Source organism: Aromatoleum toluolicum, from assembly GCF_012911005.2.
GTDB lineage: Bacteria > Pseudomonadota > Gammaproteobacteria > Burkholderiales > Rhodocyclaceae > Aromatoleum > Aromatoleum toluolicum.
Genome location: NZ_WTVS01000022.1, coordinates 1 through 55464, shown reverse-complemented (window position 1 = coordinate 55464; position 55464 = coordinate 1). Strand labels below are relative to the sequence as shown.

At 67.3% G+C, this 55464-nt stretch carries 58 protein-coding genes (1 of these 58 only partly in view); 37 read left to right on the top strand and 21 right to left on the bottom strand.

The window, feature by feature from the left end; all coding sequences use genetic code 11:
• The 5 genes from glnE to GPA27_RS12095 all read left to right on the top strand — a co-directional run.
• Positions 1-1666 carry the 3' portion of a bifunctional [glutamate--ammonia ligase]-adenylyl-L-tyrosine phosphorylase/[glutamate--ammonia-ligase] adenylyltransferase gene (gene glnE, locus GPA27_RS12115; protein WP_169140758.1) on the top strand. Its footprint begins 1019 nt before the window's first position, so only the last 1666 of its 2685 coding nucleotides appear in the window; its start codon lies beyond the left edge, outside the window; it ends in the stop codon at positions 1664-1666.
• 122 nt (positions 1667-1788) lie between these two features.
• Entirely contained in the window at positions 1789-3315 is a 1527-nt protein-coding gene (locus GPA27_RS12110; RefSeq protein ID WP_169140757.1) for a CYTH and CHAD domain-containing protein, read from the top strand.
• A gap of 62 nt (positions 3316-3377) precedes the next feature.
• Positions 3378-3830 carry a SixA phosphatase family protein gene (locus tag GPA27_RS12105; RefSeq protein ID WP_169140756.1) on the top strand — a complete coding sequence of 151 codons (453 nt, stop codon included), beginning with the start codon at positions 3378-3380 and terminating at the stop codon, positions 3828-3830.
• A gap of 172 nt (positions 3831-4002) precedes the next feature.
• Positions 4003-4935 carry a hypothetical protein gene (locus tag GPA27_RS12100; protein WP_169140755.1) on the top strand — a complete coding sequence of 311 codons (933 nt, stop codon included), beginning with the start codon at positions 4003-4005 and terminating at the stop codon, positions 4933-4935.
• Positions 4936-4994: 59 nt separating this feature from the next.
• The gene (locus GPA27_RS12095; protein ID WP_169140754.1) at positions 4995-5174 is read left to right on the top strand and encodes a hypothetical protein; all 180 of its coding nucleotides are present in this window, start codon (positions 4995-4997) and stop codon (positions 5172-5174) included.
• A gap of 66 nt (positions 5175-5240) precedes the next feature.
• Here GPA27_RS12095 and mnmA read toward each other — a convergent pair whose 3' ends face one another.
• From mnmA to GPA27_RS12080, 3 genes are read right to left on the bottom strand one after another with little or no spacing between them, the layout of a single operon-like run.
• Positions 5241-6338 carry a tRNA 2-thiouridine(34) synthase MnmA gene (gene mnmA / locus GPA27_RS12090; protein ID WP_169140815.1) on the bottom strand — a complete coding sequence of 366 codons (1098 nt, stop codon included), beginning with the start codon at positions 6336-6338 and terminating at the stop codon, positions 5241-5243.
• Positions 6339-6354: 16 nt separating this feature from the next.
• A complete protein-coding gene (locus GPA27_RS12085; protein ID WP_211164960.1) occupies positions 6355-7077 on the bottom strand; it encodes a hypothetical protein in 723 nt (240 codons plus the stop codon).
• A gap of 11 nt (positions 7078-7088) precedes the next feature.
• Positions 7089-7544, bottom strand: coding sequence for an NUDIX hydrolase (locus GPA27_RS12080; protein ID WP_169140752.1), 456 nt, complete (start codon positions 7542-7544; stop codon positions 7089-7091).
• A gap of 195 nt (positions 7545-7739) precedes the next feature.
• On the opposite strand from GPA27_RS12080, the gene GPA27_RS12075 reads away from it, so the two are divergent.
• The 5 genes from GPA27_RS12075 to GPA27_RS12055 all read left to right on the top strand — a co-directional run bounded on the left by GPA27_RS12075 (position 7740) and on the right by GPA27_RS12055 (position 12276).
• Positions 7740-8945 carry a citrate transporter gene (locus tag GPA27_RS12075; RefSeq protein WP_169140750.1) on the top strand — a complete coding sequence of 402 codons (1206 nt, stop codon included), beginning with the start codon at positions 7740-7742 and terminating at the stop codon, positions 8943-8945.
• Positions 8946-9060: 115 nt separating this feature from the next.
• Positions 9061-9981, top strand: a complete 921-nt coding sequence (locus tag GPA27_RS12070; protein WP_169140748.1) for a branched-chain amino acid transaminase — start codon at positions 9061-9063, stop codon at positions 9979-9981.
• A gap of 13 nt (positions 9982-9994) precedes the next feature.
• The gene (locus GPA27_RS12065; protein WP_169140746.1) at positions 9995-10195 is read left to right on the top strand and encodes a zinc-finger domain-containing protein; all 201 of its coding nucleotides are present in this window, start codon (positions 9995-9997) and stop codon (positions 10193-10195) included.
• A 94-nt stretch (positions 10196-10289) separates the two neighbouring features.
• Complete coding sequence (locus GPA27_RS12060) at positions 10290-10721, top strand: YybH family protein (protein ID WP_169140744.1); 432 nt, start codon at positions 10290-10292, stop codon at positions 10719-10721.
• A gap of 163 nt (positions 10722-10884) precedes the next feature.
• Positions 10885-12276, top strand: a complete 1392-nt coding sequence (locus GPA27_RS12055) for a phosphomannomutase/phosphoglucomutase (RefSeq protein WP_169140741.1) — start codon at positions 10885-10887, stop codon at positions 12274-12276.
• Between the two features lie 509 nt (positions 12277-12785).
• Here GPA27_RS12055 and alaS read toward each other — a convergent pair.
• Positions 12786-15407: an alanine--tRNA ligase gene (gene alaS, locus GPA27_RS12050; RefSeq protein WP_169140739.1), complete on the bottom strand. Its 2622-nt coding sequence runs from the start codon at positions 15405-15407 to the stop codon at positions 12786-12788.
• 177 nt (positions 15408-15584) lie between these two features.
• Here alaS and GPA27_RS12045 point away from each other — a divergent pair, with 177 nt between their 5' ends.
• Positions 15585-16136: a cob(I)yrinic acid a,c-diamide adenosyltransferase gene (locus GPA27_RS12045; RefSeq protein ID WP_169140737.1), complete on the top strand. Its 552-nt coding sequence runs from the start codon at positions 15585-15587 to the stop codon at positions 16134-16136.
• Between the two features lie 69 nt (positions 16137-16205).
• On the opposite strand, the gene aroG is transcribed toward GPA27_RS12045, so the two are convergent.
• On the bottom strand, positions 16206-17291 hold the full coding sequence (aroG, locus tag GPA27_RS12040) for a 3-deoxy-7-phosphoheptulonate synthase AroG (RefSeq protein WP_169140735.1): 1086 nt from the start codon (positions 17289-17291) through the stop codon (positions 16206-16208).
• 261 nt (positions 17292-17552) lie between these two features.
• On the opposite strand from aroG, the gene GPA27_RS12035 reads away from it, so the two are divergent.
• The 4 genes from GPA27_RS12035 to msrQ all read left to right on the top strand — a co-directional run bounded on the left by GPA27_RS12035 (position 17553) and on the right by msrQ (position 20563).
• Entirely contained in the window at positions 17553-18056 is a 504-nt protein-coding gene (locus GPA27_RS12035; protein ID WP_169140732.1) for an RNA polymerase sigma factor, read from the top strand.
• A gap of 2 nt (positions 18057-18058) precedes the next feature.
• Positions 18059-18826 (top strand): anti-sigma factor family protein, encoded by a 768-nt coding sequence (locus tag GPA27_RS12030; RefSeq protein WP_169140730.1) that lies wholly within the window; start codon positions 18059-18061, stop codon positions 18824-18826.
• Positions 18827-18926: 100 nt separating this feature from the next.
• The gene (msrP, locus tag GPA27_RS12025) at positions 18927-19871 is read left to right on the top strand and encodes a protein-methionine-sulfoxide reductase catalytic subunit MsrP (protein ID WP_169140728.1); all 945 of its coding nucleotides are present in this window, start codon (positions 18927-18929) and stop codon (positions 19869-19871) included.
• Between the two features lie 8 nt (positions 19872-19879).
• Positions 19880-20563 (top strand): protein-methionine-sulfoxide reductase heme-binding subunit MsrQ, encoded by a 684-nt coding sequence (gene msrQ / locus GPA27_RS12020; RefSeq protein WP_169140726.1) that lies wholly within the window; start codon positions 19880-19882, stop codon positions 20561-20563.
• 173 nt (positions 20564-20736) lie between these two features.
• Here msrQ and mog read toward each other — a convergent pair whose 3' ends face one another.
• On the bottom strand, positions 20737-21327 hold the full coding sequence (mog, locus tag GPA27_RS12015; protein WP_169140724.1) for a molybdopterin adenylyltransferase: 591 nt from the start codon (positions 21325-21327) through the stop codon (positions 20737-20739).
• A 28-nt stretch (positions 21328-21355) separates the two neighbouring features.
• The gene (yjgA, locus tag GPA27_RS12010; protein WP_169140722.1) at positions 21356-21934 is read right to left on the bottom strand and encodes a ribosome biogenesis factor YjgA; all 579 of its coding nucleotides are present in this window, start codon (positions 21932-21934) and stop codon (positions 21356-21358) included.
• Positions 21935-21995: 61 nt separating this feature from the next.
• On the opposite strand from yjgA, the gene pmbA reads away from it, so the two are divergent.
• The 9 genes from pmbA to ribD all read left to right on the top strand — a co-directional run bounded on the left by pmbA (position 21996) and on the right by ribD (position 31961).
• Entirely contained in the window at positions 21996-23336 is a 1341-nt protein-coding gene (gene pmbA, locus GPA27_RS12005) for a metalloprotease PmbA (RefSeq protein ID WP_169140720.1), read from the top strand.
• A 147-nt stretch (positions 23337-23483) separates the two neighbouring features.
• On the top strand, positions 23484-24566 hold the full coding sequence (locus GPA27_RS12000; RefSeq protein WP_169140718.1) for a TRAP transporter substrate-binding protein: 1083 nt from the start codon (positions 23484-23486) through the stop codon (positions 24564-24566).
• Between the two features lie 199 nt (positions 24567-24765).
• Positions 24766-25848, top strand: coding sequence for a TRAP transporter substrate-binding protein (locus GPA27_RS11995; RefSeq protein WP_169140716.1), 1083 nt, complete (start codon positions 24766-24768; stop codon positions 25846-25848).
• A 131-nt stretch (positions 25849-25979) separates the two neighbouring features.
• The gene (locus tag GPA27_RS11990) at positions 25980-26588 is read left to right on the top strand and encodes a TRAP transporter small permease subunit (RefSeq protein ID WP_169140714.1); all 609 of its coding nucleotides are present in this window, start codon (positions 25980-25982) and stop codon (positions 26586-26588) included.
• Positions 26585-28270, top strand: a complete 1686-nt coding sequence (locus GPA27_RS11985; RefSeq protein WP_169140712.1) for a TRAP transporter large permease — start codon at positions 26585-26587, stop codon at positions 28268-28270. Before GPA27_RS11990 ends, GPA27_RS11985 begins: the two co-directional genes overlap by 4 nt.
• Complete coding sequence (locus tag GPA27_RS11980; protein WP_169140710.1) at positions 28261-28908, top strand: histidine phosphatase family protein; 648 nt, start codon at positions 28261-28263, stop codon at positions 28906-28908. The genes GPA27_RS11985 and GPA27_RS11980 overlap by 10 nt, the downstream gene beginning before the upstream one ends.
• Positions 28909-29024: 116 nt before the next feature.
• On the top strand, positions 29025-30275 hold the full coding sequence (gene glyA / locus GPA27_RS11975) for a serine hydroxymethyltransferase (RefSeq protein ID WP_169140708.1): 1251 nt from the start codon (positions 29025-29027) through the stop codon (positions 30273-30275).
• A gap of 95 nt (positions 30276-30370) precedes the next feature.
• On the top strand, positions 30371-30886 hold the full coding sequence (gene nrdR, locus GPA27_RS11970; protein ID WP_169140706.1) for a transcriptional regulator NrdR: 516 nt from the start codon (positions 30371-30373) through the stop codon (positions 30884-30886).
• Positions 30867-31961: a bifunctional diaminohydroxyphosphoribosylaminopyrimidine deaminase/5-amino-6-(5-phosphoribosylamino)uracil reductase RibD gene (gene ribD, locus GPA27_RS11965; protein ID WP_169140704.1), complete on the top strand. Its 1095-nt coding sequence runs from the start codon at positions 30867-30869 to the stop codon at positions 31959-31961. Before nrdR ends, ribD begins: the two co-directional genes overlap by 20 nt.
• 12 nt (positions 31962-31973) lie before the next feature.
• Here the strand turns inward: ribD and GPA27_RS11960 are convergent, their stop codons facing one another.
• The 5 genes from GPA27_RS11960 to gpmA form a co-directional block, all read right to left on the bottom strand.
• Complete coding sequence (locus GPA27_RS11960; protein ID WP_169140702.1) at positions 31974-32732, bottom strand: HesA/MoeB/ThiF family protein; 759 nt, start codon at positions 32730-32732, stop codon at positions 31974-31976.
• Positions 32733-32796: 64 nt separating this feature from the next.
• Complete coding sequence (locus tag GPA27_RS11955) at positions 32797-33249, bottom strand: hypothetical protein (RefSeq protein ID WP_169140700.1); 453 nt, start codon at positions 33247-33249, stop codon at positions 32797-32799.
• 32 nt (positions 33250-33281) lie between these two features.
• A complete protein-coding gene (locus GPA27_RS11950; RefSeq protein ID WP_169140698.1) occupies positions 33282-34679 on the bottom strand; it encodes a S41 family peptidase in 1398 nt (465 codons plus the stop codon).
• A gap of 44 nt (positions 34680-34723) precedes the next feature.
• Entirely contained in the window at positions 34724-36142 is a 1419-nt protein-coding gene (locus GPA27_RS11945; protein WP_169140813.1) for a murein hydrolase activator EnvC family protein, read from the bottom strand.
• Between the two features lie 14 nt (positions 36143-36156).
• A complete protein-coding gene (gene gpmA, locus GPA27_RS11940) occupies positions 36157-36906 on the bottom strand; it encodes a 2,3-diphosphoglycerate-dependent phosphoglycerate mutase (protein ID WP_169140696.1) in 750 nt (249 codons plus the stop codon).
• A gap of 159 nt (positions 36907-37065) precedes the next feature.
• Between gpmA and GPA27_RS11935 the strand changes: the two genes are divergently transcribed.
• The 6 genes from GPA27_RS11935 (at position 37066) to GPA27_RS11910 (ending at position 40099) form a co-directional block, all read left to right on the top strand.
• Positions 37066-37395 (top strand): ArsR/SmtB family transcription factor, encoded by a 330-nt coding sequence (locus tag GPA27_RS11935; protein ID WP_076601436.1) that lies wholly within the window; start codon positions 37066-37068, stop codon positions 37393-37395.
• Positions 37396-37456: 61 nt separating this feature from the next.
• Complete coding sequence (locus GPA27_RS11930) at positions 37457-37873, top strand: rhodanese-like domain-containing protein (RefSeq protein ID WP_169140694.1); 417 nt, start codon at positions 37457-37459, stop codon at positions 37871-37873.
• 2 nt (positions 37874-37875) lie between these two features.
• On the top strand, positions 37876-38139 hold the full coding sequence (gene grxC, locus GPA27_RS11925) for a glutaredoxin 3 (protein WP_169140692.1): 264 nt from the start codon (positions 37876-37878) through the stop codon (positions 38137-38139).
• A gap of 48 nt (positions 38140-38187) precedes the next feature.
• Complete coding sequence (gene secB / locus GPA27_RS11920) at positions 38188-38655, top strand: protein-export chaperone SecB (RefSeq protein WP_169140690.1); 468 nt, start codon at positions 38188-38190, stop codon at positions 38653-38655.
• A gap of 5 nt (positions 38656-38660) precedes the next feature.
• Positions 38661-39107 (top strand): SH3 domain-containing protein, encoded by a 447-nt coding sequence (locus GPA27_RS11915; RefSeq protein ID WP_169140688.1) that lies wholly within the window; start codon positions 38661-38663, stop codon positions 39105-39107.
• Entirely contained in the window at positions 39104-40099 is a 996-nt protein-coding gene (locus GPA27_RS11910; RefSeq protein WP_169140686.1) for an NAD(P)H-dependent glycerol-3-phosphate dehydrogenase, read from the top strand. Before GPA27_RS11915 ends, GPA27_RS11910 begins: the two co-directional genes overlap by 4 nt.
• A 52-nt stretch (positions 40100-40151) precedes the next feature.
• On the opposite strand, the gene GPA27_RS11905 is transcribed toward GPA27_RS11910, so the two are convergent.
• Both GPA27_RS11905 and GPA27_RS11900 read right to left on the bottom strand, forming a co-directional pair.
• Positions 40152-40619 carry a tRNA (cytidine(34)-2'-O)-methyltransferase gene (locus GPA27_RS11905; protein ID WP_169140684.1) on the bottom strand — a complete coding sequence of 156 codons (468 nt, stop codon included), beginning with the start codon at positions 40617-40619 and terminating at the stop codon, positions 40152-40154.
• A 1-nt stretch (position 40620) separates the two neighbouring features.
• The gene (locus GPA27_RS11900; protein WP_246261050.1) at positions 40621-41274 is read right to left on the bottom strand and encodes a ComFC family protein; all 654 of its coding nucleotides are present in this window, start codon (positions 41272-41274) and stop codon (positions 40621-40623) included.
• A gap of 114 nt (positions 41275-41388) precedes the next feature.
• On the opposite strand from GPA27_RS11900, the gene bioB reads away from it, so the two are divergent.
• Genes bioB through GPA27_RS11885 form a run of 3 tightly spaced genes read left to right on the top strand, consistent with a single transcriptional unit; the run spans position 41389 to position 43959 of the window.
• Positions 41389-42384, top strand: coding sequence for a biotin synthase BioB (bioB, locus tag GPA27_RS11895; protein WP_169140680.1), 996 nt, complete (start codon positions 41389-41391; stop codon positions 42382-42384).
• A 14-nt stretch (positions 42385-42398) separates the two neighbouring features.
• Complete coding sequence (locus GPA27_RS11890) at positions 42399-43292, top strand: methyltransferase domain-containing protein (protein ID WP_169140678.1); 894 nt, start codon at positions 42399-42401, stop codon at positions 43290-43292.
• Between the two features lie 7 nt (positions 43293-43299).
• Entirely contained in the window at positions 43300-43959 is a 660-nt protein-coding gene (locus GPA27_RS11885) for a pyrimidine 5'-nucleotidase (protein WP_169140676.1), read from the top strand.
• A 27-nt stretch (positions 43960-43986) separates the two neighbouring features.
• On the opposite strand, the gene hemB is transcribed toward GPA27_RS11885, so the two are convergent.
• Both hemB and yihA read right to left on the bottom strand, forming a co-directional pair.
• Entirely contained in the window at positions 43987-45003 is a 1017-nt protein-coding gene (gene hemB, locus GPA27_RS11880; RefSeq protein ID WP_169140674.1) for a porphobilinogen synthase, read from the bottom strand.
• 195 nt (positions 45004-45198) lie between these two features.
• Entirely contained in the window at positions 45199-45849 is a 651-nt protein-coding gene (yihA, locus tag GPA27_RS11875) for a ribosome biogenesis GTP-binding protein YihA/YsxC (RefSeq protein ID WP_169140672.1), read from the bottom strand.
• 122 nt (positions 45850-45971) lie between these two features.
• On the opposite strand from yihA, the gene GPA27_RS11870 reads away from it, so the two are divergent.
• The 4 genes from GPA27_RS11870 (at position 45972) to phoU (ending at position 49501) form a co-directional block, all read left to right on the top strand.
• A complete protein-coding gene (locus GPA27_RS11870; protein WP_169140670.1) occupies positions 45972-46601 on the top strand; it encodes a c-type cytochrome in 630 nt (209 codons plus the stop codon).
• Positions 46602-46779: 178 nt separating this feature from the next.
• Positions 46780-48033, top strand: a complete 1254-nt coding sequence (gene moeA / locus GPA27_RS11865; RefSeq protein WP_169140668.1) for a molybdopterin molybdotransferase MoeA — start codon at positions 46780-46782, stop codon at positions 48031-48033.
• Between the two features lie 22 nt (positions 48034-48055).
• Positions 48056-48724 (top strand): ribose-5-phosphate isomerase RpiA, encoded by a 669-nt coding sequence (gene rpiA, locus GPA27_RS11860; protein ID WP_169140666.1) that lies wholly within the window; start codon positions 48056-48058, stop codon positions 48722-48724.
• A 75-nt stretch (positions 48725-48799) separates the two neighbouring features.
• Complete coding sequence (gene phoU / locus GPA27_RS11855) at positions 48800-49501, top strand: phosphate signaling complex protein PhoU (RefSeq protein ID WP_169140664.1); 702 nt, start codon at positions 48800-48802, stop codon at positions 49499-49501.
• A 96-nt stretch (positions 49502-49597) separates the two neighbouring features.
• On the opposite strand, the gene GPA27_RS11850 is transcribed toward phoU, so the two are convergent.
• The 5 genes from GPA27_RS11850 to GPA27_RS11830 all read right to left on the bottom strand — a co-directional run bounded on the left by GPA27_RS11850 (position 49598) and on the right by GPA27_RS11830 (position 55397).
• On the bottom strand, positions 49598-49870 hold the full coding sequence (locus GPA27_RS11850; protein ID WP_076601453.1) for an oxidative damage protection protein: 273 nt from the start codon (positions 49868-49870) through the stop codon (positions 49598-49600).
• 3 nt (positions 49871-49873) lie between these two features.
• A complete protein-coding gene (locus tag GPA27_RS11845) occupies positions 49874-51604 on the bottom strand; it encodes a sensor domain-containing diguanylate cyclase (protein WP_256222909.1) in 1731 nt (576 codons plus the stop codon).
• A 58-nt stretch (positions 51605-51662) separates the two neighbouring features.
• Positions 51663-52991, bottom strand: a complete 1329-nt coding sequence (gene argA / locus GPA27_RS11840; protein ID WP_373322753.1) for an amino-acid N-acetyltransferase — start codon at positions 52989-52991, stop codon at positions 51663-51665.
• A 183-nt stretch (positions 52992-53174) separates the two neighbouring features.
• On the bottom strand, positions 53175-54662 hold the full coding sequence (pap, locus tag GPA27_RS11835) for a polyphosphate:AMP phosphotransferase (protein WP_169140662.1): 1488 nt from the start codon (positions 54660-54662) through the stop codon (positions 53175-53177).
• A gap of 12 nt (positions 54663-54674) precedes the next feature.
• Positions 54675-55397 (bottom strand): 16S rRNA (uracil(1498)-N(3))-methyltransferase, encoded by a 723-nt coding sequence (locus GPA27_RS11830; RefSeq protein ID WP_169140660.1) that lies wholly within the window; start codon positions 55395-55397, stop codon positions 54675-54677.
• Between the last annotated feature and the right edge of the window lie 67 nt (positions 55398-55464).

The following is a 55464-nucleotide window of genomic DNA, read 5'->3' as shown; positions in this document are numbered from 1 at the left end:
TGCCGAACTCGGCGAGGCCTACGAATTCCTGCGTCGCCTCGAACACCGCCTGCAGTACCTCGACGACGCGCAGACGCACGACCTGCCCGGCAACGACGAGGACCGCGCACGCATCGCACGCGCGATGGGCTTCCCTGACTTCGCTGCCCTGCTCGACGTGCTCGACCGCTACCGCGCGATGGTGAGCCGGCACTTCGAGCAGGTCTTCGGCGACCCTGCGGAGGAAGGCCATACGCTCGACAGCATGTGGGCCTCGGCCGGCGACTCCGGCCAGGCCGAAGCCACGCTCACCAAGCTGGGCTACCGCGACCCGCCCGCCGCCGCGCGCCGCCTCGCCGCGATCCGCACCGGCAACCGCTACCAGCAACTGCCCAACCACATCCGCAGCCGCCTCGATGCGCTGATCCCGCGTGTCATCGAAGCCGCCGCCAGCACCTCCGGCGCCGACGAGACGCTCGGGCGCTGCCTCGACCTCCTCGAATCGATCAGCCGCCGCGGCGCCTATCTCGCGCTACTGCAGCAATACCCGCAGGCGCTGCGCCGCGTCGCCGACCTCATGAACGCGTCGCGCTGGGCCGCGCAGTTCCTTATCCGTCACCCCATCCTGCTCGACGAACTGCTCGACGCGCGCGTACTCCAGACGGCCCCCGACTGGGCAACGCTGCGCCAGCAGATCGCCGAAGCCGTAGACGCCGCCGAACCCGACATGGAGCGGCAGATGGACATGATGCGCGAACAGCACCACGCGCTCGTGTTCCGGCTGCTGATGCAGGACATCGCCGGCATGCTCACGGTCGAAAAACTCGCCGACCACCTCTCGGCGCTCGCCGACATGATGCTGAACCTGAGCATCCCGACGATCTGGCGCAAGATCAAGATCCGCCATCGCGACGAACCCAAGTTCGCCGTGATCGCCTACGGAAAGCTCGGCGGCAAGGAGCTCGGCTACGCGAGCGACCTCGACCTCGTGTACCTGCACGACGACGACGCGCCCGAAGCACCCGAGGTCTACGCCCGCCTCGGCCAGCGCCTGAACACCTGGCTGTCGAGCCAGACGGCCGCGGGCATCATGTTCGAGACCGACCTGCGCCTGCGCCCCAACGGCGAATCCGGCATGCTCGTATGCTCGCTCGACTCCTTCCGCAAGTACCAGCTCGAGTCCGCCTGGGTGTGGGAGCACCAGGCGCTCACGCGCGCGCGCTTCGCCGCCGGCGACCCGGTGCTCGGCGAAGCCTTCGAACGCATCCGCTGCGAGATCCTGCGCCAGCCGCGCGACCTCGACAAGCTGCACGCCGACGTGCTCGAGATGCGCCACAAGATGCGCGATGCACACGCGGGCAAGAGCGAGCTCTTCGATCTCAAGCACGATCTCGGCGGCCTTATCGACGTCGAGTTCCTCGTCCAGTACCTCGTGCTCGGCCATGCGCATCAATATCCGGAGCTCACCGGCAACCTCGGCAACATCGCCCTGCTGCGCATCGCCGGCGATCTCAACCTGATCCCGGCCGGCCTCGCGGGCCGCTGCGGCGACAGCTACCGCATGTTCCGCCACCTGCAGCACCGCCAGCGCCTCAACGACCTGCCCTCGCGCGTCCAGCCGCTGGAAGTGGCGTTCGCGCGCGAATCGGTGCGCCGACTGTGGCAGCTGGTGTTCAGCGAGGACTGACGCAGGGCATGCCGCCAGGGCGCGCAAACACCGGCTGAAATGTTTCACCCGGCACTTGCGCGCATGACGCGGAGCTGGCGCGCGCATAGAATCAGCCCCCTACCATCGGGTGAACGAGCCTCATGAGCCAGGAAATCGAACTCAAACTCGCGCTGCCCCCCAAGGCCCTGGCCGCGCTGCGGCGCCATCCGCTGGTGGCCGGCGCCGCCCGCCAGGGGAGCGCCAAGACGCTCGACAACACCTATTTCGACACGCCGGACCTGCGGCTCAAGGAGCGCAAGATCGCCCTGCGCACCCGCCGGCACGGGCGCGTCGAACTGCAGACCGTGAAGTGCGCGGCCGAATCCACGACCGGCCTCACCAGCCGACCCGAGTGGGAACAGCCTTTTTCCGGCAGCTTCGACTTCAGCGCGGTCGATGCCCCCAAGGTGCGCAAGCTCCTCACCCGCCACGCGCCCGACCTCGCACCCGTCTTCTCGACCCGCTTCCGGCGCGAAACGCGCCTGTTTGCGCCCGACGACAAGGTGCGCATCCTGATGATGATCGACACCGGGGAAGTCGTCGCCGGCGATCGGCGCGCGCCGATCAGCGAACTCGAGCTCGAACTCGTCGCCGGCACGCCGCTCGACCTGCTGCTGCTCGCCTGCCGCCTCGCCGCCGACAACCCGCTGATGCCCAGCGACATCAGCAAGGCCGAACGCGGCTACGCGCTCCACCTCGGCACACGGCAAGCGCCCGCGCGCGCCGAAGCGTCGGCCATCGGCACCGGCGACTCGCCGCTCGCGGCCTTCCGCGCCCTCGCCTATTCCTGCCTGCGCCAGTGGCAGGCCAACGCCGTCGGCGCGACCGAGGACGGCGCGCCCGAATTCATCCACCAGTTGCGCGTCGCCTTGCGGCGCCTGCGCACCCTGCTGAGCCTCTTCGCGCCGATCCTGCCCGCCGAATTCGTCGAACACTGGCGCGCGCGCCTCGGCGAGAACGCGCGCACCTTCGCCGAAGCGCGCGATCTGGACGTCCTGTACAACGAGATCCTCGCACCGGTGGCCACCGACGAAGCCGGGCACAGCGGCAGCGAGGCCGACTCCGTCATCGCGCTGGCCGAGCGCATCCGCGCCGAACGCGAGCGCGCGCGCAGCGAGTCCGTGCATGCGCTCGACCCTGCCGCCCAGGGCCGCCTCATGATCGGCCTGACCGCGGCACTGCACGCCCTGCCGGACGACGGCGCCCGGGGCGACCGCGCGCTCGCCGACTTCGCGGTGCGCCAGCTCGAGCGCCTGCGCAAGAAGGTCCGACGCCGCCATGCCGCGGCGGCCGACCGCAGCCGCACCCACCTGCACGCACTGCGCATCGCCCTCAAGCGCCTGCGCTATGCGCTCGAGTTCTTCGCCCCGCTGTTGCCAGCCAAGCCTACCCGGCGCTACGTTGCGACCATCGTCCGCGCCCAGAACGCGCTCGGTTTCGTGCACGACATCGATGTCGCGCGCGTCCGCCTCGCGCACTACGCCGGCGACGACCCGCAGCTGCGCGCCGCGGCGGCCTTCGTGTGCGGCTGGCACGGCCCCGGCTACGCCCGCCTCGGCCGCCGCGCGCTGCGCGACGTCGCGCGCCTGCTGGGCGAAGACGCCCCGTGGGCGGCGGCGCGCGGCTGAGCCGTCATCGCGCGGCAACACTCGCCCCATAGGCTGTCGCACCTTTGGACACGGAGGACACGATGGATCTGTTGCTGTGGCGCCATGCCGAAGCGGTCGACGGCAGTCCCGACCACACGCGCGAACTGACCGAACGCGGCCTGCGCCAGGCGCAGCGCATGGCCGCCTGGCTGGAAGAGCGCCGCCCCAAGCGCCTGCGCGTGCTCGTCAGCCCGACCGTGCGTACCCGCCAGACTGCCAGCGCCTTCACCGACCGCTTCGAGATCGTCCCCGCCCTGGGCCCCGAAGGCAGCGTCGCCGACCTGCTCGCCGCCACCGGCTGGCCGGACTCCGCCGGCCCCTGCCTCGTCGTCGGCCATCAGCCGGCGCTCGGGCGCATGGCCGCCCTGCTGCTCGCGGGCGTGGAAGCCGACTGGACGATCAAGAAGGGCGCACTGTGGTGGTTCAGCAACCGCGTGCGCGAGGGCGAAACCCAGAACGTGCTGCGCGCCGTCGTTCCCCCCGACCTCGCCTGACGCCGGCCGCAGCGCGGCCGGGTTGCGGCCGCCGCGGCGCCCCCTTTGCGCGGCGCAAAAAATGTCGCGAATCGACATCGCGGACGCGGCGCTTGCCGTAAGATTCGCCCTGCGACAGGGGCGCCGTTCGCTCGCACGCGCCTTCCGCTCAACTCGTCCGGGCATTCCATAGATGAATACTACCGTCACCGCCAACGGCACCAAGCGCGTCATCGACGGCGTGGAACGCGTGTTCTACGACGGCTACTGGATCAAGGCCTACGAGCCGCCGGCCGATTCGCTGCGCATGAAACGACAGTTGATCGAGGGGCTCACGCGTCGCCTGTTCAACCATGTCGAGCACGGCATCAACATCCCCGGCAAGCGCCTCGCCGAGACGCGCGCGTCCTACGACGCCGAGCAGGACCCGGACCGCAAGCGCGTGAAGGGCGCAATGCTCGCGGGCGCGCTGTTCAACCGCGCCACCGACATCTTCACCAAGCTGATGGAGATGCAGGAACTCGGCATCGAGATCCAGACCGACAACGCGCTGATGCGCGAATGCGGATTCTGCCTGCAGGAGGCACTCAACCTCGGCAAGCTGGTGCGCCATCGAAGCGGTGAGGAAGGCATCGACGAGCTGTGGGGCGAGCCCTTCCGCGCGTTCTCGATCCCCATCGAAGCCTTCTACGACAGCCGCTACATCAAGATCTCCCAAACCCTGCGCGACATTGACCGCATCGGCGGCGTGATGGTCGAGACCTTCGCCGGCTCGCGCTTCTTCGAAGGCATCGAAGACCCCACGCTGCGATTCACCGAAGCGGCCAAGGTGAAATGCGAGACGCTGCGCACCGACCCGGCGATCTTCGACGTGTGGTCCGACTTCGCCGTTGCCGCGGAACGGCTCGCCAGCGTCACGCCGCGCCTGGCCGGCGCGACCACCACCGAAGACCTGCAGCTCGCCGTCGACGGCATGAACCTGATCGTGCAGGGGCGCGACCTCGTGAGCTACATCACCCGCGCCCGGGTGCCCATGCCCAAGAGCACGCGCGAATACGTCGAACGCTGCGAACACTGGCGCAGCGGCCTCTGTCTGCGCCTGCACCCTTCGCCGGTCGCCCCCTGAGCGCATCCGGCACAACCGCGCTCCACAACGCCCCGCACGGCGGCAAGGATCGATACGCAATGAAAAAGACCGACCTCGAGAAACTCAACGGCCTCAAGATCAACAGCCGCATGAAGAACACGGACACCCCCGACCGCTTCGCGAAGGCGTCGGGCGGGGCAAATGCCGCATCCGGCGTCAATCCCCTCGTTGCCAAGCTCCTGAAGAAGGGCGGCCTCGACGACAAGGGCAACGCGTAAACGGCAACGCCCGGACCGCGACCTGCGCCGTCCGGGCGTCCGCAAACTGCCGCCGGGCGAGCCGGCTCAAACGATCACGCCGCCGCCCAGGCACACCTTCGATTCATACACGACCACGCTCTGCCCCGGCGTCAGCGCCCACTGCGGCTGGGCGAACGCGATCTCGGCACGGTCGTCGCCCAGTGCGTCGATCTCGCTCGGCATGTCCGGGGTGCGGTAGCGCGGCTTGGCCGTATACACCCAGTGGGTGTGCGGGTTGCGCCCCGAAATCCAGTTGAGCTCCGTCGCCGTCAGGCTGCTCTTCAGCAGCGCCGGGTGCTCGTGTCCCTGCACGACGTAGAGCACGTTCTCCTTCACGTCCTTCGCGGCGACGTACCACGCATCGTGCTCGCCCGCCTCGTCCTGCTTGCCCTTGATGCCACCGATGTGCAGCCCCTTCCGCTGGCCGATGGTGTGGTACATCAGCCCCTGGTGCTCGCCGAGCACGCGCCCGTCGTCGAGGTTGCGGATCTCGCCCGGCTTCGTCGGCAGATAGCGCATCAGGAACTCGCGGAACGGCCGCTCGCCGATGAAGCAGATGCCCGTCGAATCCTTCTTCTCGGCGACATGCAGGCCGGCATCGGCGGCGATCCGGCGCACCTCGCGCTTGTACAGGCTGCCCAGCGGAAACAGCGTCTTCGCGAGCTGCGCCTGCGTCAGGCGGTAGAGGAAGTAGCTCTGGTCCTTGGTGCCATCCTCGGCCTTCAGCAGCTGGTATTCGGTGCGCCCGTCATTGGCCCACTCGCGCACGCCCGCATAGTGCCCGGTCGCGATCTTGTCCGCGCCGAGCTGCATCGCGTGATCGAGAAAGCAGCGGAACTTGATCTCCGAGTTGCACAGGATGTCCGGATTCGGCGTGCGCCCGGCCTCGTATTCGCGCAGGAAATCGGCGAACACGCGGTCCTTGTACTCGGCCGAGAAATTCACGACCTCGAGGTCGATGCCGATCACGTCGCACACCGACGCGACGTCGACGAGATCCTGACGCGTCGAGCAGTACTCGTCATCGTCATCGTCTTCCCAGTTCTTCATGAACAGGCCGGTCACCTGGTAGCCCTGCTGTTTCAGCAGCAGCGCGGTCACCGAGGAATCGACGCCGCCGGACATGCCGACAACCACCTTCATCCCGTTCGGGTCCTTCTTACTGGACATTCGGTCCTTCTCCATTCAGCCATTCCGCCAGCGGCAGCACCACCGCAGGTTCGCCATGATCCACGAACCAGCTGTCGACCGCAAAGCGTGCGCCGGGATTGTGCCCCGGCACCTCGTCCGACTCCAGCTCCGGACGTGCGACGACGCCCGGCCCGATGTCGGCCAGCACTTCGCCGCAGTCGCATAGCGCCAGCATCGGCGCGATGTAGTCTGGCACCGGCGCGGACACGCCCGGCACGGCCGGCTGCGGTCCCGGCGCGTCCGTTTCCTCGATCACCGCGGAAAAATGCTGCAGCACCAGATAGGGCGTCCGCCGCTCGACCGCCAGCACGCGATGAAAGCGCAGCCAGCCGCGCGCGGCCATCAGCTCGAGAAAATGCGTCGTCGTGGTCGAATGGTCGATGCAGTCCATGCGTCCCTCGACCTCATCGTCGCGGTAATTGCCGCCGCGGTCCGCTGCGATCGGGGCCTGCGCGGCGGAAAGACGTTGCATCATGCCCACCGCCCGGGCAATCGCGGCGCGTTCCGAGTCCGCATCCGTGGCCTGCGCCAGCACCCCGGCCACGCCGGCGAGCCCATCCTCGGCCAGCACCACCTCGACCCGGTTCGCGCAACCGTAGTTGAAGCACACCTCGACCGCGGCCGCCCCCTGCGCCAACGGCAACCAGGCGAACAAACCGGTGGACACGCAGGCGAGCAGCGCGACACGCATCGCGTCGGCAATCAGCCCGGATAGTGCCGGATCAGTTCGAGCGCGTAACGGCGTCCCGCGATCCAGTCATCCACGCACTGCAGCACCAGTGGATTGCGATGCCGCGCGCGGCAATCCAGCAGTTCGTCGCGCGTCAGCCACAACGCCCGCACGATGCCGGCATCGAGCGCGCGCCCCGTCTCCTGCGCACCGACCGTGCCACCGAACGTGAAGCGCAGATAGGTGATGTCACCCTGCGGCACGGGCCACTGATAGATCCCGACCACATACTCGGGCACGAAGCGGTGCGCCGTTTCCTCCAGCGTCTCGCGCGCCGCCGCCTCCACCAGCGACTCACCTGCCTCGAGGTGGCCGGCCGGCTGATTGAAACGCAGTCCGTCGGCCGTTTCTTCCTCGACCACCAGGAAACGTCCGTCGCGCTCGATCACCGATGCCACCGTGACATTCGGCTTCCACACTCTGTCCATTGCAGCCATCGCAGGCAAAAGTGCGATCTTAGCGCGCCACGCCCGCCGCGACGCGCGAAAGTGCGAGCAGAAGCATCCCGCGCGACGCGCACAAGAGGCTGAGAGGCATTATCATTCAAGGCCCTCCGCGTCAAACCAAGAAAAAGATCGTGCGAAGGAGACAGCTCGTCCGAACAAGACCCACTCACAACGATCATGACACCCACACTCGCTGGCATTCCCGTCGATTTCATCCTGTTCGCGTTCACGCTGCTCGGCGTGGCGCTGTTCCACCACTACACCCTGTACGTCGCGCTGACCGGCTTCGCCGTCATCAGCCTGTACAAGATCGTGTTCACCGGTTTCGTGACCGGCGCCGGCATCGCCGGCTGGTTCGCCCACCTCGGCCACGAATGGGTCACCTTCGCCAACCTGTTCTGCCTGCTGATGGGCTTCGCGATCCTCGCGCGGCACTTCGAGAAGAGCCACGTGCCGGTGATCCTGCCCAAGTTCCTGCCGCATGACTGGAAGGGGCCGTTCGCCCTGCTGGTGATGATCTTCTTCATCTCGGCGATCCTCGACAACATTGCCGCGGCGCTGATCGGCGGCGCGATGGCACATCAACTCTTCCGCGCCAGGGTGCACATCGGCTACCTCGCGGCCATCGTCGCGGCGTCCAACGCCGGCGGAGCGGGCTCGGTCGTCGGCGACACGACGACGACGATGATGTGGATCGCCGGCATCTCTCCGCTCGCTGTGCTCGAAGCGGCCCTCGGCGCCGCGGTCGCCCTGTGCATCTTCGGCACCATCGCCGCCAAGCAGCAGCACGCCTGGTCGCCGATCAACAAACACTCGCACGAGCACACCCGCATCGACTGGGGCCGCATCTTCATCGTCGCGCTGATGCTCGGCCTCGCGATCGGTACCAACGTCACGATCAACATCGCCGCCCCCAGCATCGCCAGCAGCTTCCCCTTCATCGGCGTCGCCGTGTGGGTCGCGATCCTGCTCACCGCGAAGCTGCGCCGCCACGACTGGGAGATCATGCCGGAAACCGCCAAAGGCTCGATCTTCCTGCTCGCGCTGGTGGGCTGCGCATCGATGATGCCGGTCAGCGAACTGCCGCCCGCCTCGTTGATGAGCGCGTTCGCGCTGGGCTTCGTCTCCGCGGTGTTCGACAACATCCCGCTCACCGCGCTGGCGATCCGCCAGGGCGGCTACGACTGGGGCTTCCTCGCCTATGCCGTCGGCTTCGGCGGTTCGATGCTGTGGTTCGGCTCCTCGGCCGGCGTCGCCCTCTCGAACATGTATCCGGAAGCCCGTTCCGCCGTCCTGTGGCTGCGCAAGGGCTGGCACGTCCCGGTCGCCTACGTCGCCGGCTTCATCGCGATGACGCTCATCATCGGCTGGCATCCGCAGTAAGCCGCCATCGCCGCGCATCCCGGCATTCCCGCCGGGATTGCGCTAAAATCGCGAATTCGTTCCGCCCTCCTGGGCGGTTCCCCCCCTGAATACAATTCCGCTGGAGAATCCCACCATGTCCATGGCTGACCGCGACGGTTTCATCTGGCAGGACGGAAAACTCGTGCCGTGGCGCGAGGCGACGACGCACGTCCTGACCCACTCCCTGCACTACGGCCTGTCCGTGTTCGAGGGCGTGCGCGCGTACAAGACCGCCAAGGGCACCGCGATTTTCCGCCTCCCCGAGCACACCCAGCGCCTGATCAACTCCGGCAAGATTTACATGATGGACATTCCTTTCTCCAAGGAAGAACTCATGGAAGCCCAGCTGGAAGTCGTGCGCGCGAACAAGCTCGAATCCTGCTACCTGCGCCCGATCGCCTTCTACGGCTCGGAAAAGATGGGCATCTCGACCCGCGGCGCGCGCGTGCACGTCGCCATCGCCGCCTGGCCGTGGGGCGCCTACCTCGGCGAGGAAGGCCTCGAGAAGGGCATCCGCGTGAAGACCTCGTCCTTCGCGCGCCAGCACGTCAACGTCACCATGGCGCGCGCCAAGCTCGCCAGCACCTACGCCAACTCCATCCTCGCGAACCTCGAGGTCACGCAGGACGGCTATGACGAGGCGCTGCTGCTCGACACCCAGGGCTTCGTCGCGGAAGGTGCGGGCGAAAACCTCTTCGTCATCAAGGACGGCGTGGTCTATGAACCGGAGATCGCCTCCGCGCTGACCGGCATCACGCGCGACTCGGTGATCAACATCGTGCGCGAACTGGGCCTGCGCTTCGAATCGCGCCGCATGACGCGCGACGACATCTACATCGCCGACGAAGCCTTCTTCACCGGCACCGCCGCCGAAGTCACCCCGATCCGCGAGCTCGACAACCGCAGCATCGGCGCCGGCAAGCGCGGCCCGATCACCGAGAAGATCCAGGCGCGCTTCTTCGACATCGTCAACGGTCGCGCCCCCGAATACGAGCGTTGGCTCTCTTTCATCTGAGGATTCCTCCGCCATGGCCGAAAACCAGGACAAACCCCAAACGATCGCCGTCACCGCACACGACCTGCCGCTGCACTGCCCGCGCCCCGATGCGCCCTTGTGGGCCCGCCACCCGCGTGTCTTCCTCGACGTGCTGGCCGAAGGCGAAGCCGTCTGCCCGTACTGCAGCGCCAAATACGTGTTCACCGGCGAGCGCCCGAAAGGTCACCACTGACCGAGCGGAAAGCACTAACCGACAATGGGGGCAGCAATGCCCCCATCGCATTTCCGGACCAGTTCCTTCGCTCACGCCAGCACTCATAGCCCACATGACCAGCCCCGTCTTCACCACCGCCCTGGAGGCCGAGGCCGCCTTCTACGACGCGCTCGCGCGCTCCGACCTGGACGCGATGACGCAGGTGTGGTCCGACCACGACGAGGTCGTGTGCATCCACCCGGACGGCGCCCGCCTCGTCGGCCTGCGCGCCGTGCTCGAATCCTGGCGCCAGCTGTTTGCCGGCGGCGCCCGCCTCACGGTCAGCGTTTCCCAGCGGGTCACCGCGGGCAACTCCCTGCTCGCGACGCACAACGTCATCGAACATGTTGCCCTCCCGGGCGACGACCGCGTCCCCCCGCCGATGATCGCGACCAACGTCTACGCGAGCGGACCACGCGGGTGGAAGATGATCATGCACCACGCCTCGCCGGCCCCCGAAATGCACCACGCCGGCATGCACGACGGCCCGCGCATCGTCCACTGACGCTGCGGATGCGGCACTGCAACATGCCCTTATGCTTTTTCCGCCGTCCCGACACATCCGCAGCGCGCATCTGCGCTATCCTGCGCACCTCGGCGGACCCGGCGCGCGCGAGCGTCCGGCCAGCCCCCTGAATCCGACCTCTGCACAAGAGACCACGCCGACCATGACTTCGACCTCCTACGCCGTCCCGGCAGCTGAAATCTTCAAGGCCTACGACATCCGCGGCATCGTCGACCGCACCCTCACCGCGGACGCCGTGCGCGCCATCGGCCACGCCCTCGCCTCGGAAGCCGTGGCGCGCGGCCAGCGCGCGATCGCCGTCGGCCGCGACGGACGCCTGTCCGGCCCCGAGCTCGCCGGCGCACTGTCCGACGGTATCCGCGCCGCCGGCGTCGACGTCGTCGACATCGGCTGCGTGCCCACCCCGCTCACCTACTTCGCCGCCTACCAGCTCGGCACCGACTCCTGCGTCAGCGTCACCGGCAGCCACAACCCGCCCGACTATAACGGCCTGAAGATGGTGCTGGGCGGCCAGACGCTGTACGGCCCCCTGATCCAGGATCTGCGCCGCCGCATCGCCGACAACGACCTCGCGCACGGCGCCGGCCAGCTCCGTCAGGAGAACGTCGTCGATGCCTACCTCGAACGCATCGTCTCCGACGTCAAGCTCGCCCGCCCGATGAAGATCGTCATCGACTGCGGCAACGGCGTCGCCGGCGCCGTCGCTCCCGAACTCTTCCGCCGCCTCGGCTGCGAAACCGTCGAACTCTTCTGCGAGGTCGACGGCACCTTCCCAAACCACCACCCCGACCCGTCCAAGCCCGAGAACCTGCAGGACGTGGTCCGCGCCCTGAAGGAAACCGATGCCGAACTGGGCCTCGCCTTCGACGGCGACGGCGATCGCCTCGGCGTCGTCACCAAGGACGGCGAAATCATCTACCCCGACCGCCAACTGATGCTGTTCGCGGCCGATGTGCTGTCACGGGTGCCGGGCGGCGAGATCATCTACGACGTCAAATGCACCCGCAACCTCGCCGGCTGGGTGCGCCAGCACGGCGGCAAGCCGACGATGTGGCAGACCGGCCACGCCCTCGTGAAAGCCAAGCTCAAGGAAACCGGCGCTCCGCTCGCCGGCGAGATGAGCGGCCACGTGTTCTTCAAGGAACGCTGGTTCGGCTTCGACGACGGCCTCTACGCCGGCGCCCGCCTGCTCGAGATCCTGTCGCGCCACGCCGACCCCAGCGCCGTGCTGAAGGGCCTGCCCGATGCGCTGAGCACGCCGGAGCTCAACATCAAGATGGCCGAGGGCGAACCCTTCGAACTCGTGCGCCGCCTCAAGGAAGCCGCCCGCTTCGACGGCGCCACCGAAATCATCACCCTCGACGGCGTACGTGTCGAATACGCCGACGGCTTCGGACTCGCGCGTCCGTCGAACACGACGCCGGTGGTCGTGCTACGATTCGAAGCGGACAACGAGACCGCGATCGCACGCATCCAGAATGCCTTCCGCAGCGCGATCGACCAAGTCTGGCCCGGCCTCAAGCTGCCGTTCTAAGAACATCCGATAACAACAATAACAACAAACACAAGGCCCCGATCGCCGGAAAATGCCGGGATCGGGGCCTTTTCCTTTCTGCCGGACGACAGCGCCGTCGGGCGGGAGCAGCGCAGCGAATCCCGCCTTCACTGTGTGTTGATTGACGCCGGGTCGGCGGGATGCGCTTTCGGCTTCTCCCGCCCTACATTCACCATCGTCAGGCACCTGCACCACGCCAGGCGTCGTCGCCTTCCCCCGCAGGGCTGTCGCGAGCGCCGCCGGCCGGGCCGTTGCGGGGGAAAACGGCGGCGCATGTCTGAGGGCGCGCAGCGCCCGAGTTTGCGCCGACGCCCCCGCTGGCCGGCGGGAAGCCAAAGGCCGCGAACGTCTGCCCGGAGGGGAAAGGCGACGACGACGCCCACGGAGTCCCGCACGCAAACAAGCCGCGCCCCGAAAAACACAAGAGCCCCGCCGGCCAAAGACCGACGGGGCTCTTCAGATCAAGCCCAAAAGCGTCGAGCCGCGGCTTACAACTTACCCGCCACCCAGTCCGCGACGCCCGCCAGAGCCGCCGGCAGCTTCGACGGCTCGGTGCCGCCCGCCTGCGCCATGTCCGGCCGCCCGCCACCCTTGCCGCCGACCTGCTGTGCGACGAAGTTCACCAGTTCGCCAGCCTTCACCTTGCCCGTCTGGTCCGCCGTCACGCCCGCAATCAGGCTCACCTTGCCGTCGGCCGCCGAGGCCAGCACGATCGCCGCCGACTTCAGCTTGTCCTTCAGCTTGTCCATCGTCTCGCGCAGCGTCGGCACGTCGGCACCGTCCAGCATCGCCGCCAGCACCTTGATGCCCTTCACGTCGGTCGCCTGCGACACCAGGTCGTCGCCCTGGCTCGCCGCCAGCTTCGACTTCAGGCGCGCCAGCTCCTTCTCCAGTGCACGCACATTGTCCAGCACCGCCGCGACACGCTCGGCGACCTCGTCCGGCTGAGTCTTCAACAACGCCGCCACGCCCTGCACGCGCCGCTCCTGCTCCTGCACGTACTGCAGCGCCAGCTCGCCCGTCACCGCCTCGATCCGGCGCACCCCGGCCGCGACACCGCCCTCCGACAGGACCTTGAACAGCCCGATATCACCGGTCCGTGCGACGTGCGTGCCGCCGCACAGCTCCCGCGTCGAACCGATCGTCATCACCCGCACCTCGTCGCCGTACTTCTCGCCGAAGAGCATCATCGCGCCCGTCTTCTGAGCATCCTCGATCGGCATCACGCGCGCATCGGTCGCCGCATTGGCGAGGATCTCGGCATTGACGATCTCCTCCACCTCGCGGATCTCCTCCGCCGTCATCGGCGCGGTGTGCGCGAAGTCGAAACGCGTCTTGTCCGGATCGACCTGCGAACCCTTCTGCTGCACGTGCGCGCCCAGCACCTCGCGCAGCGCCTTGTGCATCAGGTGTGTGACCGAGTGATTGCGCTGCGTGCGCGCACGCGCCGCCGCATCAACCTTCGCCGTCACCCCCTGCCCGACCGACAGCCGGCCCGTCTTCACCACGCCGTGATGGCCGAACACCGTGGCCTGGATCTTCTGCGTGTCCTCGACCGCAAAGATCCCCGCCGCGCCGCGCAGCTCGCCGCGGTCGCCGACCTGGCCGCCCGACTCGGCATAGAACGGCGTGTCGTCCAGCACCACGACGCCGATCTCGCCCTCGACCAGCTCATTGACCGGCGCCCCATCCCTGTACAGCGCCAGCACGTTGCCGCGCTCCTCCAGCCGCTCGTAGCCGTGGAAGGTCGTCGCCGGACCGTCGTAGTCGAGGTTCGCCGCCATCTTGAACTTGCCCGCCGCGCGCGCCTGCTCCTTCTGGCGCGTCATCGCCGCGTCGAAGGCGACCGCATCGACGGTCACGTCGCGCTCGCGGCAGACGTCCGCGGTCAGGTCCAGCGGGAAGCCGTAGGTGTCATGCAGCTTGAACGCCATCTCTCCGTTGAACACCTTGACGTCGGCCGCCGCCATCGCCGCCAGCTCGGCTTCGAGGATGGCCATGCCGTTCTCGATCGTCGCGAAGAAGCGGTCCTCTTCCTGCTTGAGGATCTCGGCGACGCGCCCCTGTGCGGCCTTCAGATCGGGATAGGCTTCGCCCATCTCGGCGACCAGATCCGCCACGAGGCGGTGGAAAAATGCAGCCCGCGCGCCCAGCTTGTAGCCGTGACGGATCGCACGGCGGATGATCCGGCGCAGCACGTAGCCGCGCCCCTCGTTGCCGGGAATCACGCCATCGGCGATCAGGAAGGAACAGGCGCGGATGTGGTCGGCCAGCACCTTCAGGCTCGGGCTGTCGAGGTCCGCGACCTTCGTCTCGCGCGCCGCCGCCTTGATCAGGTTCTGGAACAGGTCGATCTCGTAGTTGCTATGCACGTGCTGCAGCACCGCCGAGATGCGCTCGAGACCCATGCCGGTGTCCACGCTCGGCTTGGGCAGCGGATGCATCACGCCCGCCTCGTCGCGGTTGAACTGCATGAACACGTTGTTCCAGATCTCGATGTAGCGGTCGCCGTCCTCGTCGGGCGATCCCGGGGGACCGCCCCAGATCTCGGGGCCGTGGTCGAAGAAGATCTCGGTGCACGGACCGCAGGGGCCGGTGTCGCCCATCATCCAGAAATTGTCCGACGCGTAGCGCGCGCCCTTGTTGTCGCCGATGCGGATCACGCGCTCGGCCGGCACACCCACTTCCTTGGTCCAGATGTCGTAGGCCTCGTCGTCCTCGGCGTACACCGTGACCCACAGCTTGTCCTTCGGCAGCTTGAATTCCCCGGTCAGCAGCTCCCACGCGTAGGCGATCGCGTCGCGCTTGAAGTAATCGCCGAAGCTGAAGTTGCCCAGCATTTCGAAGAAGGTGTGATGCCGCGCCGTGTAGCCGACGTTCTCGAGGTCGTTGTGCTTGCCACCGGCGCGCACGCATTTCTGCGAGGTCGTCGCGCGCGAGTAAGGACGCTTGTCGAAGCCGAGGAACACGTCCTTGAACTGGTTCATCCCCGCGTTGGTGAACAGCAGGGTGGGATCCTCGTGCGGCACCAGCGAACTGGAGGCAACGATCTGGTGGCTTTTCGACTCGAAGAACTTGAGGAATTTCTCGCGGATTTCGGCGCTTTTCATGGCTGGCATTCGGTTGTGCGGCCCCGCATCGGCGCCGCGTCGTTCGGAAGCGACGATTCTAACCGATGCCTGCCCGGTAAGCCGATGAAACGGACGCAGGCGAAGCCCGGCGCCATGCGCAGCGCGGCCATCGCCTATAATTTCGGTCCTTCCAGCTCAAAATAACGGATCAACCCCATGGGACATCGACTTTCGAAGATCTACACCCGCACCGGCGACGCCGGCACCACCGGACTGGGCGACGGCAAGCGCGTGTCGAAGAACAGCCTGCGCATCCATGCCCTCGGGGAAGTCGATGAACTCAATGCCGCCATCGGCGTGCTGCTGTGCGAGGAACTGCCCGAAGACGTGCGCTCGCTGCTGACCGACGCGCAGCATGACCTCTTCGACCTCGGCGGCGAAGTGTGCATCCCGGGCATGAGCATGATCACGACGAAGCAGGTCGAGAAGCTCGAACAGGAACTCGACCGCCTCAACGAACCTCTGGAGCCGCTCAAGGACTTCATCCTGCCCGGCGGCACCCGTCCCGCCGCGCTCGCGCATCACGCACGCACGGTGTGCCGGCGCGCCGAACGCGCGCTCGTCGCGCTGGCGCTCGAAGAGGCGGTGAATGACGGTCCGCGCCAGTACCTGAACCGCCTCTCGGACCTGCTGTTCGTGCTCGGCCGCGTGCTCAACCGTGCCGGCGGCCGCGGCGACGTGCTGTGGCAGAAGCGCAAGAACGCCTGACCCGGACGGGCCGCCCGGAGAGACCGAATCATCTAGCCGCGCCGGACCACACCGGCGCGGAAACCCGCCTTACTCCAGATCGGCGCCGTGGCTCACGCGCCGCTGGCGCACCGCCTCGGCAAGGATCTCGAGAACCGTAACGCTGTCCTCCCAGCCGATGCACGCATCGGTGATGCTCTTGCCGTACTCGAGCTCCTTGCCCGGCACCAGATCCTGGCGCCCGTCCTTCAGGTGCGACTCGACCATGACGCCGATGATGCGGTCCTCGCCCGCAGCCATCTGCGCGCCGACATCGCGCGCGACGTCGATCTGCAGCCGGTGCTGCTTGCGGCTATTGGCATGCGAGAAGTCGATCATGACCTTGCCCGGCACCCCCGACGCCGCCAGTTCCCTGCATGCCGCGTCGACACTCGCCGCATCGTAGTTCGGCGCCTTGCCGCCGCGCAGGATCACGTGGCAATCCTCGTTGCCCATCGTCGAAACGATCGCCGAATGCCCCGCCTTGGTCACCGACAGGAAATGGTGCGGCGACTGCGCGGCCTTGATCGCATCGACGGCGATCTTCACGTTGCCGTCGGTGCCGTTCTTGAACCCGACCGGGCACGACAGCCCCGACGCGAGCTCGCGGTGCACCTGGCTCTCGGTCGTGCGCGCGCCGATCGCCCCCCACGAGATCAGGTCGCCGATGTACTGGGGCGTGATCATGTCGAGGAACTCGGTCCCGGCCGGCAGGCCCATCTCGTTGATTTCCCACAGCAGCTTGCGTGCGATGCGCACGCCTTCGTTGATGCGGAAGCTGTTGTCGAGATACGGGTCGTTGATCAGCCCCTTCCAGCCGACCGTGGTGCGCGGCTTCTCGAAATACACGCGCATCACGACGAGGAGTTCGTCCTTGAAGCGGGCCGCCTCGGCCTTCAGCTTGCGCCCGTATTCGAGCGCCGCGTCGAGATCATGGATCGAGCACGGCCCGATCACGACCAGCAGCCGATCGTCGGCGCCGTACAGGATGCGATGGATCGCCTGACGCGCCTCGAACGCCACTTCCGCCGACTTCGGGGTCGCCGGAAACTCGCGCAGCACGTGCGCAGGCGGCACCAGCTCCTTGATTTCCTTGATGCGGACGTCGTCGATGTGGATCTTGACTGAAGCGGACATGGCGAAAACTCTGCAGAGTGGCGTTGGCAAGCGTTCGATTCTAGCCGAAGATTGGCGTCCGCCGTGGCTCCCGACCGCGTGACACGCCTTGACGGCGGATGACGGAGCCGCGGCGGAATAAACCCCGCGGCCGGCCTGTTCATGCATTACCAGCCACCATCGAGGAGCCCGAGCATGAACATGCGCCGCCTGCCCGGCCGCACCGTCGACGACGGAACCAACACCGGCTGGCACACCGCCCGCCCCTGACCGCCGCCCTGCATGTTCTCCGACGACGCCCTTCTCGCCGAAATCCCGCGCCTGCGCCGCTATGCGCGCGGCCTGACGGGCGACGCCGCACGTGCCGACGACCTTGTGCAGGACACGCTCGAACGCGCCCTGCTGAAAGGTCGCCTGTGGCGCCCGGGCAACCTGCGCGCCTGGTTGCTGACGATGATGCACAACGTGTTCGTGAACCAGTACCGCGCCGCGGGCGCCATGGACTTCCGTCCCCCCGAAGACCTGCCCGAGGTCGCGGTACGCCCCCAACAACTGGACGGCATCGAGCTGCGCGAACTGGAACGCGCCCTGCAGCAGCTGTCCCCCGAGCAGCGTGAAGTCCTGCTGCTCGTCGCGCTGGAAGACATGAGCTACGAGGACACCGCCCGCATTCTGGGCACGCCCATCGGCACCGTCATGTCGCGCCTGTCCCGTGCGCGCGAGCGCCTGCGTCAGGTGCTCGCCGGGCAATCCGCCGTACCCGACTATCTGAAGGTTGTGAAATAGCCATGCCACGCCCGATCTGCGAAGACGATCTGCACGCCTGGGTCGACCGGCGACTCGACGCCGCCCGCCGCGCCGAGGTCGACGCCTGGCTGGCCGAGGATCCGACACGCGCCGCGCGCATCGACGGGTGGCGCGCAGATAGCGAAGCGCTGCGCAGCGCCTACGATCCGCTCCTCGCCGAGCCGGTCCCGTCACACCTGCGTGCCTCGCTCGAACGGCGCCGCCCCGTGCGGACGCTCCGGTTCGCCGCCGTTGCCGCCTGGATGACCGTCGGCGCGCTTGCGGGCGCCGGTGTCGGCTACCACCTGGGTCAGACCTCCGCCCCCGATGGCGACACCCTCGCATCCCTGCCGCATCGCGCCGCGGTCGCCCACGCGGTGTATGCGCCCGAAGTCCGCCATCCCGTCGAAGTCGGCGCGGACCAGGAACAGCATCTCGTCGCCTGGCTGACGAAGCGCCTCGGCGCCCCGGTGAAACTGCCCGACCTGCGCGAGCAGGGCTTCGCGCTGCTCGGCGGGCGCCTGCTGCCGGCGACCGACGGCCCCAGCGCCCAGTTCATGTACGAGAACGACGGCGGACGCCGCCTCACGCTGTACCTCAGCGTGCGCGACGACGGCGCCGGCACGACCGCGTTCCGCTACGCGCAGCAGGGCGAAGTGGGCGTGTTCTACTGGGTGGACGGCCGCTTCGCCTATGCGCTGTCCGGCCAGTTCGGCCGCGACACGCTGCTGCCGCTCGCGAACAGCGTCTATCACCAGATCGCGCCCTGACGGTCGCCCCGCATCGAGCGGGGCAGATTCCCCACTCAACCGGAACTTCGGCATCATGCAGATGCCGAATGAGCAATCTTTCTCCCCATGACGTGACGCGATGCGAATCCTCAAGCCCAGCGACATCCTGCCGTCGGAAATCACCCCGCGAGCCCTGTTCGAGGACCGGCGGCGCTTCCTCGTCGGCGCCGGTGCGACACTCGCCGCCGGTGCCGCGATGTGGGCCGGACTTCCAGCCGAAGCGCGCGCCGCCGCAGCCAAGCTCGGTCCGCTGGCGCGTTCGCCCTTCAGCAGCGACGAGCCCCAGACGCCGTACAAGTCGGTCACGACTTACAACAACTACTACGAATTCGGCACCGACAAGGAAGACCCCGCCGCGAACGCCGGCAAGCTCGCGGTGCGTCCGTGGACGGTGCGCGTCGAGGGGCTGGCCGGCAAGCCTCGCACCTTCGACATCGACGAGCTGCTCAAGCTCGCGCCGCTCGAGGAACGCATCTACCGCCTGCGCTGCGTCGAGGCGTGGTCGATGGTGATCCCGTGGGTCGGGTTTCCGCTGTCAGCGCTGCTCAGGCAGGTCGATCCGCAAGGCAGCGCGAAGTACGTCGAGTTCGTCACCCACTACGACCCGAAAATCATGCTGCGCCGCCCGGTGCTCGACTGGCCCTACACGGAGGGCCTGCGCATGGACGAGGCGATGCATCCGCTGACGCTGCTCACACTCGGCCTGTACGGGGAGGTGCTGCCGAACCAGAACGGCGCGCCGGTGCGCGTCGTCGTGCCGTGGAAATACGGCTTCAAGAGCGCCAAATCCATCGTCGCGATCCGTCTCGTCGACAAGGAACCCCGCACCGCGTGGAACAAGTCCGCGCCGAGCGAGTACGGCTTCTATTCGAACGTGAACCCGAACGTCGACCACCCGCGCTGGAGCCAGGCGACCGAGCGACGGATAGGCGAATTCCGCAAGCGCCCGACGCTGATGTTCAACGGCTATGCCGAACAGGTTGCGAGCCTGTACCAGGGCATGGACCTGCGCAAGTCCTTCTGACCCGCCCGATGACCAAGCCCCCGTCCGCCGCCCAGCTCGCCGCGATCAAGGCCCTGCTGTTTGCCCTGTGCCTCGTGCCGTTCGCGCTCTATATGCAGCGCTGGTTCGACGACGCCCTCGGCGCCAACCCCATCGAGGCGATCACGCGCGGCAGCGGCGACTGGACGCTGCGCTTCCTGCTCATCACGCTCGCCGTCACGCCGCTGCGCAAGCTCACCGGGCTCAACTGGCTGCTGCGCCTGCGCCGCATGCTGGGCCTGTTCGCGTTCTTCTACGCCAGCCTGCACTTCACGACGTACTTCTGGCTCGACCAGTTCTTCGACCTGCAATCGATCGCGCACGACATCATGAAGCGGCCCTTCATCACCGTGGGCTTTTCCGCCTTCGTGCTGCTGATCCCGCTCGCCGTCACGTCGAACAACTACGCGATCCGGCGCCTCGGCGGACGCCGCTGGCAGTCGCTGCACCGCTCCGTGTACGCGATCGGCATCCTCGCGATCGTGCATTACTGGTGGCTGGTGAAGGCCGACATCCTCGAACCGATGATCTACGGCCTGATCCTCGCCGCCCTCCTCGGCATGCGCGGCTGGTGGCGCGAGCAGGAGCGCCGCCGCCAGATCGCGGCGAGCATGCCGCGCCCGATGCCGGGCGGGAAGGTCATCCCGCTGGTCGCGAAATCACCGCGCTATTAGTACGCAGGCAAGCAATTACGTGATGTCAGGTTGAGTACTGCACGGTCGCTCCCTCCCCTTCAAGGGGAGGGCTGGGGTGGGGATGGGTTACGCAGCCGTCGCCGAAACCCATCCCCCTCCTAACCTCCCCCTTGAAGGGGGAGGAACACGGCGCTCGTGATCGCCTTGGCCGCTCAGCCCTGCTTCGGCCGGATCGCGTTCTTCGGCCGGAAAGCCTTGATCACGGCCTCGTCGGTCTCGACGTAAGGCCCGCCGATGAGATCGATGCAATAGGGAATGGCCGCGAAGATGCCGACGTGCGCGACCGTACCGTCGGCCTCACGCAAGCCTTCCAGCGTCTCGCGGATCGACTTCGGCTGCCCCGGCAGGTTCACGATCAGGCACTTGCCGCGAATCACCGCGACCTGCCGCGACAGGATCGCGGTGGGCACGAAGTTCAGGCTGATGCGGCGCATCTCCTCGCCGAAGCCGGGCATCTCCTTCTCGCCCACCGCCAGTGTCGCCTCCGGCGTCACGTCGCGCACCGCCGGTCCGGTGCCGCCGGTCGTCAGGATCAGCGAGCAGCCCGCGGTGTCGGCGAGATCGAGCAGCGTGCGCTCGATCATCGGCCGCTCGTCCGGAATCAGCCGCGTCTCCGCGCGCCACGGCGAAGTCAGCGCCTTCGCGAGCCAGTCCTGCAGCGCCGGGATGCCCTGATCCTCGTAGGTCCCGTCGGAAGCCCGGTCGCTGATCGAGACCAGGCCGATGGTGATTTCTTCCCTCATCGTGCCTCCATATCCCACATTCTTCGGCTCATTCGTCGGCGGCAGCGTCGACCGCGGCGTCCTCTCCACCACCTTGGCCCGCCCCGGCATCGAGGTCGCGCAGGATGCGGAAGATCTCGCGGAACGCGCGCGGCGGCTTGTTCAGCTCGCGCTCCTTGAGCGCGTTGCGGCGCAACGTGCGCAGCTGCTGGAAGTCCGCCTCGGGCCACTGCTCGCCGATCGCCTGCAGCGTCTTCTCGTCTTCGAGCAGCTCGGCGCGCAGGCGCTCCAGGCGGTGCTGGCGTGCGATCTCGGCCTTCGAGATGCCGTTGAAAACATCCAGCTGCGCCTGGATCGGCGCCGGATCGACGTTGCGCATCAGCTTGCCGACATACTGCATCTGGCGCCGCCGCCCCTCGTGGCTGGTGATGCGCTTCGCCTCGCGCACCGCATCGGCGAGCGACTCGGGCAGCGGCACCTTCTTCAGCTGGTCCAGCGACAAGGCCACCAGCTGCTCGCCCAGATCCTGCAGCGCATGCATCTCGCGTTTGCGCTGGCTCTTGCTGGGCGGCTCCGGAACGCCCGAATCGTCGTCCGGCAGCATTTCGTCGTGGTGCGCGTGGCTCATGAAAAGTACAGTCGGTGGGAACGGGGTAAGATTATAGCCTTTGCTCAACGGTCTCCCGCCCATGTCCGATCAAGGCTTCTCCTTCTCCTCCGACCGCCTGCAGGAAATCGCCAGCGACATCCTCAAGTTCGCGAAGAAGCGCGGCGCATCGGCCTGCGAAACCGACGTCTCGGAAGGCTTCGGCCAGTCCGCGACGGTGCGCAAGGGCGAAGTCGACACGATCGAGTACAACCGCGACAAGGGCATCGGCGTCACCGTCTACCTCGGCCAGCAGCGCGGCCACGCGAGCACCTCGGATTTCTCTAAGGCGGCCTTGAAGGCGACCGTCGACGCGGCAGTCTCGATCGCGCGCTTCACCGCCCCCGACCCCTGCGCCGGACTCGCCGAGGCCGCGCTGATGGCCACGGACTGCCCCGACCTCGACCTGCACCACCCGTGGCGCCCGAGCGTCGAAGAGGCCATCGCCGCCGCGCGCAGCTGTGAGGACGCCGCCTTCGCGGCCAGCCCGAAGATCACGAATTCCGAAGGCGCCAGCGTCTCGACGCAGGAATCGCACTTCATCTCCGCCAACAGCAACGGTTTCATGGGCGGCTACGCCAGCTCGCGCCACAGCCTGTCGTGTTCGGTCATCGCCGGGGAAGGCGACGCCATGCAGCGCGAATACTGGTACGACACGCGCCGCGACGCCGCCGAGCTGATGTCGGCCGAATCGGTCGGCCGGCGCGCCGCCGAACGTGCGCTCGCGCGCCTCGGCGCGAAAAAGATCAAGACCTGCGAAGTACCCGTGCTGTTCGAAGCGCCGCTCGCCGTGTCGCTGATCGGCAACTTCGTGTATGCGGTGAGCGGCGGCTCGCTGTACCGCAAGTCGTCCTTCCTGCTCGACAGCCTCGGCCAGCCTGTGTTCTCGCCGCTCGTGAACATCTCCGAGCGCCCGCACCTGCCCAAGGGCTTCGGCTCCAGCGCCTTCGACAGCGACGGCGTGGCCACGCACGACCGCGAGGTGGTCACCGACGGCGTGCTGCAGGGCTACTTCCTGTCGACCTACACGGCGCGCAAGCTCGGCCTGCAGACCACCGGCAACGCCGGCGGCTCGCACAACCTTATCGTCAAGCCGGGCAATATGGATTTCGCCGCGCTGGTCAAGCACATGGACCGTGGCCTCGTCGTCACCGAGCTCCTCGGCCAGGGCGTCAATTACGTCACCGGCGATTACTCGCGTGGCGCGGCGGGCTTCTGGGTCGAGAAGGGCAAGATCAAGCACGCCGTGGAAGAAATCACCATCGCCGGCAACCTGCGCGACATCTTCCGCAGCATCGTCGCCATCGGCAACGACGCGCTGCCGCGCGGCTCGAAACTGTGCGGCTCGATCCTCATCGAACGCATGAAGGTTGCAGGACGCTGAACGCTTCCGGCGCGCGACCGCAGCGCAGTCGTGGCAATTCCATCGTGCTGGGCTATGATTCGGCGCGCGATCCGGTGCGACTGCCTCGCATCCCGGATCATCCCTTCGTCATTGTCTCGATTCCAGAACGGATAACAAGGAGAGATCGTGGAACGTCGCAAGTTTCTCAAAGGGGCCGGCATCGCCGGCGTGCTCGCCACCGGCACCGCGCCGGCAATCGTCCATGCGCAGGAGAACATCCGCTGGCGCCTCGCATCGAGCTTCCCGAAGTCGCTCGACACGCTGATCGGCGCAGCCGAAGTGTTCGCGAGGAGCGTTTCGGAAATGACGGGCGGGAAGTTTCAGGTCACCGTGCACGCCGCCGGCGAGCTCGTCCCCGCGTTCGGCGTCGTCGACGCGATCCAGCAGGGCACGATCGAGTGCGCCAACACCGCGCCTTACTACTTCTTCGGCAAGGACGAAGCCTTCGCGTTCGACTGCGCGATCCCGTTCGGCATGAATGAACGCCAGCTCAACGCCTGGATGTTCGACGGCAACGGCATGAAACTGCTGCGCGAGTTCTACGCGCCTTACAACATCATCAGCTTCCCGATGGGCAACACCGGCGCGCAGATGGGCGGCTGGTTCCGCAAGGAGATCAAGTCGGTCGCCGACTTCAACGGCCTGAAGTTCCGCGTCGGCGGCTTCGGCGGGCGCGTGCTCGCCAAGCTCGGGGTGGTCTCGCAGAACATTCCCGCGGGCGAAATTTACTCGGCTCTGGAAAAGGGCGCACTCGACGCAACCGAATTCGTCGGCCCGCACGACGACCTCAAGCTCGGCCTGTACCGCGTCGCGCCCTATTACTACTACCCGGCATGGTGGGAAGGCAGCGCCCAGACCACCCTCTACGTCAGCGCCAAGGCCTACAACGCGCTGTCGAAGGAATACCAGTCCATCGTGCGCAGCGCCGCCGCCGAGTCGCACGTCATCACCCAGGCGCGCTACGACGCACGCAACCCGCCCGCACTCAAGCAACTGATCTCGGAAGGCGCGAAACTCCGTCGCCTGCCGAAGGACGTGATGGACGCGGCATTCAAAGCGTCGCGCGAGGTCTATGCTGAACTCAACGACAAGAATCCGAACTGGAAGAAGATCTACGACGACTACTCCCGTTTCATGAAGGAGCAGTACCAGTGGACCTCGATCGCCGAGAGCAGCTATGACCAGTACATGGCGGCGCAGAAGCTCTGAGTAGCCGACCGCAGACGGGGCAGACCGCAGCGGCACCCGTCCCGGGCTGCGGCGCCATAGCGGCGCGCGCCCACTGCCGCGACGCAGCTCGCGCGCCCGCTGCCGCTTATTAGGGTTTTCCGCGGCTTTTTCGGCCTACTCCGAACGAAGTACTCTCCGAGCCATTACAACCAGCAACACACGTGAGAGGAGACATCTCGTGGAACGTCGCAAATTCCTGAAGAACGCCGGCCTCGCCGGAATCATCGCTGCAGGCACGGCGCCGGCGATCGTCGGCGCACAGCAGGCCATCCGCTGGCGCCTGGCGTCGAGCTTCCCGAAATCGCTCGAAACCCTCTTCGGTGGCGCCGAAACCTTCGCGAAGAACGTGACCGAAGCAACGGGCGGCAAGTTCACCGTCAGCGTGCATGCCGCCGGCGAACTCGTCCCCGCCTTCGGCGTCGTCGACGCGCTGCAGCAGGACACCATCGAGTGCGCCCACACCGCGCCCTACTATTTCTTCGGCAAGGACGAGACCTTCGCGCTCGACTGCGCCATCCCCTTCGGCATGAACGCGCGCCAGATGGCCGCGTGGATGAACGACGGCAACGGCATGAAGCTGCTGCGCGAGTTCTACGCCCAGTTCAACATCGTGAACTTCATGATGGGCAACTCCGGCGCGCAGATGGGCGGCTGGTACCGCAAGGAGATCAAGTCGGTCGCCGACATCAACGGCCTCAAGATCCGCATCGGCGGCTTCGCCGGTCGCGTGATCACGAAGCTGGGCGCCGTGCCGCAGAACATCCCCGCCGGCGAGATCTACCAGGCGCTGGAGAAGGGCACCGTGGACGCCGCCGAGTGGATCGGCCCGTACGACGACCTGCGCCTGGGCCTGCACAAGGTCGCCAAGAACTACTATTACCCGGCGTGGTGGGAAGGCAGCACCCAGTTCTCCCTGCTCGTGAATGCGAAGGCGTACCACGGCCTGTCGAAGGAATACCAGTCCATCGTGCGCCAGGCCGCCGCCGACGCCCACATCGAGGTGCTCGCCCGCTACGACGCGCGAAACCCGACCTCCCTCAAGCAGCTCATCGCCGAAGGCGCCAAGCTGCAGCGCCTGCCCAAGGATGTCATGGACGCCGCGTTCAAGGCTTCGCGCGAGGTCTATGCCGAGCTGAACAGCAAGAACCCGAGCTGGAAGAAGGTCTACGCCGATTACTCGCGCTTCCTTGCCGACGCCTACCAGTGGCAGGGCATCGCCGAAGGCAGTTACGACCAGTACATGGCCGCGCAGAAGCTGTAAGCAATACCGGACGACCCGCTCCGGCGGGCCGTTTGCCCTTCCGCCGCCGGCCGCTGGCTGCACCGGCGATCCGGCGGGCATGACCCCGTGGCCATGCACCTGTGTTTACCCACGTTTCAGGCAGGCACCCGATGGGAACTCTCCTCAAGTTGTCACAAGCGATCGACGCACTCAGCCGGCTCATCGGCAAGGTCGTCATCTGGTTCATCTTCGCCACAGCGGTGATCAGCACATTGAACGCAGTGGCGCGCAAGGCGTTCCACGTCGGTTCGAACGCCTTCCTCGAGATCCAGTGGTATCTGTTCGCCGCCGTGTTCATGCTCGGCGCCGGCTACGCCTTCCTGCAGAATGCCCACGTGCGCATCGACGTCGTCGCCGGCAAGCTGAGCGCGCGCACGCGCAACCTCATCGACGTCATCGGCATCATCGTCTTCCTGCTGCCGCTGTGCTACTTCATGATCAGCTTCTCGTGGCCGGTCGTGCATGGCGCCTACGTATCCGGCGAAGTCTCGTCCAACGCCGGCGGCCTGATCCGCTGGCCCGTCTATGCCTTGGTCCCGGCCGGGTTCGCACTGCTCGGGCTGCAGGCGGTCTCCGAACTCTTCAAGCGCATCGCCTTCCTCACCGGCAAAGGGCCCGACAGTCTCGCCCACGACACGCATAGCGATATCGAGGAACACGTCCAGGCCGCAGTCAGCGCCACCGCCCCGAACAACGCAGCCGGCGAGCCCCAGAAATGATCGAATTCGTCTCCGCCAACATCGCCCCGATCATGTTCGGGGTGATCATCTTCTTTCTCTTGTCCGGCTTCCCGGTCGCCTTTTCGCTGTCGGCCTGCGGCCTGTTCTTCGGCTTCGTCGGCCTCGAGCTCGGGCTGATCCCCTCGACCCTGTTCCAGGCGCTGCCGCTGCGGGTATTCGGGATCATGCAGAACGATACGCTGCTCGCGATTCCGTTCTTCACGCTGATGGGGTTGATACTTGAACGAAGCGGCATGGCCGAGGATCTGCTCGAGACCGTCGGCCAGGTCTTCGGCCCGGTGCGCGGCGGCCTCGCGCTTGCCGTCATCTTCGTCGGCGCGCTGCTCGCCGCGACAACCGGCGTCGTCGCCGCATCGGTGATCTCGATGGGCCTGATCTCGCTGCCCATCATGATGCGCTACGGCTACAGCCGCCCGATCGCCGCCGGGGTCATCACCGCGTCGGGCACCCTCGCACAGGCGATACCGCCTTCCCTGGTCCTGATCGTCATGGCCGACCAGCTCGGCCGCAGCGTCGGCGACATGTACAAGGGCGCGATGATCCCGGCGCTCGCACTCGTCGGCCTCTATGCGCTGTTCATCATCGGCCTGGCGATTTTCAAGCCCAAAATGGTGCCGGCATTGCCCCCGGAAGCCCTCGCCTATCGCGAACCGGACGGCAGCTCGGGCCTGCGCTCGCTCGGCGTCCTGGCCGCCGTGGTGACGATCGTCTCGGTCCTGCTTGGCCAAAACTACGGCGCGGTCCTCACCTGGATCGAAGGCAAGGAGGTTCTGCCGCCCGCGCTGGACGAAGTCATCGTCGTCGCGCTGACTTTCGGCACGATCTTCGCGCTGGTGCTCGCCCTCCTCAACAAGTTGCTCAGACTGGGCCTGCTATCGCGCATCGCAGAACGCGTCACCTTCGTGCTGATCCCGCCGCTGATCTTGATCTTCCTTGTTCTCGGCACGATCTTCCTCGGCGTCGCAACGCCAACCGAAGGCGGCGCAATGGGCGCGGTCGGGGCGATGATCATGGCCGTCTCGCGTGGCCGCCTCGACTTCAAGACCCTCGTCCAGGCGCTCGAGTCGACCTCGCGGCTGTCGATCTTCGTGCTATTCATCCTCGTCGGCTCGACGATCTTCAGCTTCGTGTTCACGGCTGTCGATGGTCAGAAGTGGGTCGAGCACCTTTTCGACCGGTTGCCCGGCGGCCAGCTCGGCTTCCTGCTGTTCGTCAATACGGTGATCTTCTTCCTCGGCTGCTTCATCGACTTCTTCGAGATCGCGTTCATCCTGATGCCGCTCCTCGGACCGGTCGCCGACAAGATGGGCATCGACCTGATCTGGTTCGGTGTGATCATCGCGCTGAACCTGCAGACCTCCTTCCTCACCCCGCCCTTCGGCTTCGCGCTGTTCTACCTGCGCAGCGTCGCGCCGGCCAACGCCTACCTCGACCGCATCACGAACAAGCGCATCGAGGGGTTCAAGACCGGCGACATCTACCGCGGCTCGATCGCCTTCGTGATCATCCAGATCGCGATGGTCGGCATGGTCATTGCGTTCCCCGAGCTCGTGACGGGCGGTCTCGACGAAAAGACCAAGGTCGACCTCGACACCATTCAGATCCAGCAGCCCGCGGGCGAGGGTAGCTGGGGCGAGAGCGGCGGGGGCGCATGGAAGTGAGGCCCACCCGCCTGTGCCTCGTGCGGCACGGCGAGACCGAGTGGAATGCGGAACGGCGGCTGCAGGGGCACCTCGACGTGCCCCTCAACCGCACCGGCGAGGCGCAGGCCGCGGCCACCGCGGCCAGCCTCGCCACCGTGCATTTCGCCGCAGTCTATTGCAGCGACCTGCAGCGCGCGCGCCAGACCGCCGCCGCCATCACCCGCGATCGCGCGGCCGCGGTCGAATTCCACGACCACCTGCGCGAGCGCCACTACGGCGCCTTCCAGGGGCTGACCTACGCCGAGGCCGAAGCCCGCTTTCCGGACGACTATCTCCGCTTCAAGCAGCGCGACCCGCATTTCACCTTTCCGGGAGGCGGCGAAAGCCTTGCGGAGTTCGCCGGCCGCATCGAGCGCATGCTCGCCGACCTCGCCTCCAACCACCATGGCGAGCAGGTCCTGATCGTCACGCACGGCGGCGTACTCGACATCGTCCATCGTCTCGCCGCCGGCAAGCCGCTCGACGCCCCGCGCGACTTCGCCATCCCGAACGCCGCCCTCAACTGGATCGAATACGACGGCACCCGCTGGCACCTCGTCAGCTGGGCGGACAAGCGCCACCTCGAGGGCGCGCGCGACGAACTGCCGAACGCCTGAAGCCGCACCTCCGATGCACCGGGCGCCAGCCATCATCGTGGGCGCCGGCCTGCGATTCATCCGCACTGCCGGTGCATGCTAATATCCGCCTTTAATCACCCCTTCGAGACCGTTTCATGTTCTCTGCGCAAGACACCCTCGCCAAGGTCGATCCGGAACTGTGGGCCGCCATCCAGGCCGAAAACCGCCGTCAGGAAGACCACATCGAGCTCATCGCCTCGGAAAACTACGTTTCCAACGCCGTGATGGAAGCGCAGGGTTCCCAGCTCACCAACAAATACGCCGAAGGCTATCCGGGCAAGCGTTACTACGGCGGCTGTGAGCACGTCGACGTCGCCGAGCAGATCGCGATCGACCGCCTCAAGAAGCTCTTCGGCGCCGACGCCGCCAACGTGCAGCCGAACTCGGGCTCGCAGGCCAACCAGGCCGTACTGATGGCCTTCGCCAAGCCCGGTGACACCATCATGGGCATGAGCCTCGCCGAAGGCGGCCACCTCACCCATGGCATGCCGCTGAACATGTCGGGCAAGTGGTTCAACGTCGTCGCCTACGGCCTGAACGAGAAGGAAGAGATCGACTACGACCAGATGGAGCGCCTCGCCCGCGAGCACAAGCCGCGCATCATCGTCGCCGGCGCCTCCGCCTACTCCCTGCGCATCGACTTCGAGCGCTTCGCGAAGGTCGCGAAGGAAGTCGGCGCGACCTTCTGGGTCGACATGGCCCACTACGCCGGCCTGATCGCCGCAGGCTACTACCCGAACCCGGTTCCGCACGCCGACGTCGTCACCTCGACCACGCACAAGACGCTGCGCGGCCCGCGCGGCGGCATCATCCTGATGAAGGCCGAGCATGAGAAGGCGATCAACTCCGCCATCTTCCCCGGCCTGCAGGGCGGCCCGCTGATGCACGTCATCGCCGGCAAGGCCGTCGCCTTCAAGGAAGCGCTGACGCCGCAGTTCCGCAACTACCAGGAACAGGTCATCGCCAACGCCCGCGTCATGGCGCGCGTGCTCGGCGAGGAGCGCGGCCTGCGCATCGTCTCCGGGCGCACCGAAAGCCACGTGTTCCTCGTCGACCTGCGCGCGAAGAACATCACCGGCAAGGCCGCCGAGGCCGCGCTGGGCGCCGCGCACATCACGGTGAACAAGAACGCCATCCCGAAGGATCCCGAAAAGCCCTTCGTCACCTCCGGCATCCGCATCGGCTCGCCGGCGATGACCACCCGCGGCTTCACCGAGATCGAAGCCGAGCAGATCGCGCACCTGATCGCCGACGTGCTCGACGCGCCCGCGGACGAAGCCGTCCTCACCCGCGTTCGCGGCAAGGTCGCGGAACTGTGCGCCAAGCACCCGGTGTATGGGAAGTAATCCGCGGACGGCGAGTCCTGCGTGAATAAACGGGGTGTGCCGTCCTTGCGCGGCACACCCTTTTTTTTGCCCGTTGAAGAAGGCCGACACCCACCATGAAGTGTCCGTTCTGCGGCGACCCGAATACCCAGGTCACCGATACACGCGAGAACGAAGACGGCGAGGTCGTACGCCGCCGGCGCCGCTGCGCCCACTGCGACAAGCGCTTCACGACATACGAGCGCATCGACCTCAAGATGCCGCACATCATCAAGCGCAACGGCATGCGCACCGAATTCGACCACGACAAGCTCACGAGCAGCCTCAAGCTCGCGCTGCGCAAGCGGCCGGTCACGCTCGAGGCGCTCGAGTCCTCGGTCGACCGCATCGAGGCGAGGCTTCTGTCGCTGGGCGAAACCGAAGTTCCGAGCGAGAAGATCGGCGAGTTGGTGATGAAGGAACTGAAGAAGCTCGACAAGGTCGCCTACATCCGCTTCGCCTCGGTGTATCGCAATTTCGCCGACGTCGACGAATTCTCAGAAGTGATCCGCGAAGTGCAGGCGCGCCCGAAGCGCGGGCGCAAGGACAATCCCGACCCGGCCGGTGCCGAGAATGACCTTTTCGGCAACTGACCACCGCGCAATGGCCCGTGCGCTGCAACTGGCAGCGCGCGGCCTGGAAACCACCACCCCCAACCCGCGCGTCGGCTGCGTGCTGATGCGCGACGGCCAAATCGTCGGCGAGGGCTGGCACCGACGCGCCGGCGAGGCACATGCCGAGATCGAGGCCCTCAAGGCAGCCGGCGGCGCTGCACGCGGCGCAACCGCCTATGTGACGCTGGAGCCCTGCGCCCACCATGGCCGCACGCCGCCCTGCGCCGAGGCACTGATCCGTGCCGGCATCGCACGCGTGGTCGCGGCGATGGACGATCCCAATCCCCTCGTCGCCGGCCGCGGCATGGCGATCCTGCGCGAAGCGGGCATCGCTGCAAGCAGCGGCCTGATGGGCGACGAGGCGCGCGAACTCAACATCGGTTTCGTCTCGCGCATGACGCGCGGACGCCCGTGGCTGCGTCTCAAGGCTGCGAGCACGCTGGACGGCAAGACTGCTCTGAACAACGGCGTCAGCCAGTGGATCACCGGCGAGGCGGCACGACGCGACGGCCATCGCTGGCGCGCACGCGCGTGCGCCGTGCTCACCGGCATCGGCACGGTGCGCGGCGACGACCCGCAGCTCAACGTACGCGCAGTGCCCTGCGAACGCCAGCCGCAGCGCGTCCTGGTGGACGCGCGCCTCGACGTGCCGCTCTCGGCCAAACTGCTGCAGGGCGGGACTTGCCTCGTCGCCGCCGCGGTCGCGGACGAAAGCAAGATCGCCGCGCTCGCCGAGCGCGGCGTCGAGGTCGTCGTGCTGCCCGATAGCGCGGGCAAGGTCGACCTGCCGGCCCTGATGCAGGAACTCGGACGCCGCGGCTTCAACGAAGTCCACGCGGAGGCCGGCTTCAAGCTCAACGGCTCGCTGCTGCGGGAAGGCTGCGTGGACGAGATCCTGCTCTACATGGCGCCCATGCTCGTGGGCGGCAGCGCACAGGGGCTGTTCAACCTGCCGGAGCTCGCCGCCCTCGACAAGGCAGTGCGGCTCGATCTGCGCGACGTGCGCCGAATCGGCAGTGACCTGCGGATCATTGCCCGCCCGCAGGCCTCCTGAGAACCGCGGGACTCAGGCTTCGCCGCGACCCGCACACACGGCGCAGCCGGGATCCCGCCCGAGCGTCACGCTGCGCCATTCCATGCCGAGACCGTCGAGCAGCAGCAGCCGCCCGTCCAGCGTCGTGCCGCAACCGACCAGCAGCTTCAGCGCCTCGGCGGCCTGGGTCGCGCCGATGATGCCGGTGAGCGGCGCGAACACCCCCATCACCGCACAGCGGATCTCCTCCACCTCCTGCCCCTCGGGGAACAGACAGTGGTAGCACGGGCTCTCGGCCTGGCGCAGATCGAAGACCGAGACTTGGCCGTCGAAGCGGATCGCAGCACCCGACACGAGCGGTTTGCAGTGACGCACGCAGGCGCGGTTGATCGCGTGGCGGGTGGCGAAATTGTCCGAGCAGTCGAGCACCACGTCGGCGGCCGCCACCTGCGCGTCGAGGGCGTGGCCCTCCAGCCGCTCGGCCACGGTTTCGACCCGCGCGAACGGATTCAGGCGCAGCAGCGTGTCGCGCCCCGATTCGACCTTCAACCGCCCGACCCCCTCCGCGCTGTGCAGGATCTGGCGCTGCAGGTTGGTGAGATCCACCGTGTCGCCGTCGCACAGGACCAGGGTACCGACGCCCGCGGCGGCCAGATACATCGCCGCCGGCGAACCGAGACCGCCCGCCCCCACGACGAGCACGCGCGCACCAAGAATCGCCTCCTGGCCCTCGACACCGATTTCCGGGAGCAGGATGTGGCGGCTGTAGCGGAGGAGCTGATCGTCATTCATCGGGACAATAATCCACACGGTACCGGACGCAGCGCCGGCACATCAACGCCCGGCAGGACCGGGCTCACTTGTATTCGCGGAATTCCGGCGGCGTGTCGTCGTGGTCGCCGTGGAGGTGATGCTCGTACACCTTCACGTAGACCTCGTTCGACTTCTTGAGCAGCCGCTCGGGCGACTCGACATTGTGCCGCTGCGTTTCCTCGCAGAAATACACGACGGCACGCGTCAGTTTCACGTAGAGCGAGTTGTCGAGGTGGAAGCCCGCGTCGCGCAGCGCGTCCTCCAGGACCTCGAGCGAGAGCTCGAGCACCGAATAGGCAACGATGATGGAATGCGGGCGCTCGCCGTGAGGTGCGGCGTGCAGCCCCTTGAGCAGGCGCAGCGATCGCAGCGCCTGCTCCGCCTGGCGTGGCGGGAACTCGGAGAAGCGGATCTCCCGCTCCTTGAACAGCCCGGCCGCCGCCACGGGATGCTCGTGATGGCGACCGGCGAGTTTGTAGGCGGTTTCTCGGCGCATCCCAGCCTCCCCATCCAGTAGGCCTTATCGGCTCATTGTTTTTTATTCTGGACGATCTGCAGGCCTTTGAGAAGATTTACTGCCTGGCCGAGCTGATAGTCATCCTTGCCGGCGAACTCGAACCGGTGCGGCGACGCAGCCTCGTCGTCTCCGCCCGGCGCCTTGCCCCCTTCACCAGCCGGCCGTTGCGCCTCCTTGAGCTTGCGTTCTGCGTCCGGATCCTTGTCGTTGCCCAAGTGTCCGTCGAGGTCGGCCTCGCGCAGACGCCGCGAGGAACCGTTGGCGCTTTCCTCCACGACGATATCCGGCTCGATGCCCTTGGCCTGGATCGAACGGCCGCTCGGCGTGTAGTAGCGCGCGGTCGTCAGCTTGATGGCGGTGCTGGCGTTGAGCGGCAGGATGGTCTGCACGGACCCCTTGCCGAAGGTCTGAGTGCCCATCACCACCGCGCGCTTGTGGTCCTGCAGCGCGCCCGCGACGATCTCCGACGCCGACGCGGAACCGGCATTCACGAGCACCACCATCGGCAGCGTGCGCGCGCCCTGCGGCAGCGACTTGAGGAAATCCTCGCGCGTGCCGCGCAGGTAGTCCTCGGGGCTTGCACGATATTCGCGCTTCGCGTCCTCGGTGCGGCCGTCGGTAGACACCACCAGCGTATTGCTCGGCAGGAAGGCGGCGGCGACGCCGACAGCGCCGTGCAGGAGGCCGCCCGGGTCGTTGCGCAGGTCGAGGACCAGGCCCTTCAGCTCGTTGCCCTTGGCCAGCTTACCGAGGTGCTCCACCACTGCCTGGGCGGTGTTCTCCTGGAACTGCGCGACGCGCAGGTAGCCATAGCCCGGTTCGACGACCTTGGACTTGACGCTCTGCACCTTGATCACCTCACGCGTGATCTTCAGCACGACGGGCTTCTGCTCGCCCTTGCGCGCGATCGTCAGCGTGATGTCGGTCTTCGGCTTGCCGCGCATGCGCTTGACCGCGTCATTGAGGTTCATGCCCTTGACCGGCGTATCGTCGAGCTTGACGATGAGGTCGCCCGCCTTCACCCCGGCACGGTAGGCCGGCGTGTCCTCGATCGGCGAGATCACCTTGACGAAACCGTCTTCCATGCCGACCTCGATGCCCAGGCCGCCGAACTCGCCGTGCGTGCCGACCTGCAGTTCCTTGTAGGCTTCCGCGTCGAGATAGGCGGAGTGGGGATCGAGCCCGCTCAGCATGCCGCTGATCGCGTGATTGATGAGTTTCTTGTCCTCGACGGGCTCGACGTAGCCCTGCTTGATCGCGTTGAAGACGTCGGCAAACGCGCGCAGCTCTTCCACCGGCAGGGGTGCCTGCGTGGCCTTGTCGGCGCTGGCGGAAAAATTGAGGCTGATCAGCACGCCGGCGACCACGCCGGTCATCACCAATCCTGCTTTTTGAAGCTTGTTGCGCATGAGCACTCCATCGAGGAAACGTCGCCCGGCCCACGCCGGAAAATCTAGTTGAACTGCACCCACTTCAGGGGATCGAGCGGCTGACCCCGATGGCGGATTTCAAAGTATAAACCCGATTCGCTGCCGCCTCCGCTGGCGCCCACGCTGGCAATCGCGTCGCCTCCGGCGATGTTGTCGCCGAGTTCCTTGAGCAGCGCATCGTTGTTGCCATAAATGGTCAGGTAGTCGCCGCCGTGGTCGACGATGATGAGGTTGCCGTACCCGCGCAGCCAGTCCGAGAAGACCACCTCCCCGCCTGCCACGGCACGCACTTGCGCGCCCCCCGCCGCACGGATGAAGACGCCGCGCCACGTCGTTCCGCCTTCCGCCCTTGGAGCGCCAAAGCGCCCCACGAGTTCTCCACGCACGGGAAATCTCATCTTGCCGCGCAACTGCGCGAAGTTCACGCCGGTGGGCGTCGGCCCGGCCGACTGGCGGATCTCGCCGACGACAGGCTCGGAGCGGGCGGGAGCCGGCCGGGTCTGCCGGAGTTCCTGGGCGCCTTCGGCGGCGGCCCCGCTCGCGGCGAGCGCAGCACTGGGAGTCTGCGCGGCCGCATCACGCGCGGAGTCGTTCCTCGCAGCCTGTTCCCGCAAGGCCTTTTCCCGTGCGGCCAGCTCACGCGCCGCCTGCTCGCGCGCGGCCTTCGCCGCGGCAGCGGCGCGCGCCGCTTCGCGTTCAGCGGCACGCCGCGCCAGCACCGCGACCAGCCGACCGAGGCGCTCCTGATCCTGGCGAAGGGTCCGCTCCTCCTTGCGCTGGGAGCGCAACTGCTCCGCGAGGCCGGTCACGGCCTCCTTGCGCCGCGCCTGCACCACCTCGAGCTCCTTGCGACGCGCCTGCTGCTCGGCCTCGAGCGCGACCAGCCTGTCCCGCCGCGCGACGATCGCCTCGCCCAGGCGGTTCTTCTCCTTGAGATCGGTGCGCAAGGTCTCGATCAGTTCGAGACGGGCCTTGCCGAGATGTTCGAGATAGTACGCATCGCGCGCGAGCTGGTTCGGGTCGCGGGTCGACAGGAAGGGAGCGACGCCGCCGGCCGCGCCATGCACGTAATGCCGCCGCAGCCAGTCCGCAAGCTCGGACTGGTGGCCGCCTATGCGTTCCGCGACCGCCTGCCGCTCTGCCTCCAGCACCGCGAGGTTCCTCTCCGCCGCAGCGCGGTTCGAGGTGAGCTGCTGCAGCTCGCGCTGCACCCGCGAGACGGCCCGTTCGGCCTCCGCGAGCTCCTCCGAGGCGCTCGAACGCGATTCCTCGGTATCCGCGATCTCCTTCTGCAGCTCGCGGATGCGCTGGCGCACCTCCTCGAGGTCGGAGCGCTTCTGCGCGACTTCCGGAGCGTCGGTCCCGTGTGCGACGGTGACCGCAAAGAGGGCGCACGCGGCCAGCACAAGACGCAGGCTACGCAGTCGCGGATGTCCCTTCATCGGCACTTGCAGTCTCAGCTCCTGGCCTTGTCCTGCGCGGCCACCGCGGCCTGCGCCGCACGGATCGTGTCCGCGTCGGCCAGGTAGTAGCTCTTGATCGGACGCAGGTTGGCGTCCAGCTCATACACCAGCGGCTGCGCCATCGGGATCTCGAGGCCGACAATACCTTCGTCCGGCAGGCCGTCGAGATACTTGACGAGGGCACGCAAGCTGTTGCCGTGCGCGACGATCAGGATGCGGCGACCGGCGAGCAGCTGCGGAACGATGACGGTTTCCCAGTACGGCACCAACCGGACCACCGTGTCCTTCAGGCATTCGGTACGGGGAAACTGCGCGCGCGGCAACGACGCATAGCGCGGATCGTTCATCGTCAGCCGCTCGTCGCCTTCGGCCAGCGCCGGCGGCGCGACATCGTACGCGCGGCGCCACGCCAGCACCTGATCCTCGCCGAAGCGGGCGGCGGTCTCGGCCTTGTTCAGCCCTTGCAGCGCGCCATAGCTGCGCTCGTTCAGGCGCCACGAATGCTCGACCGGCAACCACAGCGCGTCGAGCTCCTCGAGCACCAGGTTGAGCGTCTTGTTGGCACGCTTGAGCACCGACGTGAAGGCGAGATCGAAGCTGTAGCCCTCGCGCCTGAGCAGCCAGCCCGCGGCGCGCGCCTCCTCGACGCCCTTCTCGGAGAGATCGACGTCGGTCCAGCCGGTGAAGCGGTTTTCCTTGTTCCAGGTCGATTCGCCGTGACGGAGCAGAACGATTCGGTACATGAGCGCTCAGAGGATGTGTTGGGGGCGAAGAGGGCCGGGCCCTCGACCGTTACCATGCGGACGCCCGGAACGGGCTGGCTGTGCACCAGGGCACCGATGACACGCCTTTACGGGCCGCGGTATTTTATACTACTCGCCTGATCTGCACTTCCCGCCATCGTGGACACCAAGACCATCATCGACCTCATCGACAAGCACGAGCACATCGAAACCGCTGCGCGCGCGCTCAAGGCCATCGCCCACCCGCTGCGCCTGAAGATCCTTTGCGTGCTGGGCGAGAACGAGGTGTGCGTCCAGGACATCGTCGAGGCGGTCGGCACCTCGCAGAGCAACATCTCGCAGCATCTCGCGATCCTGCGCGACAAGGCCGTTCTGCAGACCCGCAAGGACGCCAACCGCGTCTATTACCGCATCTGCGACCAGCGCACCCTGCAGCTCATCGCGCTGATGCGCGAAGTGTTTTGCAACGACCAGCCCGGCCGGAACTGACAGCCGGGCGGGCGGCGCCACGCCCACCACACGACAAGAAAAGAAAACGGAGTACATCTACGTGGAATTCCTGCAGCAACACTGGTACTGGGCCGCGCTCGCGGCCGCAAGCGGCGCATGGCTGCTGTTCGACCTCGCGCGCAGCCAGGGCGACAAGTCGCAGCTTTCTCCGGTCGAGGCGACCCTGTTGATCAACCGCGAGGATGCCCAGATCGTCGACGTGCGCGACCAGGGCGAATTCGTCGGCGGCCACATTCCCAACGCGCGCCACATCCCGCTCGGCGAGCTCGAACGCCGCAGCGGCGAGCTGGAAAAGTTCAAGGACCGCCCCATCATCCTGTGCTGCGCAACGGGCAATCGGTCCGCGACCGCGGCCGCCGCCCTGAAGAAGGCCGGTTTCGAAAAGCTCTTCAACCTGCGCGGCGGCATCGTCGAATGGGAGAAGGCGGGCCAGCCGCTCAGCCGCAAGAGGAAATGACGATGCAAGCGAAGATCCGGATGTACGCGACGGCGGTGTGCCCTTACTGCGTTCGCGCCGAGCAGCTGCTGCGGCGCAAGGGCGTGCAGGACATCGAGAAGATCCGCGTCGACCAGGATCCCGCCCGCCGCGACGAAATGATCAGCCTCACCGGACGCCGCACCGTGCCGCAGATCTTCATCGGCGACACACACGTCGGCGGCTGCGACGACCTCTACGCACTCGAACACCAGGGCAAGCTCGACACGCTGCTGCAGCGGGCCTGAGCCCCCTTCACCTCCCTCTCACCCTTTTCATTGTTCCCAGGCCCCCTCATGTCCGACAACGCCCAAGCCCCCGTCTTCTCGATCGAAAAACTCTACGTCAAGGATCTGTCTCTGGAAGTACCCGGCGCCCCACGCATCTTCCTCGAGCGCGAGAATCCGCAGATCAACGTGCAGCTGCGCACCGACGCGAGCGGCGTCGACGAGGGCGTCTACGAAGTCACGCTGACGGTCACCGTCTCGGCCAAGCTCGCCGACGAGCGCACCGTGTTCCTCGTCGAGGTTGCCCAGGGCGGCATCTTCCAGATCCGCAACATCCCCGAAGGCGACCTCGAACCGGTGACGATGATCGGCTGCCCGAACATCCTCTTCCCGTATGCGCGCGAGGCGATCTCGGACGCGATCACGCGCGCCGGCTTCCAGCCCGTGGTGCTGGCCCCGGTCAATTTCGAGGCGCTGTACCAGGCGCAGCAGCAGCAATCCGAAGCCCGCGAACCCGGCGAACTGCCGATCCAGTAATCCCGATGCGCACCCAGCTCCGCTGCATCGCGCTCGCCGCCGCCCTCGCCCTGCCGGCGGCGGGTGCCCACGCGATCGAATACCGCTCGGTTGCCGAACCGGCCATCCTGTACGACTCGCCGTCGGACAAGGGCAAGCGGCTGTTCATCATTGCGCCCGGCACGCCGCTCGAAGTCGTCGTGAGCCTCGAAAAGTGGACCAAGGTGCGCGACGCGGGCGGCTCGATCAACTGGATCGAGCGCCGCACCCTGTCGGACAAACGCACGGTGATGGTGACCAGCGCCCGCGCCGTGGCGCGCCAGCGCCCCGCGGCCGACGCGCCGGTTGCGTTCGAGAGCGCGAAGGACGTGGTCCTCGAGGTCACCGGAAACGCGAACGAGGGCTGGCTCCCCGTGCGCCACAAGGACGGCGCGAGCGGCTTCGTCCGGGTGACGGAGGTCTGGGGGCTTTGAGCCCGATCCGCATCGCCGTGTTCGGCTCCGGCGCATGGGGGACTGCGCTGGCGCTGGCGTTCTCGGCGCAGCATCGCGTGATCCTGTGGGGACGCGACGCCGACCACATCGCCACACTCGCCGCCGAGCGCACCAACGCCCGTTACCTTCCCGACGTGCCGCTGCCGCAGGCGCTCGAACTGACATCGGATTTCGAGGCCGCGGCACGCGGCGCCGACCTTCATCTCGTCGTCACGCCACTCGCCGGATTGCGCCAGACCGCGCGCCGCCTGCATGACATCCAGGCGCAGACGCCGCTGATCTGGGCGTGCAAGGGCCTGGAAGCCGGCAGCGGACGCCTGCCGCACGAGATCGTGGCGACGGAACTGGGCGCAGACGCGCCCTGCGGCGTGTTGACCGGTCCCAGCTTCGCCGCGGAAGTCGCCCGCGGCATGCCGACGGCGGTCACGCTGGCGGCGGCGGACATCGATTTCGCCCGGGAGTGGGTGCACAAGCTGCACCAGCCGCGGCTGCGCATGTACGCCAACAGCGACGTCGTCGGCGCAGAAATCGGCGGTGCGATCAAGAACGTGCTGGCGATTGCCGCTGGGGTTTCCGACGGCATGGGCTTCGGCCTCAACGCGCGCGCAGCACTGATCACGCGCGGGCTCGCAGAAATCGCACGCCTGGCCACGGCACTCGGCGGTCGCGCGGACACGCTGATGGGCCTGGCAGGCATGGGCGACCTCATCCTCACCTGCACGGGCGACCTGTCGCGCAACCGCCGCGTCGGACTCGCGCTCGCGCAGGGCAAGACCCTCCCCGAGATCCTGAACGAGCTGGGACACGTCGCCGAAGGCGTATCCACCGCGCGCGAAGCGGCAAGCCTCGCCACCCGTCGCGGCGTCGACATGCCCCTGTGCGCCGCGGTCGACGAGCTGCTCCACGGCAACCGCCTGGGGCCGCGCGAAGTCGTCGAGCAGTTGCTGTCGCGCGAACCGCGCCAGGAATAGGCGGCGGGGCCCCGCCCCCATACCCGACCGCCGGCGGCGGCCCCTTCCTTCCCTACGGCGCGGCGCCCGCGAATCCCAGCTGCCGCCACGCCTCGAACACGACCACGGCCACGGCGTTCGACAGGTTCACACTGCGGTTCGACGGACACATCGGGATGCGCAACGTGCTCCCCTGCGGCAGCTTCGCGATTACGTCGGCGGGCAGGCCGCTGGTTTCCCGCCCGAACAGCAGCACATCCCCTTCGCGGTACGCGATCTTGTCGTAACGCTGCTCCCCCTTCGTGCTCAGGGCGAACATGCGTCGTCCGGCGAGGACGCGGCAGCACGCATCGAAGTCGTCGTGCACGCTGACGCGTGCGAGGTCGTGGTAATCGAGGCCTGCGCGCGCGAGCTGCCGGTCGGAGAGATCGAAACCAAGCGGACGGACCAGATGCAGGTGGGCGCCCGTATTGGCAGCGAGACGGATCGAATTGCCCGTGTTGGGAGGAATTTCGGGCTGGAAGAGGACGATGTCGAGCATTTCAGACCGGCGATGGAGTACGCGCAACGACCCGGTTCACTACGCGGGCTGCGCCGTGCGATTTTAACGTGCGCGCGAGTTCGTCGAGCGTTGCGCCGGTGGTCATCACGTCATCGACGACCACCACGGTCCTGCCTTCGAACGTCCCGTGGCAACGGAAGGCGCCGCGCATGTTGCGCCGCCGCTCGAGCCACGGCAGCGAGGCCTGCGGGGCCGTGTCGCGGACGCGCTCGACCGCAGCAGCCTCGAACGGCAACCCCCAGGCACGGGAGAGCGGCCGTGCAATCTCCGCCGCCTGGTTGAAGCCACGCTCGCGCAGGCGACTGGGGTGGAGCGGCATCGGCACCACGAGCGCCGGCCCGTGCGGCGGCGCGAACGGCTCCAGCAGGCCCGCGAGAAAGTCCGTCAACGCCAGCCTGCGTCCGTATTTCAGCGCCTGGACGAGCCGGTCGACCGGGAACACGTACGGCAAGGCCGCCACGGTCGCGTCGAATGCCGGCGCCGCGCGCTGGCAACTGCCGCAGATCAGATCGTCGCCGGAGGGGATCGCACACACCGGGCAGACCGTCGCCACCCGTGGCAGACCCTCCCGGCACGCCCCGCAAACCAGCGCGGAGCCGGCTCCCTGACCGCACACGAAGCACTCGTTCGGCATGAGCCTCGCCGCGAGGATTCGCGCCACCGACTCCATACGGTGAAGTACGTTTGACAAGTTTTCGCCGAATGAACGAATATGGGAAGCTTCGCATTACATCCCGGAACTGCTTTCATGACAATGACTTCCGCGTGCCGCAACCTCGATACCCAGCCCGCCGCCAACGCCGCCGCCGCCCGCAAGCAATGGAGCGTCGCCGAGGCCGAAGCATTGTTTGAAATGCCGTTCATGGACCTCGTCTTCCGCGCCCAGCAGGTGCACCGCGAGAACTTCGACGCCAATGCCGTTCAGCGCTCGACACTGCTTTCGATCAAGACCGGCGGCTGTTCCGAGGATTGCAGCTACTGCTCGCAGTCGGCCCGCTACAAGACCGGTCTCGACCGCCAGCAGCTGATGGCGGTTGCCGAGGTCGTCGAGAAGGCCAAGGCGGCGAAGGCCAAGGGGTCCAGCCGCTTCTGCATGGGCGCCGCGTGGAAGGGGCCCAAGGAGCGCGAGATGGAGACCGTCCTCGCGATGGTGCGCGAGGTGAAGGCGCTGGGCATGGAAACCTGCGTCACCCTGGGCATGCTCAAGGGCGACCAGGCGCAGCAGCTCAAGGACGCCGGCCTCGACTACTACAACCACAACGTCGACACCGCGCCCGAGTACTACGACAAGGTGATCACGACGCACACTCTCGCCGACCGCCTCGACACCATCGACCAGGTGCGCAATGCCGGCATCAACGTGTGCTCGGGCGGCATCATCGGCATGGGCGAAGGCCGCAGCGGCCGCGCCGGCCTGCTCGTGCAGCTCGCGAACCTGGAACGTCCGCCAGAGTCGGTGCCGATCAACAACCTTGTGGCGATCCCCGGCACCCCGCTCGCCGAAGCCGAGAAGCTCGACCCGTTCGAATTCGTGCGCACGGTCGCCGCGGCGCGCATCATGATGCCGACCAGCTTCGTTCGCCTGTCCGCGGGCCGCGAGCAGATGAGCGACGAGATGCAGGCCCTGTGCTTCCTGGCCGGGGCGAATTCGATCTTCTACGGCGAGCGTCTGCTGACCACGGACAACCCCGAAGCCGATCGCGACGAGAAGCTGTTCGCCCGCCTCGGCCTGCGTCCGATGTGAGCGGTTCGCACGGGATGGCCGGCGACGCCGACTTCGCGCTCGACCGCAAACTCCTGATCCGGCGCTTCGGACGCGCGGCGGCAAGCTGCGACGAGGTCGCCATGCTCGCGCGCGAGGTCGCGCGGCGCATGGACGAGCGGCTCGACTACATCCGCATCGAACCGAAGCGCATCCTCGACCTCGGTTGCGGGACCGGGACCGACCTCGACGGGCTCGGCCGCCGCTTCCCTGCGGCGCAACGTGTCGGCGCGGACTTCGCGCTGCCGATGCTCGCCCGCGCGCGCGGCGCGCGCGGCCTGCTCGACCGCCTGCGCGCGCTGGGAAAACCCCAGGGACCCGCGCTCGCGTGTGCCGACGCCGCCGCCCTGCCCTTTGCGCGCGCCAGCATGTCGCTGGTGTGGTCCAACCTGATGCTCAACTGGCTCGCCGACCCGCTTCCGGCGCTGCGCGAAGTGCATCGCGTGCTGGAAGTGGATGGCATGCTGATGTTCTCGACGCTGGGCCCGGACACGCTGCGCGAGCTGCGCGCCGCACTGCCCGCCACGCAGGGCGAGCGCGTGCACCGCTTCATCGACATGCACGACCTGGGCGACGCCCTGGTACAGGCCGGGTTTTCCGACCCCGTCATGGACATGGAAGTGCTGACGCTGACCTACGCGGACCTCGACGAACTGCTGCGCGACCTGCGACTGTCGGGCTGCACCAATGCGAGCGTCGCGCGCCCGCGCGGCCTGTCGGGGAAAGGCGGCTGGGAGGCCGCCCGACAGACTCTCGAGGCGCTGCGCCGGGATGGGCGCCTGCCTGCGACCTTCGAGGTCGTGCAGGGCCACGCCTGGAAAGCCCAGCCCAAGACGACCGAGGACGGCCGCGCCATCGTCCGTTTCCAGCCACGCCCCGGCAAGGGCTGAGATCGACGTGAGCAAACCGTGCGCAGGCCCGGTGTGGCTCTTCGACCTGGATAACACGCTGCACAACGCCAGCGCGCACATCTTCCCGCACATCAACGTCAGCATGACGGCCTACCTCGCGCGGCACCTCGCGCTGAGCGACGAGGACGCCAACGCCCTGCGGTTGCGCTACTGGCGGCGCTACGGCGCGACGCTGACCGGCCTCATGCGCCATCACGGCGTCGATCCGCACCATTTCCTCGCCGAGACACACCGCTTCGAACGGCTGCACGCGATGATGGTCTTCGACCGCGCACTCGGCGCGCTGCTGCGCCGCCTACCCGGGCGCAAGATCGTGTTCTCGAACGGACCGCAGCGCTATGCCGGGGCCGTGCTCGACGCGATGGGGCTCCGCCGTCATTTCGCCGCGGTCTATGGTATCGAGCAGATGCGCTTCCACCCGAAACCACAGGCACGCGCCTTCCGCCACCTGCTGCACGATCTGCGGCTGCCGCCGCAGCGCTGCATCCTGGTCGAGGATTCGGCCGACAACCTGCGCACCGCCCGCCGGCTGGGCATGAAGACGGTGCTGGTCGGCCGCGGCATGAAAAGGCCGGCCTACGTCGACGTCAGGATCGCATCGATCCTCGATCTGCGTCGCGCGGCCGGCCGCCTCCTGCCCCGGTAGCGATCCCGGGGCCGCACCCCCGCCGCCTCAGCCGGCGGCCTTCAGCCAGCGCGCGGCATCGAGCGCGAAGTAGGTCAGGATGCCGTCGGCACCGGCGCGCTTGAACGACAGCAGCGCCTCCATCACGCATGCCTCTTCGGCCAGCCAGCCATTGGCGATCGCCGCCTTCAGCATCGCGTACTCGCCACTCACCTGATAGGCGTAGGTCGGCACCTGCAGCTCGGTCTTCACGCGACGCACGATGTCGAGATAAGGCATACCGGGCTTGACCATGAACATGTCGGCGCCTTCGGCGATGTCGAGCGCGACCTCGCGGATTGCCTCGTCGGTGTTCGCCGGGTCCATCTGGTAGGTGTACTTGTTGCCCTTGCCGAGATTGCCGGCCGAACCCACCGCGTCGCGGAAGGGGCCGTAGAAGCTCGACGCGTACTTCGCCGAATACGCGAGGATGCGCGTGTAGATGCGATTGTCGCTGTCGAGCTCGGCGCGGATGCGCGCGATGCGCCCGTCCATCATGTCGGACGGCGCGACCACGTCGGCCCCCGCCTGCGCATGGCACAGCGCCTGTTTCGCGAGCGCCTCGAGCGTCTCGTCGTTGAGCACGTAGCCGCGCGGGTCGTCCGCGTCGATCAGGCCGTCCTGTCCGTGGCTGGTGTAGGGATCGAGCGCGACGTCGGTGATCACGCCGAGCTCCGGGAAGCGCGCCTTCAGCGCCTGCACGACGCGCGGCACCAGACCGTCCGGGTTCCATGCCTCTTCGGCGCCGTCGGTCTTGCCGGCGGCCTCGATCACCGGGAACAGGGCCAGCGCGGGAACGCCCAGCGACACCGCCTCTTCGGCAACCCGCAGCAGGTTGTCGAGCGACACCCGCGTCACGCCCGGCATCGACGGCACGGCCTGGGTGACGTTGTTGCCCTCGAGCACGAACACGGGGTAGATCAGGTCGTCGGCCGACAGGCGCGATTCGCGCATCAGGCGGCGGGAAAATTCGTCGCGGCGCATCCGCCGCATGCGGGTCGCAGGAAAGGTTCCGGTAGGACGCATGCTCGATCCAGCTCCAGTTCAGTTAATCGACATGAAATATAAGGTAACGAATTCGAGTGGGAACTTCTTCAAAGTGCATTTACTCTGAACGTTCGGATGGTGACGAGCCGTCCCCCGCTTCACCTCCCTGAGCGGGTGCCTTAATCCCGTTAAGGCGTTTGACCCCGGGCTTTATCCCCTTTGGCCCGGGGTCTTTTATTTTCCGGCACCACCCAGGCGCGCCGTCGCAGGAATCGCAGGCAGCGCTTCCGTCGGCAGGTTCAGCCAGCCCGCCACGGTGTGCTCGACCTCTTCCGTCCCGACCTTCTTCAGGCTCGAGAACAGCTGCGCCGTGATCTGCGCTCCCAGCGGCGCCAGTTCGCGGCGCACCGCCGCCAGCGTGGCCGCCGCCTCGTTGCGCGTGAGCTTGTCGGCCTTCGTCAGCAGCACGTGGATCGGTCGCCCGCTCGGCAGGAACCAGTCAATCATCTGGCGGTCCAGCGGCGTCAGCGGATGGCGCGAATCCATGATCAGCACGAGCCCGACGAGACTCTCGCGCTGGCGCAGGTAGTTCTCCAGCAGGCTCACCCACTGTCGGCGGATCGCCTCGGGCACCTTCGCGTAGCCGTAGCCGGGAAGGTCGACCAGCACCGCCCCGCAATCAAGGCGGAAGAAATTGATCAGCTGCGTGCGCCCGGGCGTCTTCGACACATATGCGAGACGCGTATGGTCGGCAATCGTATTGATGGCACTCGACTTGCCGGCGTTCGAGCGGCCGGCAAAAGCGATCTCGGGGCCGTCCGGAACCGGAAGATCACCCGGTTTTGCAATGGAAATCTCGAATTTTGCGTTGCGGAAGAGGGACATCGGAAGGGAGGGGGAAAACGCGGATGGTTATGCCGGACAGCCCACATTGCATCGCGCAAATCCGGCCAAGTGTTATAGAATACCGCGTTTGCGATATCCACTCACGGCTTTCTGAGGACACCATGATCAAGCGTTCCCTGCTGCTCTCGCTGCTGCTGGTTACGGGCGGCGTTCATGCCCAGGACCAGGCGGCCCCCGACCTCGCCAAGGCGAAACAGACCGCAGAAACCCTCTGCGTCGGGTGCCACGGTGCCGACGGCAACAGCCCGATTCCGGTCAACCCGAAACTGGCTGGCCAGCATTCCGACTACCTCTTCAAGCAGCTGAAGAACTTCAAGGGCTGGAACGGCAAGCCCGCGGAGCGCGAAAACCCGATCATGGGTGGCATGGTGGCGGCGCTCGAGGAAGCGGACATGAAGGCACTCGCCATCCACTTCTCGTCGCAAACGCTGCAACCCGATTCGGCCAAGAACCCGGACCTCGCCAAGCTCGGCCAGAACATCTGGCGTGCAGGCCTCCCGACCAAGGGCGTTCCCGCCTGTGCCGGCTGCCACGGCCCGGCCGGCGCCGGCCTGCCGGCCCAGTTCCCGCGCATCGCCGGCCAGTATGCCGACTACACCGAGGCCCAGCTGAAGGCCTTCCGCGACGGCGTGCGCAAGAACGACCCGGCACAGATGATGCAGACCATCGCGCTGAAGATGACCGATCCGGAAATGAAGGCGGTCGCCGACTACGCCGCCGGCCTGCGCTGATCGTCCTGCGCCGCAGCGGTCTCGAAAGGGGTGAAAGGGGTGGCATCGCCACCCCTTTTCTTTTTCCGGCACCGCCGGCATGCGCCGCCTTGCGCCCGCCCGTCGCACGGCACGCAAGATCGGACGATAATGCGCCTTTCGCAAGACCGAGCGAACGCCGCATCCAGGAACCAAGACCATGGCACAGAACCCCGTGAGCCCGACCTCCGCCCGCTCGACCAACTACTCCGCCGCCGCCGCGAGGCAGGCCATTCTCGAACGGCTGACGCCGGTCGGCGGATGGGAGCGCGTCAATGTCCGCAGCGCCCTCGGGCGTGTGCTCGCCGAAGACGTGATTGCACCGTGCAACGTACCGGCCCACGACAACTCGGCGATGGATGGCTATGCGGTGCGCCACGCCGACCTCGCGCCCCAGGGCGAGAGCACCCTCACCATCGTCGGCACCGCATTCGCCGGCAAGCCGTTCTCCGGCATCGTCGGCGCCGGACAGGCCGTCCGCATCATGACCGGGGCGCCGATTCCGGAAGGCGCCGACTCGATCGTCGTGCAGGAGGTGACGCGTGCCGCTGAGGGCAAGGTGCATGTCCCCGCGGGACAGCGCGCCGGGCAGAACCTGCGCCGCGCAGGCGAGGATCTGGCATTGGGTGGCGTCGCCCTGCCCGCGGGCAAGCGCTGCGGACCGGCCGAACTGGGCCTCATCGCCTCGCTCGGTATCGCCGAGGTCGCCGTGCGCCGCCGCCTGCGCGTGGCCTTCTTCTCGACGGGCGACGAGCTCGCGTCGATCGGCAAGCCGCTCGCCCCCGGCGAGGTGTACGACAGCAACCGCTACACGCTCTTCGGTGCGCTCTCGCGCCTGGGTTGCGATCTCATCGACATGGGCGTCGTGCGCGACGACCCGCAGGCGCTGGAAACGGCCTTCCGCGACGCTTCGGCCAACGCCGACGTGATCCTGACGAGCGGCGGCGTGTCGGTCGGCGAAGCGGACTTCATCCGCGAACTCGTGAATCGCCTCGGCGAGGTCGCGTTCTGGAAGATCGACATCAAGCCCGGACGACCGATGGCCTTCGGACGCGTCGGCGATGCGTGGCTGTTCGGCCTGCCCGGCAATCCGGTCGCGGTGCTGGTGACCTTCTACCAATTCGTCCAGGACGCCCTGCAAGCCCTGTCCGGCGTCTCGCCGCTACCCGAGCCGGCGTTGTTCGACGTGGTGTGCGCGGAAACCATCCGCAAGCAGCCCGGACGACGCGAATTCATGCGCGGCCGCCTGGCCCTCGTCGACGGCCGCCAGACGGTGCGGCTCGCCGGCGCCCAGGGTTCGGGCGTGCTGCGTTCGATGTCGGAAGCGAACTGCTTCATCGTGCTGCCGGAAGAGCGTGGCGACGTCCTCGCCGGCGAGACCGTGCAGGTACAGATCTTCGACGGCCTCGTGTAAGACATACCAACAGGATGATGCAATGAATCAGGATGAACTGAAGAAGGCCGCAGCGCGCGCGGCGCTGGACTACGTCGAGGACGGCATGATCGTCGGCGTCGGCACGGGCTCGACGGTCAATCACTTCATCGACGGCCTCGCGGACATGCGCGGGCGCATCGCCGGCGCCGTATCGAGCTCGGAAGCGAGCGCACGCCGCCTCGAGGGCTACGGCATTCCGCTGATCGACCTCAACGACGTGACCGAGCTGCAACTCTACGTGGACGGGGCGGACGAGATCGACGGCGGCTTCGCGATGATCAAGGGCGGCGGCGGCGCGCTGACGCGCGAGAAGATCGTCGCCGCGGTTGCCGAACGTTTCGTGTGCATCTGCGACCAGTCGAAGCTCGTGAGCTGCCTGGGGGCCTTCCCGTTGCCCGTGGAGGTGATCCCGATGGCGCGCGCCTACGTCGAGCGCCGCCTCGCCCGGATCGGCGGACGCCCCGTGCTGCGCGAGGGCTTCGTGACCGACAACGGCAACCTGATCCTGGACGTGCACGGCCTGCGCATTCCGCAGCCGCAAGCCCTGGAAACGGAGATCAACCAGATCACCGGCGTCGTGACCAACGGCCTGTTTGCGCTGCGCGGCGCCGACCTGCTGCTGATGGCCACGCCGACAGGCGTCGAGCGGCGCGTCGCCGCGAGCTCCTGAGCCGCAACCATCGGTGCAATATTTCCGTCACATTCGCCTGCTAGCCTCGCGCTCTCTCGGGACCGGAACATGAAAATGAGCAAGCACACCTACACGCAGTTTGATAACGAGCTGGAAGCGATCCGCAAGCGCCTGCTGGAAATGGGCGGTCTGGTGGCGCAGCAGCTGACGCGTGCGATCGAAGGGCTCGGGACGGGCAATCAGGAACTGCTGGAGCAGGTCATCGCGGACGACCGCAAGGTCAACGACGAGGAAGTCGCGCTCGACGACGCCTGCATCCACGTCATCGCGCGCCATGCCCCCGCCGCCGGCGACCTGCGCATGGTCATGACGATGATCCAGATGATCACCGACCTCGAACGCATCGGCGACGAGGCCAAGAAGATCGCCAAGGCCGGCCGCCAGATCGTCGACTCGGACGCCGCCTTCGTCCCCAAGGTCGAGCTGCGCCACGTATCGTCGATGGTCGTCGAGATGCTGCACGGCGCACTCGATGCCTTCGCCCGCATGGACCCGACCGCGTCGCCCGACATCGTGCGGCGCGACAAGGAGGTCGATGCGATCTTCAAGGGCATCATGCGCCAGCTGATCACCTACATGATGGAAGATCCCCGCGTGATCACGCGTTCGCTGGACGTACTGTTCATCGCCAAGTCGATCGAGCGCATCGGCGACCACACCAAGAACCTCTCCGAGTACGTCGTGTACATGGTCAAGGGCCGCGACGTGCGCCACGAAGGAGTCGAGGCGCTGGAACGCGCTTCCGGCTCCAACTGACGGCCGTCGCGCCGCCCTGCGGCGGCGGTTCAAGCAAAAAGGGATGGCCGCGGCCATCCCTTTTCATTCAGTCACGCCGCGTTGCGCGGCGGGATCTCACTGCGCCGGCGGGACGTAGCCGCCGACCTGGTCGGCGCCGCCTTCGAAGAAATGCTTCTCCATCTGCTCCGACAGGTACTTGCGCGCGCGCGCATCCATCAGGTTCAGGCGGTTTTCATTGATCAGCATGGTCTGGTACTTGACCCACTGCTGCCAGGCTTCCTTCGAGACGTTGTCGAAGATGCGCTTGCCGAGCGCACCGGGAACCGGGGGCAGGTCCAGCCCCTCCGCCTCGCGACCAAGCTTGATGCAATTGACCATACGGGCCATCGTTCAGTCCTCTCTTCTGCAATCGGGTTCATCGGATTCAGTGGGGCTCATTCTAGCGGATTCCCCCGCACAGCTCCCGGCCATGGTCCATTGGTCGCGACCGCTGCTCTTCGAGCGGTACATGGCCTGATCGGCCGCCGCGATCAACTGTTCCGCCGACGGCGCGTGGCGCGGGTAGATCGCGATGCCGAGGCTCGCGGTGATGCCGACGGTGCGCCCGCCGAACTCGAAACGCAGCGCCTCGATCACTTCGATGATACGGCGCGCCAGCTCGCACAGTTCGCCTTCGCCTGCGTCGGGCGCCACCACGCCAAACTCGTCCCCGCCCAGGCGGCAGAACATCTCGTTGCGGCGGATGACGTCGCCGACCTTCTCCGCCAGCGTGACCAGCACCTCGTCGCCGGCCTGGTGGCCGAACTCGTCGTTGATCGGCTTGAAGTCGTCGAGGTCGATCGCGACGAGCCCGACCTGGCCGTCATGGCGCGAGGCTTCGGCAAGCTGCCGGTCGAGCTCCTCGTGGAAGCGCCGGCGGTTGTAGAGGCCGGTCAGCGGATCGTGTTCGGCCAGTTCGACCAGACGCTGCGCGGTGCGGCGCTGCTCTGTGACATCCTCGTAGATCCACAGGCGCCCGATGCCGCGGCGCCCCTGCACGGCCTCGACCAGCGCGGCGATGTCTGTGACGATGCGGCCGTCCTTGAAATTCACTTCGTGGGGCTCGCTGACGACATAGGTGCGCAGCACCGCGTCGATGTGCTCGAAGTAGGCCTCGGGCTGTTCGATCAAGTCGGCGACGCGGCTCTGCAGCACCACGTCACGCATGCCGATGAGGTTCTCGTCGGGCGGGAAGCCCCAGATGTCGAGCATCGCGCGGTTGTAATAGAGCACGCGGTGGTCGCGGTCCATGAACAGGATGCCCAGACGGATGACGTTCAGCAGCGCGGACAGTCGCTGACGCTCGTCGTTCGAGCGCGCCAGGTAGCGCTCGCGCAGCGCCTGGGCACGCCGCAGCTCGGTAACGGTTTCGAGAAGCTTGTATTCGGCTTCCTTGCGCGCCTGGATGTCCTCGGCCGACATCCGGAGGCCGGCCGGCTGCCCTCCCTCCCGGCCGAGCGGCCGCCAGTGGCACGCGACCCAGCAGATGTGGCCGTCCTCGCGCAACAGGCGCATCTCGAAATCCTCGCCGGGACTACCCTCGGCGACGCGTTGCGCCATGCGCTGGCAATAGCGGCGGTCGGATTCGTGCACCAGCAGGGCGAGCGCATCGGGCGCTTCGAGGCAGGCTGCGGGACTCCAGCCCGTCAGCCGTTCGATCGACGGGCTGATCCAGGTCAGGCGCCCGCGCATGTCGAACAGGGCTTCGACGCCATGCACCCCTTCGGCGATTTCGCGCAGGCGGGACACGCCGACCGCGACCGCATCCAGCCGCTTCGCATGATCGGTGGCCGGCACGCCCGCCATGGCGCCGGGGGAAAGATGGACGACGACGTCGAGCGCGTCGAGGCGCGACGCGATCGCCGCGTCGTCGCCTGTCTGCCGGCGAGCCGCCGCGTTGACGTATATCAGCACGGCCGCGGCACCCAGCCCCCCGGCCGCAATGAGCACGAGGGCCAGCAGGCCCCACTCGCCGGCGACGCCGAAGTGCGCACCTGCCAGCGCGCCAAGGCCCGCAAGGAGCGCCCCCGCCACGCCGGAAAGGGCCGGCGCAGCCTGAGAAGGCGCTTCCTTTCCGCTCACGCGGCCTCCGCACGCATGCCGCACGCGCGCCATCGACCGGACACTGCGCGCGCGTCGGTCATAGCGTCTTCACGAACACTTTCGAGCGGCGCTGGTAGTTGTACAAGTCGCGCTTCTTCTGCGGCAGCGCCTCGGGGCCGATCTCGCTGAAACCGCGCTCGCGGAACCAGTGCGCGGTACGCGTCGTGAGCACGAACAGGCGCTCGAGGCGCTGATTGCGCGCGCGCTGCTCGATGCGGCGCAGCAGCTGGTCGCCGAGACCCGCGCGACGGTACTCGGGCGTGACGGCAAGGCAGGCGAGCTCCGCGGCCCGCTCGTCGGAAAACGGGTACAGCGCCGCACAACCGACCAGCACGCCGTCGTGCTCGACGACCGAGAAGCGGTCGATCTCCTGCTCCAGCAGTTCGCGCCCACGCCGCACCAGCGTACCGTCCGCCTCCATCGGCGAGATCAGCGCGACCAGCGCGGCGACATCCTCGAAACTCGCGTCGCGCAGGCGGAACAGCGGGTCGCGCGACACGACGGTGCCCACCCCGGCGTGCGTGAAGAACTCCAGCAGCAGGCCGCCGTCCTTGTCGTGGTCGATGAGGTGCACGCGCGCCACGCCGCGGCGCACCGCACGGATCGCGCACGGCAGGTAGAGGTCGAGATCCTCGGTGAGCCCTTCGCCGGCGTTGAACATGCGCTCGGCCTCGTCGGCGGTCACCGAATCGATCAGGCGCTGGTCCGCATCCAGCAGGCCCGGAGCGTCGCACAGGTAGATGAGCTTCTCCGCCTTCAGCGCGACGGCGACCGCCTCGGCGACCTCCTCCATGCTGAGGTTGAAGATCTCGCCCGCCGGCGACACGCCCATCGGCGAGATCAGCACGACGTTCTGCTGGTCGAGGTCGGCGTTGATCTCCTCGGCGATGATCTTGCGCACGGCGCCCGTGTATTGGTAATCGACGCCGTCGACGACGCCGACCGGGCGGGCCGTGATGAAGTTGCCGCCCGTCACGCGCATGTAGCTGCCCGCCATCGGCGTGTTCGGCAGCCCCTGCGACAGCAGCGCTTCGACTTCGATGCGCGTCACCGCCATCGCGGCCTTCACGCATTCGAGCGCATCGGCGTCGGTGACGCGCAGCCCGTTGTGGTAACGCGGCTCCAGTCCGCGGCGCGCGAGCTCGGCTTCGATCTGCGGCCGGGCACCATGCACGAGCACGAGGCGGATGCCCAGCGCGGCCAGCAGGTTGCAGTCGTAGGCGAGACTCTGGGCGCGCGCGCCGGCGGCGACTTCCCCGCCGAAGGCGAGAACGAAGGTGCGCCCGCGAAAGGCATGGATGTAGGGCGCGGCCCCGCGCACCCAGGCCACGAACTGCTCGGTCGACGCCGCGATATCGGATGCCACGGGATTCGGATTGGGGTTGGAGCCAGGATTGGAGTTGCCGCTCAAATCGTCACCATCAGGAAATCTGGAACCTCGCCGGGTGCGGCGCAGGGCACGCGTGCCCGGTCCATTCTAGCGGAATACAGGGCGCATCGCGGCGTGACTACCGCACGGGATCGGGACATCGGTGCCCGGCCCCGTGCGTCAGCGTTGCAGTGCGGATTCGAGCCGCTCGCACAGCGTGCGCAGCACCTTGATGCGGGCAAACAGCTTGTTGTCCGCCTCGACCAGGGTCCACGGCGAGGTCTCGGTACTCGTACGGTCGACCATGTCGCACACGGCGCGACCGTAGTCGTCCCAGCGTTCGCGGTTGCGCCAGTCCTCGGCGGTGATCTTGAAACGCTTGTGTGCTTCCGCTTCGCGCGCGCGAAAACGTTCCAGCTGCTCGTCCTTGCCGATCTGCAGCCAGAACTTGACGACCACCGCCCCGGCACCCGCCAGCTGGTCCTCGAAGTCGTTGATCTCCGAGTACGCGCGCATCCAGTCGGCCTCCGAGCAGAAGCCCTCGACGCGCTCGACGAGGACACGGCCGTACCACGAGCGATCGAAGATCGCGACCCGGCCCTGTCGCGGCAGATGGCGCCAGAAGCGCCACAGGTAAGGCTGGGCGCGCTCCTCCTCGGTCGGCGCGGCCACCGGCACGACGTTGTACTGGCGCGCGTCGAGCGCGGCGGTGACGCGGCGGATCGCGCCGCCCTTGCCCGCGGCATCCGCGCCCTCGAACACAAGCGCGAGCGAGCGGCCGCGGAAGGCCTCGTCGCGCGTGAGCAGCGCGAGCCGCCCCTGGTAGCGCTCGAGGAGCTCCTGGTACTCCTTCTTGTCCAGCGGCTGCCGCAGCGCGAGGCTGTTGAGCAGGTTGCGCGAATCGGGCGCTGGCGGCAGCGGAGGGGCCGTCTGGCGCGCCACCCAATGACGCGCGCCGGCATCGAGCCGCTTGCGCAAGGCATCGAGCAGCGCACGCGCAACAAAGAGCTCGCGATAGCACGGATCGGAGCCGTCCACGATCATCCACGGCGCATCACCGGTACTGGTATGCCGCAGCGAGTGTTCCGCCACTTCGCGATAGCGGTCGTAACGCTCGCAGAAGTGCCAGTCCTGCTCGGTGACCCGCCAGCGCGTGCGCGGATCCTTTTCCAGCGCCTTGAGGCGCTTGCGCTGCCCGTCCTTCGACAGGTGGAACCACAGCTTCAGGAGCAGCACTCCCTCGCGCACCAGCATCGCCTCGAAGCGGTTGATCTCGTCAAGACGCTGGTCGAGGTCGGCCTTCTTCGAGATCTTCTCGACGCGCTCGCGCATCGGGTCCGTATACCAGTTGCCGAACAGGATCCCGATGCGCCCGCGTGGCGGCAGCGCGCGCCAGAAGCGCCACATGAAGGGACGCTCGGCCTCGTCGGTGGTCGGCGAATCGAAGGCCAGCGTCTGGATGTGGCGCGGGTCCATCCATTCGTTGAGGAGATTCACCGTCTCGCCCTTGCCGGCGCCGTCGATGCCGTTGATCAGCACGACGACGGCAAAGGACTTCGCTTCGAGGAGGTCGAACTGCGCATCGAGCAGCTGCGCGCGCAACTCCGGTTCGGCCGCGTCGTATTCGTCCTTGTCGATCTTGTGGCCCAGTTCAGCCGATTCGAACATCGCCCCGCCTCCTCAAAAATCGCCCCACACGGCCTGCAGTGCGGCAACTGCGGCCAGCCCCGCGGTCTCGGTGCGCAGCACGCGCGGCCCCAGCCCCATGCCGGCGCAACCCGCGCTGCGGCAGGCCGCGAGCTCGTCGTCGGACCAACCCCCTTCCGGGCCAATCAGCAGGTGCACTTCGCCCGCCGGGCGCCCGGCGTCGAGCAGGCGCTGCGTGGCCGCCGGATCGAGGATCAGGCGCACGCCCTCGCACGGGCGGGCAAGGTAGTCGCGCAGCCCGGCGATCGGTGCGACGACCGGTACGCGGTTGCGTCCGCTCTGCTCGCACGCCGACACGGCGACCTGCTGCCAGTGCTCGACGCGCTTGGCCGCACGCTCGCCGGCAAGCCGCAGCACGGAACGCTCCGCCTGCACCGGCACGACAGCAGCAACACCGAGCTCGACCGCCTTCTGCACGATCCAGTCCATCTTGTCGCCGCTCGCCAGCGCCTGCACCAGCACCAGCCGCAGCGGCGACTCGCGCTCGACCGCGCGCCGCGCCTGCAGCTCGGCAAAGCACTGCTTGCCGCGCAGCCGCAGTACGGCCGGCATCTCGCCGCCCGTGCCGTCGAACAGGACGACAGGATCGCCGTCGCGCAGCCGCAGCACGCGCGCAGCATGATGGGCCAGCGCCTCGGGCAGCTGGATCTCGCCGGCAGCCGGCAGCGGAAGGGGGCAAAAGAAGCGCGAAATCATCGTGGTGTATTATAAAGACACTGCATTCCCGCGAGACCTGCCTCCGGCACGGCCATGATTTCCAATG

Bases quoted from the DNA above. Each gene is read 5' to 3' on its own strand.
- mnmA (WP_169140815.1), bottom strand. From the start codon at position 6,338: ATGAAGGTGGTTGTCGGCATGTCCGGCGGCGTCGATTCCTCGGTGACC.
- phoU (WP_169140664.1), top strand. From the start codon at position 48,800: ATGAGCAAGCACACCTACACGCAGTTTGATAACGAGCTGGAAGCGATC.
- alaS (WP_169140739.1), bottom strand. From the start codon at position 15,407: ATGAAAAGCGCCGAAATCCGCGAGAAATTCCTCAAGTTCTTCGAGTCG.
- GPA27_RS12100 (WP_169140755.1), top strand. From the start codon at position 4,003: ATGAATACTACCGTCACCGCCAACGGCACCAAGCGCGTCATCGACGGC.
- GPA27_RS12075 (WP_169140750.1), top strand. From the start codon at position 7,740: ATGACACCCACACTCGCTGGCATTCCCGTCGATTTCATCCTGTTCGCG.
- glyA (WP_169140708.1), top strand. From the start codon at position 29,025: ATGTTCTCTGCGCAAGACACCCTCGCCAAGGTCGATCCGGAACTGTGG.
- GPA27_RS12065 (WP_169140746.1), top strand. From the start codon at position 9,995: ATGGCCGAAAACCAGGACAAACCCCAAACGATCGCCGTCACCGCACAC.
- yihA (WP_169140672.1), bottom strand. From the start codon at position 45,849: ATGTCCCTCTTCCGCAACGCAAAATTCGAGATTTCCATTGCAAAACCG.
- GPA27_RS12045 (WP_169140737.1), top strand. From the start codon at position 15,585: ATGGGACATCGACTTTCGAAGATCTACACCCGCACCGGCGACGCCGGC.
- GPA27_RS12110 (WP_169140757.1), top strand. From the start codon at position 1,789: ATGAGCCAGGAAATCGAACTCAAACTCGCGCTGCCCCCCAAGGCCCTG.
- secB (WP_169140690.1), top strand. From the start codon at position 38,188: ATGTCCGACAACGCCCAAGCCCCCGTCTTCTCGATCGAAAAACTCTAC.
- GPA27_RS12035 (WP_169140732.1), top strand. From the start codon at position 17,553: ATGTTCTCCGACGACGCCCTTCTCGCCGAAATCCCGCGCCTGCGCCGC.
- GPA27_RS11945 (WP_169140813.1), bottom strand. From the start codon at position 36,142: ATGAAGGGACATCCGCGACTGCGTAGCCTGCGTCTTGTGCTGGCCGCG.
- GPA27_RS11890 (WP_169140678.1), top strand. From the start codon at position 42,399: ATGGCCGGCGACGCCGACTTCGCGCTCGACCGCAAACTCCTGATCCGG.
- nrdR (WP_169140706.1), top strand. From the start codon at position 30,371: ATGAAGTGTCCGTTCTGCGGCGACCCGAATACCCAGGTCACCGATACA.
- GPA27_RS12060 (WP_169140744.1), top strand. From the start codon at position 10,290: ATGACCAGCCCCGTCTTCACCACCGCCCTGGAGGCCGAGGCCGCCTTC.
- pap (WP_169140662.1), bottom strand. From the start codon at position 54,662: ATGTTCGAATCGGCTGAACTGGGCCACAAGATCGACAAGGACGAATAC.
- GPA27_RS11955 (WP_169140700.1), bottom strand. From the start codon at position 33,249: ATGCGCCGAGAAACCGCCTACAAACTCGCCGGTCGCCATCACGAGCAT.
- GPA27_RS11905 (WP_169140684.1), bottom strand. From the start codon at position 40,619: ATGCTCGACATCGTCCTCTTCCAGCCCGAAATTCCTCCCAACACGGGC.
- msrQ (WP_169140726.1), top strand. From the start codon at position 19,880: ATGACCAAGCCCCCGTCCGCCGCCCAGCTCGCCGCGATCAAGGCCCTG.
- GPA27_RS12070 (WP_169140748.1), top strand. From the start codon at position 9,061: ATGTCCATGGCTGACCGCGACGGTTTCATCTGGCAGGACGGAAAACTC.
- GPA27_RS11870 (WP_169140670.1), top strand. From the start codon at position 45,972: ATGATCAAGCGTTCCCTGCTGCTCTCGCTGCTGCTGGTTACGGGCGGC.
- ribD (WP_169140704.1), top strand. From the start codon at position 30,867: ATGACCTTTTCGGCAACTGACCACCGCGCAATGGCCCGTGCGCTGCAA.
- GPA27_RS11950 (WP_169140698.1), bottom strand. From the start codon at position 34,679: ATGCGCAACAAGCTTCAAAAAGCAGGATTGGTGATGACCGGCGTGGTC.
- hemB (WP_169140674.1), bottom strand. From the start codon at position 45,003: ATGCGTCCTACCGGAACCTTTCCTGCGACCCGCATGCGGCGGATGCGC.
- GPA27_RS11830 (WP_169140660.1), bottom strand. From the start codon at position 55,397: ATGATTTCGCGCTTCTTTTGCCCCCTTCCGCTGCCGGCTGCCGGCGAG.
- rpiA (WP_169140666.1), top strand. From the start codon at position 48,056: ATGAATCAGGATGAACTGAAGAAGGCCGCAGCGCGCGCGGCGCTGGAC.
- GPA27_RS12095 (WP_169140754.1), top strand. From the start codon at position 4,995: ATGAAAAAGACCGACCTCGAGAAACTCAACGGCCTCAAGATCAACAGC.
- GPA27_RS12080 (WP_169140752.1), bottom strand. From the start codon at position 7,544: ATGGACAGAGTGTGGAAGCCGAATGTCACGGTGGCATCGGTGATCGAG.
- GPA27_RS11980 (WP_169140710.1), top strand. From the start codon at position 28,261: ATGGAAGTGAGGCCCACCCGCCTGTGCCTCGTGCGGCACGGCGAGACC.
- grxC (WP_169140692.1), top strand. From the start codon at position 37,876: ATGCAAGCGAAGATCCGGATGTACGCGACGGCGGTGTGCCCTTACTGC.
- GPA27_RS11850 (WP_076601453.1), bottom strand. From the start codon at position 49,870: ATGGCCCGTATGGTCAATTGCATCAAGCTTGGTCGCGAGGCGGAGGGG.
- bioB (WP_169140680.1), top strand. From the start codon at position 41,389: ATGACAATGACTTCCGCGTGCCGCAACCTCGATACCCAGCCCGCCGCC.
- pmbA (WP_169140720.1), top strand. From the start codon at position 21,996: ATGTCCGATCAAGGCTTCTCCTTCTCCTCCGACCGCCTGCAGGAAATC.
- mog (WP_169140724.1), bottom strand. From the start codon at position 21,327: ATGAGGGAAGAAATCACCATCGGCCTGGTCTCGATCAGCGACCGGGCT.
- moeA (WP_169140668.1), top strand. From the start codon at position 46,780: ATGGCACAGAACCCCGTGAGCCCGACCTCCGCCCGCTCGACCAACTAC.
- GPA27_RS12105 (WP_169140756.1), top strand. From the start codon at position 3,378: ATGGATCTGTTGCTGTGGCGCCATGCCGAAGCGGTCGACGGCAGTCCC.
- GPA27_RS11900 (WP_246261050.1), bottom strand. From the start codon at position 41,274: ATGCCGAACGAGTGCTTCGTGTGCGGTCAGGGAGCCGGCTCCGCGCTG.
- GPA27_RS11960 (WP_169140702.1), bottom strand. From the start codon at position 32,732: ATGAATGACGATCAGCTCCTCCGCTACAGCCGCCACATCCTGCTCCCG.
- yjgA (WP_169140722.1), bottom strand. From the start codon at position 21,934: ATGAGCCACGCGCACCACGACGAAATGCTGCCGGACGACGATTCGGGC.
- aroG (WP_169140735.1), bottom strand. From the start codon at position 17,291: ATGTCCGCTTCAGTCAAGATCCACATCGACGACGTCCGCATCAAGGAA.
- GPA27_RS11990 (WP_169140714.1), top strand. From the start codon at position 25,980: ATGGGAACTCTCCTCAAGTTGTCACAAGCGATCGACGCACTCAGCCGG.
- GPA27_RS12030 (WP_169140730.1), top strand. From the start codon at position 18,059: ATGCCACGCCCGATCTGCGAAGACGATCTGCACGCCTGGGTCGACCGG.
- GPA27_RS11985 (WP_169140712.1), top strand. From the start codon at position 26,585: ATGATCGAATTCGTCTCCGCCAACATCGCCCCGATCATGTTCGGGGTG.
- GPA27_RS12055 (WP_169140741.1), top strand. From the start codon at position 10,885: ATGACTTCGACCTCCTACGCCGTCCCGGCAGCTGAAATCTTCAAGGCC.
- msrP (WP_169140728.1), top strand. From the start codon at position 18,927: ATGCGAATCCTCAAGCCCAGCGACATCCTGCCGTCGGAAATCACCCCG.
- GPA27_RS11915 (WP_169140688.1), top strand. From the start codon at position 38,661: ATGCGCACCCAGCTCCGCTGCATCGCGCTCGCCGCCGCCCTCGCCCTG.
- gpmA (WP_169140696.1), bottom strand. From the start codon at position 36,906: ATGTACCGAATCGTTCTGCTCCGTCACGGCGAATCGACCTGGAACAAG.
- GPA27_RS12085 (WP_211164960.1), bottom strand. From the start codon at position 7,077: ATGCGTGTCGCGCTGCTCGCCTGCGTGTCCACCGGTTTGTTCGCCTGG.